43 protein-coding genes and 1 tRNA gene (1 of these 44 running past the window's edge) are annotated in these 49,071 nt (G+C 61.4%); 21 read left to right on the forward strand and 23 right to left on the reverse strand.

Annotated features, from left to right (window positions below; translation table 11 throughout):
* Positions 1–903, forward strand: partial view of a DUF6880 family protein gene (locus CHB75_RS13025; RefSeq protein ID WP_089271143.1) — the 3' portion only. The gene continues 516 nt to the left of window position 1, outside the view; only the last 903 of its 1,419 coding nucleotides appear in the window; its start codon lies off the left edge, out of view; its stop codon occupies positions 901–903.
* Between the two features lie 48 nt (positions 904–951).
* Here the strand turns inward: CHB75_RS13025 and putA are convergent, their stop codons facing one another.
* Both putA and CHB75_RS13035 read right to left on the reverse strand, forming a co-directional pair.
* Positions 952–4,620, reverse strand: a complete 3,669-nt coding sequence (putA, locus tag CHB75_RS13030) for a bifunctional proline dehydrogenase/L-glutamate gamma-semialdehyde dehydrogenase PutA (protein ID WP_089271145.1) — start codon at positions 4,618–4,620, stop codon at positions 952–954.
* 178 nt (positions 4,621–4,798) lie between these two features.
* Entirely contained in the window at positions 4,799–5,731 is a 933-nt protein-coding gene (locus CHB75_RS13035; protein ID WP_089271147.1) for a LysR substrate-binding domain-containing protein, read from the reverse strand.
* A 151-nt stretch (positions 5,732–5,882) separates the two neighbouring features.
* Here CHB75_RS13035 and katG point away from each other — a divergent pair, with 151 nt between their 5' ends.
* Complete coding sequence (gene katG, locus CHB75_RS13040) at positions 5,883–8,111, forward strand: catalase/peroxidase HPI (RefSeq protein WP_089271149.1); 2,229 nt, start codon at positions 5,883–5,885, stop codon at positions 8,109–8,111.
* Between the two features lie 186 nt (positions 8,112–8,297).
* Here katG and tkt read toward each other — a convergent pair whose 3' ends face one another.
* On the reverse strand, positions 8,298–10,280 hold the full coding sequence (gene tkt / locus CHB75_RS13050) for a transketolase (protein WP_425439502.1): 1,983 nt from the start codon (positions 10,278–10,280) through the stop codon (positions 8,298–8,300).
* Positions 10,281–10,519: 239 nt separating this feature from the next.
* Here tkt and CHB75_RS13055 point away from each other — a divergent pair, with 239 nt between their 5' ends.
* Both CHB75_RS13055 and CHB75_RS13060 read left to right on the forward strand, forming a co-directional pair.
* Positions 10,520–11,080, forward strand: coding sequence for a hypothetical protein (locus CHB75_RS13055; RefSeq protein WP_089271155.1), 561 nt, complete (start codon positions 10,520–10,522; stop codon positions 11,078–11,080).
* Entirely contained in the window at positions 11,080–11,481 is a 402-nt protein-coding gene (locus tag CHB75_RS13060; RefSeq protein WP_089271157.1) for a cell division protein ZapA, read from the forward strand. Before CHB75_RS13055 ends, CHB75_RS13060 begins: the two co-directional genes overlap by 1 nt.
* 118 nt (positions 11,482–11,599) lie before the next feature.
* Here CHB75_RS13060 and grxD read toward each other — a convergent pair whose 3' ends face one another.
* From grxD to xth, 4 genes are all read right to left on the reverse strand, one after another.
* Entirely contained in the window at positions 11,600–11,962 is a 363-nt protein-coding gene (gene grxD / locus CHB75_RS13065) for a Grx4 family monothiol glutaredoxin (protein WP_089271159.1), read from the reverse strand.
* Positions 11,955–12,089 (reverse strand): hypothetical protein, encoded by a 135-nt coding sequence (locus CHB75_RS22370; protein WP_281253218.1) that lies wholly within the window; start codon positions 12,087–12,089, stop codon positions 11,955–11,957. The genes grxD and CHB75_RS22370 overlap by 8 nt, the downstream gene beginning before the upstream one ends.
* A 3-nt stretch (positions 12,090–12,092) precedes the next feature.
* Complete coding sequence (locus tag CHB75_RS13070; protein WP_089271161.1) at positions 12,093–12,335, reverse strand: BolA/IbaG family iron-sulfur metabolism protein; 243 nt, start codon at positions 12,333–12,335, stop codon at positions 12,093–12,095.
* 159 nt (positions 12,336–12,494) lie between these two features.
* Positions 12,495–13,277, reverse strand: coding sequence for an exodeoxyribonuclease III (gene xth, locus CHB75_RS13075; RefSeq protein WP_089271163.1), 783 nt, complete (start codon positions 13,275–13,277; stop codon positions 12,495–12,497).
* A 378-nt stretch (positions 13,278–13,655) separates the two neighbouring features.
* Between xth and CHB75_RS21680 the strand changes: the two genes are divergently transcribed.
* The 3 genes from CHB75_RS21680 to CHB75_RS13090 all read left to right on the forward strand — a co-directional run bounded on the left by CHB75_RS21680 (position 13,656) and on the right by CHB75_RS13090 (position 16,942).
* Positions 13,656–14,918 (forward strand): DUF6749 family protein, encoded by a 1,263-nt coding sequence (locus CHB75_RS21680; RefSeq protein ID WP_176439132.1) that lies wholly within the window; start codon positions 13,656–13,658, stop codon positions 14,916–14,918.
* A 63-nt stretch (positions 14,919–14,981) separates the two neighbouring features.
* Positions 14,982–16,055: a DUF6902 family protein gene (locus CHB75_RS13085; RefSeq protein WP_089271238.1), complete on the forward strand. Its 1,074-nt coding sequence runs from the start codon at positions 14,982–14,984 to the stop codon at positions 16,053–16,055.
* Positions 16,052–16,942 (forward strand): DMT family transporter, encoded by an 891-nt coding sequence (locus tag CHB75_RS13090; protein WP_089271164.1) that lies wholly within the window; start codon positions 16,052–16,054, stop codon positions 16,940–16,942. The genes CHB75_RS13085 and CHB75_RS13090 overlap by 4 nt, the downstream gene beginning before the upstream one ends.
* A 136-nt stretch (positions 16,943–17,078) precedes the next feature.
* Here the strand turns inward: CHB75_RS13090 and CHB75_RS13095 are convergent, their stop codons facing one another.
* Positions 17,079–17,402, reverse strand: coding sequence for a HesB/IscA family protein (locus CHB75_RS13095; protein ID WP_089271166.1), 324 nt, complete (start codon positions 17,400–17,402; stop codon positions 17,079–17,081).
* Between the two features lie 111 nt (positions 17,403–17,513).
* On the opposite strand from CHB75_RS13095, the gene CHB75_RS13100 reads away from it, so the two are divergent.
* The 7 genes from CHB75_RS13100 (at position 17,514) to scpB (ending at position 26,355) form a co-directional block, all read left to right on the forward strand.
* Positions 17,514–18,674 carry a deoxyguanosinetriphosphate triphosphohydrolase gene (locus CHB75_RS13100; RefSeq protein ID WP_089271168.1) on the forward strand — a complete coding sequence of 387 codons (1,161 nt, stop codon included), beginning with the start codon at positions 17,514–17,516 and terminating at the stop codon, positions 18,672–18,674.
* Positions 18,675–18,943: 269 nt separating this feature from the next.
* Positions 18,944–20,764 carry a cation:proton antiporter gene (locus tag CHB75_RS13105; RefSeq protein WP_089271170.1) on the forward strand — a complete coding sequence of 607 codons (1,821 nt, stop codon included), beginning with the start codon at positions 18,944–18,946 and terminating at the stop codon, positions 20,762–20,764.
* A gap of 192 nt (positions 20,765–20,956) precedes the next feature.
* Positions 20,957–22,702: an arginine--tRNA ligase gene (gene argS / locus CHB75_RS13110; protein WP_089271172.1), complete on the forward strand. Its 1,746-nt coding sequence runs from the start codon at positions 20,957–20,959 to the stop codon at positions 22,700–22,702.
* 78 nt (positions 22,703–22,780) lie between these two features.
* Positions 22,781–23,803: an SPOR domain-containing protein gene (locus CHB75_RS13115; RefSeq protein ID WP_089271174.1), complete on the forward strand. Its 1,023-nt coding sequence runs from the start codon at positions 22,781–22,783 to the stop codon at positions 23,801–23,803.
* Complete coding sequence (locus CHB75_RS13120) at positions 23,800–24,810, forward strand: glycoside hydrolase family 3 N-terminal domain-containing protein (RefSeq protein ID WP_089271176.1); 1,011 nt, start codon at positions 23,800–23,802, stop codon at positions 24,808–24,810. The genes CHB75_RS13115 and CHB75_RS13120 overlap by 4 nt, the downstream gene beginning before the upstream one ends.
* A complete protein-coding gene (locus CHB75_RS13125; protein WP_089271178.1) occupies positions 24,803–25,600 on the forward strand; it encodes a segregation and condensation protein A in 798 nt (265 codons plus the stop codon). The genes CHB75_RS13120 and CHB75_RS13125 overlap by 8 nt, the downstream gene beginning before the upstream one ends.
* Before the next feature lie 74 nt (positions 25,601–25,674).
* Complete coding sequence (gene scpB, locus CHB75_RS13130) at positions 25,675–26,355, forward strand: SMC-Scp complex subunit ScpB (protein WP_089271180.1); 681 nt, start codon at positions 25,675–25,677, stop codon at positions 26,353–26,355.
* A gap of 124 nt (positions 26,356–26,479) precedes the next feature.
* Here scpB and CHB75_RS13135 read toward each other — a convergent pair whose 3' ends face one another.
* From CHB75_RS13135 to CHB75_RS13175, 9 genes are all read right to left on the reverse strand, one after another.
* A complete protein-coding gene (locus CHB75_RS13135; protein WP_089271182.1) occupies positions 26,480–27,142 on the reverse strand; it encodes a DUF1236 domain-containing protein in 663 nt (220 codons plus the stop codon).
* A gap of 174 nt (positions 27,143–27,316) precedes the next feature.
* A complete protein-coding gene (locus tag CHB75_RS13140) occupies positions 27,317–28,393 on the reverse strand; it encodes a 2'-deoxycytidine 5'-triphosphate deaminase (protein ID WP_089271184.1) in 1,077 nt (358 codons plus the stop codon).
* A 124-nt stretch (positions 28,394–28,517) separates the two neighbouring features.
* Positions 28,518–28,594: transfer RNA gene (locus CHB75_RS13145), tRNA-Pro, on the reverse strand.
* A 70-nt stretch (positions 28,595–28,664) separates the two neighbouring features.
* A complete protein-coding gene (locus CHB75_RS22105) occupies positions 28,665–29,693 on the reverse strand; it encodes a MerR family transcriptional regulator (RefSeq protein WP_245840959.1) in 1,029 nt (342 codons plus the stop codon).
* Positions 29,671–29,973, reverse strand: a complete 303-nt coding sequence (gene ihfA, locus CHB75_RS13155; protein WP_089271186.1) for an integration host factor subunit alpha — start codon at positions 29,971–29,973, stop codon at positions 29,671–29,673. The genes CHB75_RS22105 and ihfA overlap by 23 nt, the downstream gene beginning before the upstream one ends.
* A gap of 98 nt (positions 29,974–30,071) precedes the next feature.
* A complete protein-coding gene (locus tag CHB75_RS13160) occupies positions 30,072–31,043 on the reverse strand; it encodes a beta-ketoacyl-ACP synthase III (RefSeq protein ID WP_089271188.1) in 972 nt (323 codons plus the stop codon).
* Entirely contained in the window at positions 31,040–32,146 is a 1,107-nt protein-coding gene (gene plsX / locus CHB75_RS13165) for a phosphate acyltransferase PlsX (protein ID WP_089271190.1), read from the reverse strand. Before plsX ends, CHB75_RS13160 begins: the two co-directional genes overlap by 4 nt.
* Before the next feature lie 22 nt (positions 32,147–32,168).
* Positions 32,169–32,375, reverse strand: a complete 207-nt coding sequence (gene rpmF / locus CHB75_RS13170; RefSeq protein ID WP_089271192.1) for a 50S ribosomal protein L32 — start codon at positions 32,373–32,375, stop codon at positions 32,169–32,171.
* A 289-nt stretch (positions 32,376–32,664) separates the two neighbouring features.
* The gene (locus tag CHB75_RS13175; protein WP_089271194.1) at positions 32,665–33,234 is read right to left on the reverse strand and encodes a YceD family protein; all 570 of its coding nucleotides are present in this window, start codon (positions 33,232–33,234) and stop codon (positions 32,665–32,667) included.
* An 87-nt stretch (positions 33,235–33,321) separates the two neighbouring features.
* On the opposite strand from CHB75_RS13175, the gene CHB75_RS13180 reads away from it, so the two are divergent.
* The 3 genes from CHB75_RS13180 (at position 33,322) to CHB75_RS13190 (ending at position 36,535) form a co-directional block, all read left to right on the forward strand.
* On the forward strand, positions 33,322–33,786 hold the full coding sequence (locus CHB75_RS13180) for an outer membrane protein assembly factor BamE (RefSeq protein ID WP_089271196.1): 465 nt from the start codon (positions 33,322–33,324) through the stop codon (positions 33,784–33,786).
* Positions 33,787–33,861: 75 nt separating this feature from the next.
* Positions 33,862–34,593: a GNAT family N-acetyltransferase gene (locus tag CHB75_RS13185; protein ID WP_089271198.1), complete on the forward strand. Its 732-nt coding sequence runs from the start codon at positions 33,862–33,864 to the stop codon at positions 34,591–34,593.
* Between the two features lie 115 nt (positions 34,594–34,708).
* On the forward strand, positions 34,709–36,535 hold the full coding sequence (locus CHB75_RS13190) for an ABC-F family ATP-binding cassette domain-containing protein (RefSeq protein ID WP_089271200.1): 1,827 nt from the start codon (positions 34,709–34,711) through the stop codon (positions 36,533–36,535).
* Between the two features lie 256 nt (positions 36,536–36,791).
* Here CHB75_RS13190 and CHB75_RS13195 read toward each other — a convergent pair whose 3' ends face one another.
* Positions 36,792–37,388, reverse strand: coding sequence for a nucleotidyltransferase family protein (locus tag CHB75_RS13195; RefSeq protein ID WP_089271202.1), 597 nt, complete (start codon positions 37,386–37,388; stop codon positions 36,792–36,794).
* Positions 37,389–37,397: 9 nt separating this feature from the next.
* A complete protein-coding gene (locus tag CHB75_RS13200) occupies positions 37,398–39,806 on the reverse strand; it encodes a GcvT family protein (protein ID WP_089271204.1) in 2,409 nt (802 codons plus the stop codon).
* Positions 39,807–40,298: 492 nt separating this feature from the next.
* On the opposite strand from CHB75_RS13200, the gene CHB75_RS13205 reads away from it, so the two are divergent.
* Positions 40,299–41,438: a histidine kinase dimerization/phosphoacceptor domain -containing protein gene (locus tag CHB75_RS13205; protein ID WP_089271206.1), complete on the forward strand. Its 1,140-nt coding sequence runs from the start codon at positions 40,299–40,301 to the stop codon at positions 41,436–41,438.
* Here the strand turns inward: CHB75_RS13205 and CHB75_RS13210 are convergent.
* The 4 genes from CHB75_RS13210 to CHB75_RS21685 all read right to left on the reverse strand — a co-directional run bounded on the left by CHB75_RS13210 (position 41,419) and on the right by CHB75_RS21685 (position 45,548).
* On the reverse strand, positions 41,419–42,720 hold the full coding sequence (locus CHB75_RS13210) for an HlyC/CorC family transporter (RefSeq protein ID WP_089271208.1): 1,302 nt from the start codon (positions 42,718–42,720) through the stop codon (positions 41,419–41,421). The two genes, CHB75_RS13205 and CHB75_RS13210, sit on opposite strands and share 20 nt — an antisense overlap.
* A 188-nt stretch (positions 42,721–42,908) precedes the next feature.
* On the reverse strand, positions 42,909–43,835 hold the full coding sequence (locus CHB75_RS13215) for a site-specific tyrosine recombinase XerD (RefSeq protein ID WP_089271210.1): 927 nt from the start codon (positions 43,833–43,835) through the stop codon (positions 42,909–42,911).
* Positions 43,832–45,409, reverse strand: a complete 1,578-nt coding sequence (locus CHB75_RS13220) for a hypothetical protein (protein WP_089271212.1) — start codon at positions 45,407–45,409, stop codon at positions 43,832–43,834. Before CHB75_RS13220 ends, CHB75_RS13215 begins: the two co-directional genes overlap by 4 nt.
* Entirely contained in the window at positions 45,399–45,548 is a 150-nt protein-coding gene (locus CHB75_RS21685) for a hypothetical protein (RefSeq protein WP_176439133.1), read from the reverse strand. Before CHB75_RS21685 ends, CHB75_RS13220 begins: the two co-directional genes overlap by 11 nt.
* An 80-nt stretch (positions 45,549–45,628) precedes the next feature.
* Between CHB75_RS21685 and CHB75_RS13225 the strand changes: the two genes are divergently transcribed.
* From CHB75_RS13225 to CHB75_RS13235, 3 genes are all read left to right on the forward strand, one after another.
* On the forward strand, positions 45,629–46,213 hold the full coding sequence (locus CHB75_RS13225) for a shikimate kinase (RefSeq protein WP_089271214.1): 585 nt from the start codon (positions 45,629–45,631) through the stop codon (positions 46,211–46,213).
* Positions 46,213–47,325 carry a 3-dehydroquinate synthase gene (aroB, locus tag CHB75_RS13230; protein ID WP_089271216.1) on the forward strand — a complete coding sequence of 371 codons (1,113 nt, stop codon included), beginning with the start codon at positions 46,213–46,215 and terminating at the stop codon, positions 47,323–47,325. Before CHB75_RS13225 ends, aroB begins: the two co-directional genes overlap by 1 nt.
* A 283-nt stretch (positions 47,326–47,608) precedes the next feature.
* Positions 47,609–48,475 (forward strand): lysophospholipid acyltransferase family protein, encoded by an 867-nt coding sequence (locus CHB75_RS13235; RefSeq protein WP_342745308.1) that lies wholly within the window; start codon positions 47,609–47,611, stop codon positions 48,473–48,475.
* The last annotated feature ends 596 nt before the right edge of the window (positions 48,476–49,071 follow it).

Consider the following 49,071-nt stretch of genomic DNA (forward strand, 5'->3'; position numbering starts at 1 on the left):
GCGCCGTCCCTTGGTGAGACGGGGCTGGCGCAGCTTGGCCAGTTGGTCGATGCCTATGAGGCAGAGCCGCTGGAAGAAGACGCAGACACCCACGCAGCGCTGCAATTTCTGCGCGATCTGCGCAGTGGGCGCGGCAGCTACCTTGCCGACAACAAGGCACGGCTGATCCGCAGCACCCGGCAAGAGATTGCCGAGGCACAGGGCGACACCGACGCTTATATCGCTCAGTATTCCGATCAGGACCTGACCCATCCGCGCATCGCCGCCGATGCAGCACTCCGCCTGCTGGCCGATGGGCGCGCGCAGGACGCGCTCGATCTGCTCGGGCCGCCGGATGGCCAGGAGGATGCCCGTTGGGATCAGGCCTATATCGCCAGTCTTCTGGCGCTGGGGCAGGTGGAAGGGGCGCAGGCGCACCGCTGGAATCGGTTTTGCGCCACGCTGGATCCGGAGTTTCTGCGCGCCTACCTGAAGGTCCTGCCGGATTTCGACGATATTGAGGCCGAGGACCGCGCCAAGGCGTTTGTGCTGCAATACCCGGACGCAAATGCGGCGCTATTGTTCCTGCTCGAGTGGCCAGACCTCAGCCTTGCCGCGCGGCTGATCGAAACCCGCAACGCCGAGCTGAACGGAGATTATTACGAGATCCTGACCCCGGCCGCTGAGGCACTGCGCGACCGGTATCCGCTGGCGGCGGTGCTGTGCTGGCGCGCTATGATCGACTTTGCGTTGGAAAAGGGCCGGGCGAGCCGATACGGCCACGCCGGTGATCACCTGATGGATTGCGCCGCGCTGGACGGTGAAATCTCTGACTATGGAACGTTCCAAAGTCACCTGCGCTATGTCGAAACTCTGCGCGCCCGCCACGACCGCAAGACATCGTTCTGGGCGCGGGTCGGGTAGGCAGGGCGTTCTGCCCGGAACAATTCTGCATCGTTCCAGGCAGCCGTATCAGGACGAGGTCGCCAGAAGGCTCGCGTTGCCGCCCGCTGCCGTGGTGTCGACGCAAAGGTGGCGTTCGATCACATAGCGTTCGGGGGCAATCACCTCGGTCACCAGCGGCAGGATCGGCCCGTCGCGCCGTGACAGGGCGATGCGCAGCGACCGCGTCCAGTCCGACGCCCCCGCCGCCGCAATCACCGCAACCCCCTGCAAGGTTTCCAGTGTTTCGGCATCGACCGTGCCATCCAGTGACACCACAGGGGCACCGGCGGCGGACAGGGCAACGGCCATCGACGACAGCGCCCCCGGCACCACGATCAGCGCGCCACAGCCCGCCCCGGTTGCCTGAATGGCCTGGGCAACGGCGATTTCCACGGTCGGCCCAAGGCACAGCACCATGCCCCTGGGGAACATGCGCAGGCGGTTGCTTTCGCCCGTCGGGCCGGGCAGCGTCTGGGGTGACATATCGAAGGCGGCTGTTTCCGCCAGTGCGCGGCGCACGACCCCGCTGCGCCCGCTAAGCGCTGCACGCAGGACCGAAACCTTGTCCGCCCGCGCCGCCCAGTTGCGCGCGTCGATCTGAGCGAAGGCCAGTTCGATCGCCTGCCGACCCGGGGTGTCGCCAACCGGGGCGGGCGGGTTGTCCACCTTGCCGGTGCGGCGGAACCGGGGGAGGTACAGCGGGCCACCCGCCTTGGGCCCCGTACCAGAAAGCCCCTCTCCGCCAAAGGGTTGGCTGCCGACGATAGCACCGATCTGGTTTCGGTTCACATAGGTGTTGCCGACGTGGATGCGGTCCACAATTTGCTGCACGCGGTCGTCGATCCGGGTGTGCAGGCCAAAGGTCAGCCCGTATTCCCGCGCATTGATCGCATCGACCACCTTGTCGATATCGCGCGCACGGAAGCTCGCCACATGCAGCACGGGGCCAAAAATCTCGCGCTCCATATCCGCGATGCCGTTCACCTTGACCACCGCCGGGGTGACATAGCTGCCACCCGTGGGAGCGGGCAGGGACTTCATCAGCGTGCCCGCTTTTTCGTGTGCTGCGACATAATCCATGATGCCCTGCTGCGCTTCGGCGTCGATCACCGGGGACACGTCAACATCCGTGCGCCACGGGTCGCCAATCACCAGCGACTCCATCGCGCCATAGAGCATCTCAAGCAGTCGGTCGCGCGCCTCGTCCTGGACATAAAGCATGCGCAGCGCGGAACAGCGCTGACCGGCGGACTGGAACGACGAAATCAGGATATCGCGCACCGCCTGTTCGGTCAGCGCGGTGGAATCGACGATCATCGCGTTCAGACCGCCGGTTTCAGCGATCAGCGTGGCATCGGGGTCGGCATTTGCCGCCACAGCCTTGTGGATGATCTGCGCCACCTCGGTTGAGCCGGTGAAACAGACGCCGGCAACGCGCGGATCGCTGGTCAGCGGGCCGCCCACAGTGGGGCCGTCGCCGGGCAGAAGTTGCAGCGCCGCCTCTGGCAGGCCTGCCTCGCGCATCAGCTGAACCGCACGGGCGGCGATGATCGGCGTCTGTTCAGCAGGCTTGGCCAGCACCGTGTTGCCCACGGCCAGCGCCGCCGCCACCTGCCCGGTAAAGATCGCCAGCGGGAAATTCCAGGGGCTGATGCAGACAAATACGCCGCGCGGTTTGCCGGGGTCTTCATCCTCAAGCCGCTCAGCCTCGTTCGCATAATAGCGCAGGAAATCCACCGCTTCGCGCACTTCGGAAATGCCGTCTGGAACGGTCTTACCGGCCTCGCGCGTGGTGATTGCAGTCAGTTCGGCGGTGTTCGCCTCATATAGGTCTGCGACTTTGCGCAGGATGTTCGCACGATCTGACACCGGCACGGCGGACCATTCCTCGAACCCGGCCTGTGCGGCGTCCAGTGCAATGGCGACCTCTGCCGGGGTGGCGTCATGCACGGTGCCAATGACGCGCGTGCTCTCGGCCGGGGACATGACCTGACGCGCCGGACCCTGTGGTGCCGGGTTGCCGACAATCATCGGCCCGCCGGTCCAGGTGGTGTCAGCGAAGGCTTCGCGTGCGGCCAGAAGCGGCAGGATCGAGGCGGGTTCGTTGATCCGGAATCCCTTGGAATTGGAACGTTCCGGCATGAACAGATCGCCCGGCAGTGATATCGTCGGATTGGCGACAACTCCGTTCAGGGCCTGCACTTCGGTCACCGGGTCGGTGGAAATGGTGCTGGAGGGGATCGAGGTGTCGACGATCTGGTTCACAAAGGACGAATTCGCGCCGTTTTCCAGCAGGCGACGCACCAGATAGGCCAGCAGATCGCGGTGCGCGCCAACCGGGGCATAGATCCGGCAACGGGTGCCCTCGGAGTCCTTGACGATGCCGTGCAGGGATTCACCCATGCCATGCAGGCGCTGGAATTCGAAACTGCCCTTGTCATTGCCCGCCATGGCGATCACGGCGGCGCAGGTGTGGGCATTATGGGTGGCGAACTGCGGATAAATCCGGTCGCGCCGATCCATCAGCATCTGCGCACAGGCCATATAGGACGTGTCGGTGTTGACCTTGCGGGTGAACACAGGAAAGCGTTCGACCCCCATTTCCTGCGCCAGCTTGATTTCCGTGTCCCAATAGGCACCCTTGACCAGACGGACCATGATCCGGCGGTCATAGCGCTGCGCCATGTCATAGAGCGTCTCAATCACGGGGGCGGCGCGACGGCCATAGGCCTGCACCACAACGCCGAAACCGTCCCAGCCCGCCAGTGCGGGATCCGACAGCATCGCCTCGATCACATCCAGCGACAGGTCCAGCCGGTCCTGTTCTTCGGCGTCGATGTTGAACCCGATCTTGGCGCGGGCGGCCTGACGGGCCAGATCCAGCGCACGGGGCAGCAGTTCGGCCATCACCGTCGCCTTGTGGGTGTATTCATAGCGCGGGTGCAGCGCCGAGAGTTTTACCGATATCCCGGGGGAAGAGCGCACATCGCCCTTGGACTGCTTGGCAATTGCCGTGATCGCCGATGAATAGGCGGCGTGATAGCGCACCGCATCGGCGTCGGTACGTGCCGCTTCGCCCAACATGTCGTAGGAATAGGTATAGCCCTTCTTCTCCAGCTCGCGGGCGTTCTTCATGCCTTCGTCAATGGTCTGACCCAGCACGAACTGCTTGCCCAGGATCTTCATCGACTGACCCACGGCGGTGCGCACCACCGGCTCGCCAATGCGTTTCACCAGACCGCGCAGCACGCGGGCAGGGGCGCGGGGGTCATCGTCCAGCACGCGACCGGTCAGCATCAGCGCCCAGGTCGAAGCATTGACCAGCGACGATGACGAATGGCCCAGATGCGCACCCCAGTTGGACGGTGCGATCTTGTCCTCGATCAGGTCGTCGATGGTTTCGGCATCCGGCACCCGCAGCAGCGCCTCGGCCAGACACATGAGGCCAACGCCTTCTTCGGTCGAAAGGCCGTATTCGGCCAGAAACGCCTCCATCATCGACGGAGAAGTCTCTTTGCGCACCCGGTCCACATATTGCGCGCCTGCCGCTGCGATCTTGGCACGGTCCTGCTCTGACAGTTTGATCCGGGCGATCAACTCCGCGATCATCGTCGCCTCGTCCGCCGTGTAATTCGCACGCACTTGCTGGCGGAACGGGTTGTCGGTGGCGAAGTCGCCAGTTGCAGCAGCGGTCATGAAGGCTCTCCCGGGTCTGATGTGAACAGGTCCGGACCAGACTGAGGGTCCGTTTCAAGGAACGGTAAACAGATGCTCTACAGTTGCAAGCCTCGCCGCGTAGTGGGCCTAAAATGCAGGAATATCGGAATGGTGTTGGGGAGATTGCAGTGAGTTTGCACTGTCAAAGCCCCATGTTTCAGGTCGTGGCTGACGCGTCCGACGACGCTGAAATCGTGGAATCATCCCGCAGGCTGTTGGCAAGACCTGCGGCAAGTTCAAACAGCTGATCCGCCAGAGGCGTGGATTTGCGCCAGATCATGCCGACCGTGCGGCTGGGCTGCGGGTCGGCAAAGCGGCCGATCACCACCGGCGCCGACCGGGTTTCCACCGCGACCGCCATTTCCGGCAAAAGCGTCACGCCGATCCCCGCGCCGACCATCTGCACAAGCGTGGACAGGGACGAGGCATCAAGCCCGTACTTGGCCCGCCCCCCGGCACGGTCGCAGAAGGACAGCGCCTGATCGCGGAAACAATGGCCTTCTTCCAGCAGCAGCAGGCGCATTTCGCGCAAGCGATCCCGGTCGGGCATCGGGCGGTCGGCCTCATCCCTGTGGCGCACCAGAACAAAGCTTTCGGTGAACAGTTCGACCTCTGTCAGCGTCGGCTCTGACACCGGCAGCGCCACGATGGCGGCATCCAGCGCCCCTTCTTCCAGCTCCTGGATCAGGCGCGGGGTGGTCGTTTCACGGATGTGGATGTCAAGCTCGGGCCAGGTCCGGGTCAGGCTGCGGATCACCGTTGGCACCAGATAGGGCGCAATCGTCGGGATGACCCCGACCCGTAGCCGCCCCGAAAGCCCGCCCTGCGACAGCCGGGCCAGATCGCCCAGTTCGTCGACCTTGCGCAGGATCTCGCGGGCGCGCACCGCAAATTCGGTGCCAAACGGCGTCAGGCGTACCTGCCGTGGACCGCGTTCAAAAAGCGCCACACCCAGAGATGTTTCAAGCTCGCGGATCTGCACCGAAAGCGCCGGCTGTGAAATGGCTGATGCTTCTGCGGCATGGCCAAAGTGAAGGTGACGGGCCAAAGCCTCGAAATATCGGAGTTGTTTCAGGGTGAGTGTGTTCATAAGATAAAGTTATCGACAGCATATCTAAATGCAACTTAAATTAATCGCCGCGACCTGCTATAGGCCCGCCATACGATCAGCAACGCGATGCGAATGGGCCCTGGCCCGCCAACGCATCAGCAGCACTCAGGATACTACGAAGGAGATCCTCATGGACGGAAATGACGCAAGCGCAGGCAAATGCCCGGTGATTCACGGGGCATCAACGCTGCACACCACCAACCGCACCCGGTCGAATCGGGATTGGTGGCCGAACCAGCTGAACCTCAAGATCCTGAACCAGAACGGCCCGCAGACCGACCCGAACGGGGCCGATTTCGACTATGCCGCCGAATTCGCAAAGCTCGACCTTGCCGCGGTCAAGGCCGACCTTACCGCGCTGATGACCGACAGCCAGGATTGGTGGCCCGCGGACTACGGCCACTACGGCCCGTTTTTCGTGCGCATGGCCTGGCACTCGGCCGGCACCTACCGCACCGCCGATGGCCGTGGCGGATCGACCTCGGGTTCGCAGCGATTTGCGCCGCTGAACTCCTGGCCGGACAACGGTAACCTCGACAAGGCACGTCGCCTGCTATGGCCGATCAAGCAGAAGTACGGCAACAGCCTCAGCTGGGCCGACCTGTTCATCCTGACCGGCAACGTCGCGATGGAATCCATGGGCTTCAAGACCTTTGGTTTCGGCGGCGGTCGTGCAGACATCTACGAACCCGAAGAAGACATCTACTGGGGTGTCGAGGACGAATGGCTCGGCAACAAGGACGAGCGTTATGACAAGGGCGAGGACGGCATGGGCCGCTTCCTTGAAAACCCGCTGGCCGCCGTGCAGATGGGCCTGATCTACGTCAACCCCGAAGGTCCCAACGGCAACCCCGATCCGCTCAAATCCGCCTATGACATCCGCGACACCTTTGCCCGGATGGCGATGAACGACGAAGAAACCGTCGCACTGGTTGCCGGTGGTCACACCTTTGGCAAGGCGCACGGTGCGGGCGACGCATCCCTGATGGGTGCCGAACCCGAAGCCGGCGCGATGGAGGATATGGGTTTCGGCTGGAAGAACGCGTTTGAGACCGGCCACGGCGCATATACCACCACCAGCGGCATCGAAGGCGCCTGGAAGCCGAACCCCACCACATGGGACATGGGCTATCTTGAAACCCTGCTGGGCAACGAATGGGAGCTGACGAAATCCCCTGCCGGCGCGCACCAGTGGAAGCCTGCCCACGGCGCCATGGCGGACGCTGTCGAAGACGCCCATCGCCCCGGGGTGCGCCATGCCCCGATGATGACCACCGCCGACCTCGCGCTCAAGATGGACCCGGATTATGCGAAGATTTCGCAGCACTATCTGGAAAACCCGGATGTGTTTGCCGATGCCTATGCCCGCGCCTGGTTCAAGCTGACCCACCGCGACATGGGGCCAAAGGTGCGTTACCTCGGCTCCGAAGTGCCTGCCGAAGATCTGATCTGGCAGGATCCGGTTCCGGCCGCGGATTACGAGCAGATTGATGCCTCGGATGTTGCCGCGCTCAAGGCGCAGCTTCTGGGCAGCGAGCTTACACCCTCTGAACTGGTTCAGACGGCCTGGGCCTCGGCTTCGACTTTCCGTGGGTCTGACAAACGCGGCGGCGCCAATGGCGCGCGCATCCGTCTTGCTCCGCAAAAGGATTGGGAAGCCAACCGCCCGGCGCAGCTGGCCAAGGTGCTAGGAGTGCTCGAAGGCATCAAGGCCTCCTTTGACGCGGCAAATGGCGCGAAAAAGGTCAGCCTTGCCGATCTGATCGTGCTTGGTGGTGTTGCGGCGATCGAAAATGCTGCGGCCGCTGGCGGCAACCCGATCGAGGTGCCGTTCACTCCGGGCCGCACCGATGCGACGCAGGAACAGACCGACGCCGAAAGCTTTGAACCGCTTGAGCCGCGCGCCGATGGGTTCCGTAACTTCCAGGCGACGGATTTCACCGCCTCGCCCGAGGAACTTCTGGTCGATCGCGCCCAGCTTCTGACGCTGACTGCACCCGAAATGACGGTGCTGGTTGGTGGTCTGCGCGCGCTTGATGCCAATGCAGGCGGTGTGCAGCACGGTGTCTTTACCGACCGTCCCGGCACGCTTACCAACGATTTCTTCCGCAATATCCTTGATATGGCGTATGAATGGAAACCGGTCAGCGAAGGTGCCAACACCTATCAGGCCCGTGACCGAAAGACTGGCGAGCCGAAGTGGACCGGTACGCGCTGCGATCTGGTGTTCGGTTCGAACTCCCAGCTGCGCGCGCTCGCCGAAGTCTACGCCCAGGACGACGCTGGCGCGAAATTCGTCAAGGATTTCGTTGCCGCCTGGACCAAGGTCATGGAACTGGACCGCTTCGACCTGAAGTAAGATGGTCACTCCGGGTGCGGCGGTTGATCTCGCATCTGGATCGTTCCAACAAAAGCGGCCGCTCACGCGGCCGCTTTTTCTTTGGTCCCATCGCACCTGCGAAAAGCCCGCCACAAACAAAAACGCCCCGGAGCAGTGCCCGGGGCGTTTGTCATTCCTGCCGCTGGGCGAACAGGTATAGCGTCTTTACTTGCCAGCGATCAGATCGCGAACCTTCTGCGCTGCCGCCTCGGCGGTGATGCCGAAGTGTTCGTACAGCTCTTCCGCCGGGGCAGAGGCGCCAAAGCCCTGCATGCCGACAAATGCCGACTTGTTGGCCTTGCCACGTTCGCCGGACAGCCACTTGTCCCAGCCGAATTGAACGCCTGCCTCGATCGCGACCCGAACCGGACCCGCAGGCAGGACGCGCTTGCGCACGGCTTCGTCCTGCGCCTCGAACAGCTCCCAGCAGGGCATGGACACGACCCGCGTACCGATGCCCTCGGCCTGCAGGATGTCGCGTGCTGCCAGGGCGATGGACACTTCGGAACCGGTCGCCATCAGGATCGCCTGACGCTTGCCTTCCGCTTCGGCCAGAACATAGGCACCCTGCGCCACCATGTTGGTGTTCTTGTGCGTCGTGCGCACTGTCGGCAGGTTCTGACGCGACAGCGCCAGCACCGACGGCGTTGTGGTCGTGGTCAGCGCAATTTCCCAGGCTTCAGCGGTTTCCACCGTATCGGCGGGGCGGAACACATAGGTGTTGGGCGTGGCGCGTGAAATCGCCAGATGCTCGACCGGCTGGTGGGTCGGGCCGTCTTCGCCCAGACCGATGGAATCATGCGTCATCACGAATACCGTCGGCACCTGCATCAGCGCCGCCAGACGCATTGCGGGGCGGGCGTAGTCGGTGAAACACATGAACGTGCCGCCATAGGGGCGCACGCCGCCGTGCAGCGCCATGCCGTTCATCGCCGCCGCCATGCCGTGTTCACGGATTCCGTAATAGACATAGCGCCCGCCACGGTTTTCGACGTCAAAGACGCCCATATCCTTGGTCAGCGTGTTGTTCGAACCCGTCAGGTCGGCAGACCCACCCACGGTTTCCGGCATCAGCGGGTTCACGACCTCCAGCACCATTTCGGACGATTTGCGCGTCGCCACCGAAGGTGCGGCTTCCGAAATCTGCTTTTTCAGCGCCTTGATCGTCGCGCTCAGCTTTTTCGGTGCTTCACCGGCAAGCTGACGGTTGAACTCGACCTGCTTGGTCTGGGATTGCGCCTCAAAGCGTTCTTCCCAGGCGCGGCGGGTATCGGCACCGCGTGCGCCAATCGCTTCCCACTGCGCCTTGACGTCTGCGGGTACCTCGAACGGGCCGGTGGTCCAGCCATAGACGGCCTTTGCGGCGGCCATCTGGGCGGCGTCGGTCAGCGCGCCATGCCCCTTGGACGTATCCTGCGCCGCGTGGCCCAGAGCAATATGCGTCTTGCAGGCGATCATCGACGGCGTGTCGGTCTTTTTCGCCGCCGTGATGGCCGCATCAATCGCCGCGGCATCATGCCCGTCGATTTCCTGCACATCCCAGCCGGCAGCCTTGAAACGGCCAACCTGATCGCTGCGGTCCGACAGCGAAACCTTGCCGTCGATGGTGATGTCGTTGTTGTCCCAGAACACGATCAGCTTGGACAGCTTGTGGCGTCCGGCGATGCCGATGGCCTCGTGGCTCACACCTTCCATCAGGCAGCCGTCACCGGCCATGACATAGGTATAGTGATCGACGATCTTGGCACCGAAACGGGCGCGCTGGATCTCTTCGGCCATGGCGAAACCGACCGAATTGGAAATACCCTGACCCAGCGGGCCGGTTGTCGTTTCAATCGCGGTGGCGTGGGTGTTTTCCGGGTGGCCTGCGGTGCGGGCACCCAGCTGGCGGAAATTCTTGACTTCTTCCAGCGTGATTTCCGCATCGCCCACAAGGTAGAGCAGCGAATAGATCAGCATCGAACCATGGCCCGCCGACAGGATGAACCGGTCGCGGTCAGGCCATGTCGGGTTGGCGGCGTCAAATTTCAGATGATTGCCAAAAAGCACGGTTGCAACGTCGGCCATGCCCATCGGCATGCCAGAGTGGCCGGACTTTGCGGCGGCAACGGCGTCCAGCGTCAGGGCGCGAATGGCGGCTGCCTTCATCCAGTGTTCGGGGTTCTTGGCTTTGATCGCGTCTATATCCACGGGAAGCGGTCCTTTTAAGGGGTGTCGGCATGCTCAATACCAGCGTGACGGCGAAGATCAAGCGCGCCCCATAAGGCCTTGACACATAAGGGGGCGCAATTTCACGTTTGGCTTGGTAAACTTGCATCCAACAGAGCCTGAGCGATTCGCGGGAATACCGGTGCAACAGGTTTGATAGGCAGAGCAGAGGGCAAAATATGACCCAGATTGAAGAACTGGAGCGGCGGATCACTGCTGCGCTGGACCGGATCGCGCAGGGCGTCGAAGCTCTTGATAACGCGCCAGCGCCAGTGCCAGAGGAACCTGAGCCCGAAGTGCCGATGGCCGAGCCGGATGCGCCGACCGCCGAGGTTGATACCGCTGAGCTGGAATCCCTGCGTGACGCGCTGAACGACGAAAAGGTCGCCAATGCCCAGCTCGAAGAGCGGCTGAGCGCGGTACGCGCCAAACAGGAAAGCGGCGTCAAGGATCTGCACGCCCAGGTCGCCAAGCAACGCGAATCCCTTGGTGCGCTGGATCTGGACCTGCAACACCTGCGCCGGGCCAACGACATGCTGGTCAACACCATTCAGGAATTGCGCACGGCGTTGGAAGAAAACGTCGGTGAACCGAATCTGATCAACAAGGCCATGCTGGCCGAGCTTGAATCCCTGCGCGCCGCGCGCACAGCCGAGGCGGCCGAAGCCCGTGCCGTGCTTGACGCGCTGGAACCGCTTCTGGTCGAGGCCAGCAACAATCCGGCAGAGGAGAGCGCCTGATGCCCGAAGTTCCTATCTACATCGGCGGCCGCACCTTTGAAGTCGCCTGTCAGGAAGGCGAAGAACAGTACCTGCAATCGGCCGCCCGCATGCTCGACACCGAAGCATCGGTGCTGGTTGACCAGATTGGCCGTGTCCCGGAAACCCGGATGCTGTTGATGGCGGGTCTGATGCTGGCGGACAAGACGGCCAGCCTCGAGGATCAGCTGCGCGAAAGCGAAGATCGTGCCGCGGGACTCGAGGATGAGTTGCGCGCCCTGCGCGAGGCACCGGCCCCCGAACCCGAACGTATCGAAGTGCCGGTGATCCCGTCCGAAGTCACGGATTCCCTCGCCGAGATCGCCGCAAGGGCCGAAGCCCTGGCGGAAGAGATCGAAGAAAAATCCTCTGATCGGGCTTAGTGTCTTCGTGTCAGCGTGCTGAGTGGCTTACTGACACGCGCCTCGCTCTGAAACATTGTCACAAAACGAAAAACGCCGCCCGGATGGGGCGGCGTCAAATCGATCTTGTCCGCAGTGATCAGCCGTTGGCTTCGCGGATCTTGTTCGCGGCGTCCTTGTCGTAGGTTATGCCACTGGTTTCGAACAGCTGGTCAAGTTCGCCAGACAGGGTCATCTCGGTGATGATGTCGCAACCGCCGACGAATTCGCCTTTGACGTAAAGCTGCGGGATTGTCGGCCAGTCAGAAAAATCCTTGATGCCCTGACGGATGTCGGCATCCTCAAGCACGTTCACATCGGCGAATTCCACGCCCATGTAGTTCAGCACGCCGGCAACACGGCTTGAAAAACCGCACTGGGGCATGGATTTGGTGCCCTTCATGAACATCACGACATCGTTTGCTTTGACCAGATCTTCGATGCGGGTCTTGGTATCAGTCATCCATCTTCTCCATACGTTCGCGGCGCTTCTTCTCAGCGCGTATATAGGGCTGAAGTGCGCCGTAAGTGATAACGCCGACCAAGGCAAAGGCGCCTATGATCGGCCATGTGTCGGCAAGCAGGGCCATGGGTCAGTCCGGGGCCTTGGTGGTCAGCGCCAGCGCGTGCAGCGCACCGCTCGGGCCATCCATCTGCGCCTTGAGCGCGGCATAGACCGCGCGTTGCTGCTGGACCCGGTTCTTGCCGCGAAACGACTCGTCGATCACTTCGGCGGCGTAATGATTTCCATCGCCCGCAAGGTCGGTGATGGTGATCTTTGCCGCCGGAAATTCGGCGCGGATCAGGTCTTCGATTTCCTGTGCCTCAATGGCCATGGGTCCGGGCTCCGTTGTCCTGTGTCTTTAGCAGATGTAAGCGCGCCGCCGCGTGGGTGCAAGCGGTGGCGTGGGGTAGGTGGGTTTTGTCACGTTCCAAAACCACGGGATGCGCCCGCGTCAGGCGTCAGACGCGGATCCATGGCTAGGCACTGTTTCTCAGGCAGCCAGATCGACCCAGACCGGCACATGGTCCGACGGTTTTTCGCGCCCGCGCACATGTTTGTCGATCTCGCAGTTTGTCAGCATATCGGCGCAGGCGGGACTTAGCAGGAAATGGTCGATGCGGATGCCGTTGTTGCGGTTCCAGGCACCGGCCTGATAATCCCAGAACGAATAATGCCCGGGGCCTTGCGTGCGGGCGCGGAATGCCTCGGTGAATCCAAGGTTCAGGATGCGGCGGAATGCGGCGCGGGTTTGTGGCAGGTAAAGCGCGTCTTCTTCCCAGGCCTTGGGGTTGGCGGCGTCCTCAGGCTGGGGGATCACGTTGTAATCGCCCGCCATCAGGGTCGGCATTTCGTCGGCCAGAATCTCCTGCGCGCGGGTTTCAAGCCGCTTCATCCAGCCTAATTTATAATCGTATTTCGGCCCCGGTGCCGGATTTCCGTTGGGCAGATACAGCCCGCAGATCCGAACAGGATGACTATCACCCATCACAACCGCCTCGATCCAGCGCGCCTGTTCGTCGGATTCGTCCCCGGGCAGACCGCGGCGCACGTCCTCCAGCGGCAGTTTCGACAGAATCGCCACCCCGTTGAAACCCTTCTGACCGTGCGTCTCCACGTTGTAGCCACGATCCTCGAACAGCTCGCGGGGGAAGTTTTCGTCCACGGATTTGATTTCCTGGAGCAGGGCAACATCCGGCTGCGCCTCATCCAGCCAGGTGGTCAAGGCCTCAATTCTGGCCTTCACACCGTTGATGTTGAAACTGGCGATTTTCATAGAGCCCCCCTGATGCTGCTGCGCATCTATCCCTGATCAACCAATTACTGACAAGCCATCGATCCGAATCATTCTGGGAATCCAGTCGTTAATTTTGGGTCAATTTGTGATTCTCCTGTCCGGATTCCGGAGATTCAAGACGCTGATGTGAGGCAGGTCAGGGTCACTTTTGTACCATTTTGTGTCGCCCAAAAACTTTTTTTTGGGGCTGTGGATAACTTTGGGAAAACTCGCAGGATCTAACCTCTAAGTCACTGAATTCATGTGGATAAGAGCGGTTGATAACACGCATGTCGAGAAAAATGATTTTGCCAATCAATTTCGACGTGCAAGCGTTAAGAGGCAAATTAGCATCACCCAAACCCCTGGAGGTTCACCATGTCGGCACAACTCAAGCTCACCAACATTCAACACTTCGTTAACGTCTCCGAACGCACCAAATCGGCAAGCCTGCATGGCGGCGAGGCCTGCGATCTGTTCACTTCCGGCTCCGCTCCGGCCACATCGATCGATGCGCTTCTCGGCGATGCAACCGGCCTGTTCACATCCGGTTCCGCACCACGCTCCAGCCAGACGCTGAGCGGCGACGCGGTCGAGATGTTCACGTCCGGTTCTGCACCTGCAGGCACCAAAGCTTCGGTCGGCGACGCAGTCGAAATGTTTACATCAGGGTCCGCGCCTTCCGGTAGCAAAGCAGCCACAGGCGACGCTGTCGAGATGTTTACGTCGGGTTCGGCACCTGCTGGCACCAAGGCGACCACCGGCGACGCGGTCGAGATGTTCACTTCGGGCTCGGCTCCTGCTGGCACCAAGGCGACAACCGGCGATGCGGTCGAGATGTTCACTTCGGGCTCGGCTCCTGCTGGCACCAAGGCAACCACCGGCGACGCTGTCGAGATGTTCACTTCGGGCTCCGCACCTTCCGGCACCAAGGCGACCACCGGCGACGCGGTCGAGATGTTCACGTCGGGCTCGGCTCCTGCTGGCACCAAGGCGACAACCGGCGATGCGGTCGAGATGTTCACTTCGGGTTCCGCACCTTCCGGCACCAAAGCGACCACAGGCGATGCGGTTGAGATGTTCACCTCGGGTTCGGCACCTGCTGGCACCAAGGCGACCACCGGCGACGCGGTCGAGATGTTCACTTCGGGTTCCGCACCTTCCGGCACCAAGGCGACAACCGGCGATGCGGTTGAGATGTTCACCTCGGGTTCGGCTCCTGCTGGCACCAAGGCGACAACCGGCGATGCGGTCGAGATGTTCACTTCGGGTTCCGCACCTTCCGGCACCAAAGCGACCACAGGCGATGCGGTTGAGATGTTCACCTCGGGTTCGGCACCTGCTGGCACCAAGGCGACCACCGGCGACGCGGTCGAGATGTTCACTTCGGGTTCCGCACCTTCCGGCACCAAGGCGACAACCGGCGATGCGGTTGAGATGTTCACTTCGGGCTCGGCTCCTGCTGGCACCAAGGCGACAACCGGCGACGCGGTTGAGATGTTCACTTCGGGCTCGGCTCCTGCTGGCACCAAGGCAACCACCGGCGACGCGGTCGAGATGTTCACTTCCGGCTCCGCACCCAAGAAGGCTGCCAAGTCCGTGGCTGGCGAAGGCACTGCGCTCTTCACCTCCGGTTCATAAGACATCGCGCAAAGATCGGGGCGGGCCGTCGGCCCTGCCTGTAATAGACAAGGGAAAATGACCGTGAACAATGTCATCCAACTGAACGTACCCCCCCGACTGTCCCCGCAAGATGCGCGTTACGGCGCGCTTCTCGCGAGCTTCGCCCTCGACCGGCGGACAGGTGACGACGTCTTCTGGCTCAAGGAAAACGCCGAAGTCCTGAACATCCTGGAATGCACCGGCTCTGAGTTGTCACAGGGCGCTCTCTCTGCCCACCAGGGATTTTACGATACTGTCGAACAACGCCTCAGCTTCTTCCCGCAGTACTACCGCTTCCTTCTGTCCATCACACTTGACCTCGAAGATCTTGGCATGCCCGGCAACAAGGGCGCGCAGCTGGTCGACTGGGCCGTGGATCAGAACCTTGCACAGGCCGAACTGTCCGACCTCCAGCGCATGGAAGCGCGCCGCCTGATGGCACGCCGGGGCCGCGATCCGCTCCCCACTGACAGCGGGCTGAACGACCGGGTCCGTGATTTTATCAACCGCTCACAGACCTTTACGCTGCCCAACAAGAAAGCAGCGTACGAGCTGACCCACGCCGTGTTTTACCTGAGCGAGTATGGCCGCCACGATCCGCAACTGGATGCGGGGGCCCGTACAAGCCTGCATTTCGCCGGTCTTCTGGCCTATCTTGACCAGAACGCCGACCTGCTGGCCGAAATCTGCGTCGCCATGGCCTTTGCGGGCGAAGAGGTGCCAAACCTCTGGACCGACTGGCTCGACCGCGAAACGCACCTCTTTACAGTGACCAATGACGAATATGTCAGTGTGAATGACGACTACCACGAATTCCTGGTCTGCCACTGGCATCAGGCGGTGACCGGCGCGCCGATCTTCAAGGCCGCCATCGGCCCGGGCCGGATGCGGTTTGACCGCTCTGACCTGCGCAGCGCACCGCTTCGCGAAATTTCGGAATGCATGTTCCGGATGGAAGAGGCCCGTTCCGGCGACTGGACCCGGATGCGCGGATTGATGGAGGCGCAATTGTCACCAGAGGCCATGAACGTCGTGTGCCGCGCCGAAGAAGACTCCCAGTTCGAAGCCTTCTTTCACGGCTTTGCCCGTGTCGATCAGATCGGAGTATCTGCATGAAGACGGCCGCCGCTCCGCTCGGGGCGGCTCTCGTCGCGCTGTACACGCTGATGATCTCGGGCGCGGACGGGATCACCAAGCTGATCTCCCAGGGCTACGCGGCACCGCAACTCTTCGCCCTGTCCGCGGCGATGGTGCTGGCGCTGACATGGACGGCAAGCCGCACAACACGCGCCGGGGCAGGGGGATTGCGCACCCGCGCCCCCCGGGTCATGGCCCTGCGATCGGGTCTGACGGTTCTGGCCTGCATCGGGTTTTTCAAGGCGTTCCATTCGCTGCCCTTCGCGGATGTGTTCCTGTTCATCGCCCTTATGCCGGTGATCGCTGCCATCCTCAGCGGTCCGACACTGGGCGAACCGCTGCGCCGCGAAGCGGTGGCGGCACTGGGGCTTGGCACGCTGGGTCTGTTCTGCCTGATGCCCGACGGCCTTTCCGCCGCACAGCCCGGACATGCCTGGGCGCTGATGGCGGCGGTGACCGGGACCGGTTCCATGCTTTGCGCGCGCCACATCGGGCGGATCGAAACCAACGCGCTGGCGCAGGTCTTCTATCCCAACCTTGCCATTCTGGTGGTGATGGGGCTGGCGCTGCCCTTTGTGTGGCGCCCGATGAGCCTGACCGACTTCGGCTGGGTCGCGTGTTACGCACTGTTCCTGTTTGGCGCCCGCTGGGTGGTGACAATCGCCCTGCGCCTGCTGCCCGCCTATGTGGCAACGGCCCTGATGAACCTGCAATTTGTCTGGATGGTGCTGATCGGCTTTGTCGCCTTTGGCGAGGTTCCGAATATCGGCAGTCTGACAGGTGTGGCCTTGGTCATTGCCTCGGGGCTCTGGCTGGTGATGGCAGAACATATGCCGCGCGAAACCTCAGCCGCGGCGCAGGCCTGAACCGGTTCGACAGTGAGGGGCCAGCCCCTCACACTCCCCGGAGTATTTTCGGACAGATGAAATGGTCAAAGGCGCTCGGTTCTCACCTGTCCCTAAATACGCCCGCCGGAGGCTTTGGGCCGCAGGCGAGGCAGACTTACATTGAGAAGCTCGTGCCGCAGCCGCAGGAGGCGGTTGCATTTGGGTTTTCGATCACGAACCGCGCGCCGATCAGCTCTTCGGTGAAATCGATCACCGCGTTCGCTAGGAACGGAAGCGATATCTTGTCGACGACAACGCTCTGCCCCTGACCGCTCAGGACAAGATCGTCGTCTTCGGGCACATCAAGCTTGATCTCGTACTGGAATCCCGAACATCCGCCGCCTTCGACGGCGACGCGCAGCACCTTGCCGTCGGCATCCGCGCCAATCTCGGCCAGCCGGGCGAATGCGCGTTCGGTGACTTTGGGCGGCAGTTGCATGACCAGTCCTCTCATGGTGTTTCTTTCCGTGGTTGTCTCTAATATACGTATGCGCGGGACAACCGACAAGGACCGGACGTTAACCACCGGCCAGAGGCACAGGATAAAAATATGCGCGCGCCACAGGCCTGCGACCCGAACCGCGTCCGCGGGCGGCTGTATGACGAAGAAGAAAGCGCCTTTCGCTCGTGTTTTCAACGCGACCGCGACCGGATCATCCATTCCTCGGCCTTTCGCCGCCTCAAACACAAGACACAGGTTTTTGTCGAACATGAGGGCGATTTTTACCGCACCCGTCTGACCCATTCGATCGAGGTCGCGCAGGTCGCCCGCACCATCGCCGGGGCGCTGAAGCTCAACACCGACCTGACCGAAGCCGTCGCGCTGGCCCATGATCTGGGTCACACACCGTTCGGCCATACCGGCGAAGACGCGCTGGACCTGCTGATGCAGCCCTGGGGCGGCTTCGATCACAACGCGCAGGCCCTGCGGATCGTTACCTCGCTTGAACGGCATTATGCCGAATTCGACGGGTTGAACCTCAGCTGGGAAACCCTTGAAGGCATTGCAAAACACAACGGTCCGGTGCTGCCGCCGCTGCCCCATGCGCTGACCGAATATGACCAGCTGCACGACCTGGAATTGCACACCCACGCCAGCGCCGAGGCGCAGGTCGCGGCCCTGTCTGACGATATCGCCTATAACAACCACGACCTGCACGACGGGCTGCGCGCCGGGCTGTTCACCGAAGACCAGATTGCCGAACTGCCGATGGTCGGCGCGGCCTACGCCGAGGTCGATGCCAAATATCCCGGCCTCGAGTCCTATCGTCGCCGCCACGAGGCGCTGCGCCGGGTCTTTGGCGCGATGGTTTCGGATGTGATCGACACCTCCCGCGCGCAGCTTGCGGCGGCGGGTTGCACCGACGCGCAGCAGATCCGCGATCTGGGCCGCCCGGTCATCGCCTTTTCCGCCGAAACCTGGGCCCGCATCCGCGAAATCCGCGAATTCCTGTTCCATCACATGTACCGCGCGCCCAGCGTGATGGAGCAGCGCGAAAAGGTGACCAAAGTCGTGAACGACCTGTTCCCGCTCTATATGGCGCACCCGCAGGAACTGCCCCAACGCTGGCATAACGACATTGCCGCCGCCGACGGCGATGCGGGCCTTGCCCGGCTGGTGGCGGATTACATCGCCGGCATGACCGACCGTTTCGCCCTGCAACAGCACACACGCCTGACCGGCATGGATATCCTTGATACCGGGTACTGACCCGCTTGGGCGCGGGTCATGCTCCAGTCTCCGGGGAATCTGACGGCGCTATCGGGTGTTCGCAACCAAGGTCCCTTGGCCGGGCCCATCGGTATGCACGGGTCCGGCAACAGTGGCTGTCCAGACTGCAAAACATTCCTGGCATCCCATGACCGCTTGCCTTTCCGGCAGGATCGTACAGGCTGGCGGGTTCACCCGGCACCGACTATAGAGAGGTCCGGCGACGCATCATGGCCCGCTCCGCGCGGCAGATAGGACAAAGGCAGCAGATGGCAACTTCGGAACTGGCGGGCATCGACCCGGTCCTTGGATTCGCTTTGGTGGGTGCGCTTGGCGTCGGCTCTCAGTGGCTGGCATGGCGGATGCGGATGCCGGCCATCGTGCTCATGCTGCTCGCCGGGCTGATCGTCGGCCCGGTGCTGGGCTTTCTTGACCCCAGCCGCGACTTTGGCGACATCATGAGCCCGATCATCGCCATCGCCGTCGCCATCATCCTGTTTGAGGGCGGTCTGACGCTCAATTTCCATTCTCTCAGCGATGCCTCAACCGGGGTTCGCCGTCTTGTCGTGATCGGCGCGCCGCTCGGCTGGCTGCTTTCGGGGCTGACACTGCACTATGTGGCGGGCCTCAGCTGGCAGACATCGGCGGTGTTCGGTGGCATTCTCATCGTCACGGGCCCAACGGTGATCGCGCCGCTGCTGCGTCAGGCCCGCCTGCGCCGTCGTCCCGCCGCCCTGCTGCAGTGGGAGGCGATCGTGAACGATCCGGTCGGCGCGCTTGCCGCCGTGCTGGCGTTTGAGGTCATCATGGTGCTGCAAACCCAGGCCGAAGCAGGCGCCGCCGTCTGGGAAATGATCATAGGCATCGTCGCCGCCAGCGTCATGGGCGTCGCGGCGGGCTATGGTGTGGCGCGTGCCTTCCGGCTGGCCTGGGTGCCCGAATACATGAAGGTGCCGGTGCTTTTCGTTGTCGTATTGGGCGTTTTCGCCATATCGGACGCGGTGCTGCACGAAAGCGGCCTGCTGGCTGTCACGCTGATGGGTCTGTGGATCGCAAATGCCGACCTGCCCAGCTTTACCGAGATCCGCCGTTTCAAGGAGCATGCCACGGTATTACTGGTGTCGGGCGTGTTCATCCTGCTTGCCGCCGACATGAGCCGCGAAACCCTGCTGGCGATGAACTGGCGCACGCTGGGCTTTGTGGTCGTTCTGATGCTGGTGGCGCGTCCGGTGTCGGTCATGGCATCGCTGGCGTTTTCCGACGTGCCCTGGCGCGAACGTATCCTCGTCGCCTTTACCGGGCCGCGCGGCGTGGTGCTGGTGGCCGTGGCTGGCCTTTTCGGTGAACGGCTGGCGGCCATCGGGATCGAAGATGGCGCGCAGGTCTCATCGCTCGCTTTTGCGCTGGTCGCGGCCAGCGTGGTGCTGCACGGCTTTACCCTCAGCCCGATGGCGCGCTGGCTGGGGCTGAACGCGGCCGACCGTCCCGGCGTGCTGATCGTGGGTGGGTCGCGCTGGTCGGTCGCACTGGCCAAGGCCCTGCAAAAGATGGAGCTTCCCGTCATCATCGCCGACCCGAACCATTCGCACCTGCGCAGCGCGCGCGAAGCGGGGATCGAGACGTTCTTTGGCGATATCCTCTCCGAGGTTGCCGAAGACCGGCTTGACCTCGTGCGCTATGAACAGATCGTCGCGGCCACCGACAACGATGCCTATAACACGCTTGTCGCCACTGACCTTGGCCCTGAATACGGGCGTGACAACGTCTATCAGCTGCGCCGCGCCAAGGAACAAAGCACGCGCCACGCCCTGCCGGTCACGCTTGGCGGGCGCCCGTTCGGCCCGGATGACACCTACAACAAGGCCAATGCCCGCATCATTGAGGGCTGCGAATTCCGCGTGACCAAACTGACCGAGGAATTCACCCTTGAAAAATGGCGCGAAACCCATCCAGACGGCACCGTCCTTGCCGACCTCGGCACCGGCAACGGCGCGCTGCGCTTCCTTGGACCCAAGGACGAACCGCGCAGCGGGGTGGGTGTCCGGTTGCTGTCGATCACGCCCGCGCGGCCCGAACGCAAGGATAGCTGACGCCGCAGTCCGGGAGCTTTCTCTCGGGCGGTGTGCTGACACCTCTGTGTCCACACCGCCTCCTGCGGCCGTATTTTGAATGAAAAGAACCCCGGGACCGCGTCCACCTCCCCGTAACCCGCGTGCGGGATGCCCGGCATTGACGCCGCACCTTGCCGTGATAAACCCGGGCCAACAGACAGGACGGCGACAATGAACCTCTTTTCCGACATCCGCAGCCTCGTGGCATCCGCAATTGCGCAACTTCAGGCACAGGGCAAGCTGCCCGAAGGTCTGGAACTTGGCCCGGTGACGGTCGAACCGCCGCGTGACCCGCTGCATGGCGACATGGCCACCAATGCCGCCATGGTGCTGGCCAAACCCGCAGGGATGAAACCGCGTGACATTGCCGAAGCGCTTGGTCCCATTCTTCTGGCCGATGAGCGTGTCGTCGCGGTCGACGTTGCGGGACCCGGGTTCCTGAACTTGCGTCTGGCCCCGGCTGTATGGCAACAGGTTGCGCGCGCCGTTCTGACAGAGGGTACAGGCTACGGCCGCTCTGACATGGGGCAGGGGGCGCGGGTTAATGTTGAATATGTTTCCGCAAATCCCACCGGCCCGTTGCATGTGGGCCACACCCGCGGCGCGGTCTTTGGCGACGCTCTGGCAAGCCTGCTGGCCTATGCCGGATACGATGTCACCCGGGAATACTATATCAATGACGGTGGCGCTCAGGTCGATGTGCTCGCCCGGTCGGTCTATCTTCGGTATCTCGAAGCGCATGGAAAGCCTGTCACCTTCGCGGATGGCACCTATCCCGGCGAATACCTGATCGCGGTTGGTGCCGCGCTCAAGGATAAGGTCGGCGAAGCCTATATAGACCAGCCCGAAGAAATCTGGCTCGAAGACGTGCGCAACTATGCAACCGATGCGATGATGGATCTTGTCCGCGCGGATCTGAAGTCGCTCGGCGTTGTGATGGACGTCTTCTTCTCGGAAAAGTCGCTGTACGGTACCGGAAAGATCGAAGAGGCAATCGCTGATCTCGACGCCAAGGGGCTGATCTACCGCGGTGTTCTGGAACCGCCCAAGGGCAAGAAGCCCGAAGATTGGGAACCACGCGAACAGACGCTCTTCAAGTCGACGGAACATGGCGATGACGTGGATCGTCCGATCATGAAATCGGATGGGTCATGGACCTATTTCGCGCCCGACATCGCCTATCATTATGACAAGGTTTCCAGAGGCTTCGACCAGCTCATTGATGTATTCGGAGCCGATCACGGCGGCTATGTCAAGCGGATGAAAGCAGCCGTTTCGGCGCTCTCGAACGGGACTGTTCCGCTGGATATCAAGCTTTGTCAGCTGGTCAGGCTGTTCAAGAACGGTGAGCCGTTCAAGATGTCCAAACGCGCGGGCACCTTTGTCACCCTTTCGGATGTGGTCGAACAGGTCGGTCCTGACGTCACCCGTTTCGTCATGCTGACACGCAAGAATGATGCCGCGCTTGATTTCGACTTTGCCAAGGTTCTGGAACAAAGCCGCGAAAATCCGGTGTTCTATGTCCAGTACGCCAACGCCCGGGTGAATTCGGTCCTGCGCAAGGCTGCCGCCGCCGAAATCGATGTCACCGACGCCGCCCTGTCGCAGGCGGACCTCGGCGCCATGACCCACGAATCCGAGCTGGCCGTCGCCCGCAAGCTCGCCGAATGGCCGCGCCTGATCGAAATTGCGGCCCGCACCCATGAACCGCACCGGGTGGCTTTTTACCTCTATGAACTGGCCTCGGATCTGCACGCGCTCTGGAATCGCGGCAATGACGAACCCGGGTTGCGCTTTCTGCAGGATGACGACCCGGCCGTGTCACAGGCGAAAATCGCCCTCGCGCGGGCAGTCTCGGTTGTTATTTCCGCAGGTCTTGGTATCCTTGGCGTCACACCGGCAGAAGAGATGCGCTGACCAAAGCGCGCCGTCGCCGGTCGAGGCAGAGCAAGAGCGATACCACGGATTCCGATCCGCGGCGTGCAGAGAGGCGACATGGCAGATTTCACCTATTCGGGACCCTCGGCAAGGGCGCGAACCAGACCCAGTTTCACCATGCTCACGAACTGGGCCGGGGCGGCCATATCGCTTGGCCTTCTGGTCGGCGTCGGCGTTTGGGGCACACGCGTGGTCATGCGTGATGTCAGTGGCGTGCCGATCGTTCAGGCGTCTGAGGGACCGATGCGCATCGCGCCCGAAGATCCCGGTGGCGAATCCGCAGATCATCAGGGCCTGTCGGTCAACGATGTGGCCGGCAATGGCATCGCCGCCGATCCGGCTGACCGCCTGATCCTTGCGCCGCGCCCCATCACGCTGTCGGACGAAGATGTGGCGCCCGGCATCGCCGTGGCCCCTGATCCCGACAGGCCGCGCGTGGCGGACACCTCGGCGCGGCTGGGCGAAGACCCGACTGAAACCGGCGGTAATCTGGTCGAGTCGCTGGCGAACCAGATCGCTGACGGCAACGCGCCCCTTGTCGGTGCGGCCATGGCGGGAACTATGCCCGAGCCGATGACCGCAGACGATGAGCAATCCGATACCGGTGCCACCGTAGCCGATGAGTCGAGCGAAGAGGATACCTTCGACAACGCCATCGACAGCGCCATCGGTGACGCTCTGGCCCAGGCCATCCCCGAGGCCATCGCCGGTCTGGCACGGTCCCTGCGCCCCAAACTGCGCCCCGTCGGGTTGCAACAGACCGCGTCGCTGGCCCCGATGGCCCCCGTCGTGCACACGACAAAGGATATCGATCCGGACTCACTCCCCGTCGGCACCCGTCTGGCGCAGCTTGGCGCCTTTGACAGCGCCGAAACCGCGCTCAGTGAATGGACCCGGCTTGAGGCCCGCTTTGGCGATTACATGGATGGCAAGGATCGCGTAATCCAGCGCGCCACCTCGGGCGGGCGGGTCTTCTATCGCCTGCGCGTGCATGGCTTTACCGATCTGTCGGATGCGCGCCGGTTCTGCTCGGCTTTCGTTTCGGAAAATGCCGACTGCATTCCCGTGGTCACCCGGTGACGGCCCCGTTCGGGGCCGCGATCCTCGGCTGTTCCGGTCCGGTTCTGACCGGTGCTGAACGGCAATTCTTCGGTCAGGTGAACCCCTTTGGGTTCATCCTCTTCAACCGCAATCTGGAAGACGCTGACCAAATCCGCGCGCTCTGCGCCGATCTGCGCGACAGCGTCGGCTGGAACGTTCCTATTTTTATCGATCAGGAGGGCGGCCGCGTCCAGCGCCTGCGCCCGCCGCTGGCAACCGAATGGCCCGCGCCGCTGGACCATGTGGCACAATACGGCGCAGCGGCAGACTGCGCCATGTACCTGCGCTATCGCATCATTGCCGCGGAACTGCTGGCGCTTGGCATTGATGGCAACTGCGCTCCCATGCTGGATGTCGCCCGCCCCGAAACCCACCGCTTTCTGCGCAACCGCTGCTATGGTGAAACCGTCGCACAGGTGGTTGCGGTCGGGCGCGCCGTGGCACAGGCCCATCTGGACGGCGGCGTGCTGCCGGTGGTGAAACACATACCCGGCCACGGCCTTGCCCAGCTCGACAGCCACCTTGATCTGCCCCGTATCACTGCCGACGCCGAAACTTTGCAATCGATCGATTTCGCCGCCTTCAAACCCTTTGGCGACCTGCCTTTGGGGATGACCGCGCATCTGGTCTATGACGCCTACGACCCGCAGCCCGCCACCATCTCGCCCCGCATGATGGCGATGATCCGCGACGATCTGGGCTTTGGCGGGTTGATCATGACCGACGATATTTCGATGCAGGCACTTTCTGGAACGATCCAGGAACGTGGCGTGGCCTCTCTCAACGCGGGCTGCGATGTCATCCTGCACTGCAACGGTGTGATGGCCGAAATGGCGCCGCTCATGGATCAGATCGGCACCCTGTCAGAAACATCGCAGATGCGGGCCGAAGCCGCACTTGCCGCCCGCAAACAACCACCCGAGGTTGACATAGCCGCCCTCGCGGCCCAGCTTGAGGCGCTTCCCAAAGAGCGCGCGGATGACTGATCAGGATCTTTTTACACCCGACCCCCAAAGCGTCGCTGACCGTCTCGCCGCCGAGGCGCTGATTGTCGACGTCGATGGGTTTGAGGGGCCGCTTGACCTGCTGCTGACGCTCAGCCGCACCCAAAAGGTCGACCTGCGCAAGATTTCCGTGCTCCACCTTGCCCGTCAGTATCTGGCGTTTGTGCAAGAGGCGCGCGCCCTGCGCATCGAACTCGCCGCCGATTATTTGGTGATGGCCGCCTGGCTCGCCTTCCTCAAATCGCGCCTGCTGCTGCCCCCCGACCCGAGCGAGGAAGGCCCCTCTGGCGAAGACCTTGCCGCACACCTCGCGTTTCAGCTCGAACGCCTTCAGGCGATGCGCGACGTCGCCGCCCGGCTGATGGGGCGCGACCGGCTGGGGCGCGACTTCTTTGCCCGGGGCGAAAGCCAGGAGGTCGAACGCGTCCGCGCCGTTCGCTATACCGCATCGCTGCTGGACCTCATGCAGGGCTATGCCCGCATCCGCACCCGCGACGAATTCCGCCCCTTCGTGATGGACCGGGATTCGGTCTACACGATGGAAGAAGCACTCGCCCGCATGCGCGGCCTCATCGGCTATGCCGGCAATTGGACCGCCATATCGTCTTACCTGCCCGACGGCTGGGACACCGACCCGGTCAAATGGCGCTCGGCCACCGCTGCGACCTTTGCCGCCTCGCTCGAGCTGGTGAAAGAGGGCAAGGCCGAGTTGCGCCAGTCCGAACTCTTTGCGCCGATTGAAATGCGGCGGGCGGAGCGGCGCAATGACTGATGCACCCCACGGGCCGTGCAGCCATACGCCAGCCATACGCTTTCCATACGCTTGCCATACGGGTTCCAGACGCCATGTCCGCTGACCAAACCGCCCCTTCCGCTGACCAGCCGGACAAGTCCAGCCTGTTTGACGCCCCCGTCATGGGCGAGCAGGAACGCATGGTCGAAGCGATCCTTTTCGCCACCGCCGAACCCGTCACCGTGCGTGAACTCAATGACCGTATGCCCCATGGCTGCGACGCCGCCGAGGCACTGGTGTACCTGCGCAAACGCTACGAAGGGCGCGGCGTCAATGTCGTCCGGGTGGGCGATGCATGGGCCATTCGCACTGCGCCGGATCTGTCTTTTCTCATGCAAAAAGAAACGGTTGAGACGCGCAAGCTGTCCCGCGCCGCGATCGAGACCCTGGCAATCATCGCCTATCACGCCCCCGTCACCCGCGCCGAGATCGAAGAAATCCGTGGCGTTTCCGTGTCGCGTGGGACGGTGGATCAGCTGCTGGAAATGGAATGGATCCGTTTTGGCCGTCGCAAGATGACCCCGGGCCGCCCGGTGACATTTGTGGTGACGCAGGAATTTCTCGACCACTTCGGACTTGAATCAGCCCGCGACCTGCCGGGCCTCAAGGAACTCCGCGCCGCCGGCCTGCTCGAAAACCGACCACTCCCCGGCACCATTCCCCTGGGCGGGGAAGGCGATGCAGATGCCGAAGAATCCATCGACGAAGGCCAGAGCGAGCTGTTCGAGGACTGAAAAGTCCCCTACGAAACACACTCCGTTACGGCGGAATTTTCGTACAATTTTGGGCTCTGACTGGGCCGGAACCGAAAATGACCCCAGCGCAAGGCCGGGGTCATTTCCCTTTGTCGTGAAATCGTTAGCGGATCACACGCACGATGCGGCGCGAGTCACTGTCGACCACAACCGTCTGCCCGTTAACGTTGACATAGGAATACTGCTGCTCCGGCACTTCGTAGACCTGAACCGAATCCGGGATGCCTGCACCGACTGCCACTTCACCCGACAGGTAGACGGGTTCAACAGGGTTTTCGCGCACATAAGTCACCGTGGTTTCGTCCACGGCCGAAGATGCGCCAGTGGCCGCACCGATGATCGCACCCGCAGCCAGAGCTGCCGGACCGCCGATCAGCAGGGCACCCGCCGCGGCACCAATGGTGGCACCCGCAGCGCCGCCAGCGGCCTTGTTGCCCTCATCATAGGTCACCGTCTCGATTTCGACCGTCTTGGGCGCCTGGTACAATACAACCGGTTCGTTTTCGACCGGCGTGGTCAGATAGGCGGAATAGGCCCAGCCTTCCTGACCGTCGAAATTGACTTCGCACCATTCCCCGTTATCGAGGCAGCCGACGACATCCACTTCGGCGTCGGCGGGGATAACCCCCTGAATTTCATACTGCGATCCGGGGCCAGAGCGGAAGTTGAGCTCTGTGGTCGCGTTGGCGGACATTCCCGCCAGCGCCGGGGACGCGGCGATGCTGATGATTGCGGTCGAGAAAAGAGCGATCTGCTTGAGTTTCATGGTCGTGATCCTTCCAGTTTCGTCATTCAAAAGGCGTCTGCACCTTCGGACTGGAAAGCCCCGAACAGCGGGTTTGGTTCCTGAACCACGAGCACAAAGCCGGGGATCCAAGCGGAGATCTGCGCGTCTGTCGTTAAAATCGGCGAGGATCCGCAGGTTCCCTGCCAAACAGCCTTAGCTACGGAAATGTTTCGATAATTTCAGGCCCTGCCCCTGATAGTTCGAGGCGATCCCCTGACCATAAAGCTGCTGGGGTACCTCGGACATGCGTTCATAGACCAATCGTCCGACGATCTGCCCATGTTCGAGTACAAACGGAGCCTCGTGGCAGCGCACCTCAAGCACGCCGCGAGAGCCGGTGCCGCCCGCCTGAGCGTGACCAAAGCCCGGATCAAAGAAACCCGCATAGTGTACCCGGAATTCACCCACCATGGCAAAATAGGGGGCCATCTCGGCAGCATAGCTCGGCGGGATGTGCACGGCCTCGCGGCTGACAAGGATGTAGAACGCGTCCGGGTCCAGAATGATCTGCCCCTTGTCGGTGCGCAACTCCTCCCAAAATTCTGCGGGGTCGTAGGCACCGATCCGGTCAAGGTCGATCACCCCGGTATGCGGCTTGGCCCGATATCCGACGAGTGTGCCGGTGCTGGGCCGCAGATCAACGGAAAAGCCAAGGCCTTCGCTGATCACCGCAGGTCCGCCAGTCACCAGAACGTCGGTTTCGTGCAATGCGCTAAGTTCGGCATCGCTCAGTACCGACCGGCCCTGGCGGAACCTGATCTGGTTCAGGCGCATTCCGGGGCGCACCAGCACCGAAAACGACCGTGGGCATATCTCGGCATAAAGCGGACCCTTGTAGCCCGTTGGAATCCTGTCGAATTCCGTTCCACCATCTGTGATCAACCGGGTCAGCAGGTCCAGCCTGCCGGTCGAGCTTTTTGCATTTGCGATGGCCTGCACGTCTGCGGGCAGATCCAGCGATTCCATCAATGGCACCACGTAGACGCAGCCCTTTTCCAACACAGCGCCAGCACTAAGGTCGATACGGTGCATCACGAATTCGTCGATCCGCGACGCCACGCTCTGGCCGTGCCCGGCCAGGAATGAGGCACGTACGCGGTAGGCGGTTTGCCCCAGCCGCAGGTCCAGACTGGCAGGCTGCACTTGGGCGGCCAGAATGTCTGTATTCGAAGACAGCGTGCCGTCTGCGATCATCGCTTCGATATGCTGGCTGGCAAGAACACCTGTCATTGACGTCTCCTCGATCACCCCTTGGGGGTGTCTTTGATTAACAACTCAACACAGTGATGGGGAGGGGGAAAATGATATTCCACAAGCACTTGGCTCATGATGCTCATAAAGAGCATGTGGTAGCTGGTCGGGCTAGCAGGACTCGAACCTGCGACCTTCCGTCCCCCAGACGGACGCGCTACCAGACTGCGCTATAGCCCGACTGAGGCACGTCATATCGGTTTTCCGTGTGAGAGCAACCCCGAAATGACAGTTTTTTTAACGCCGGAGGTCAGCTTCTCCGTCCGGCCTCGGCCGAGGCGACCAGCGCACGCAACCGTGCCGCAATCGGCGCCATGGCCTCAGCCTGCAAGAGGGTCACTTTGGTCAGTTTCGACAGATGACTCAGGCAATAAGGTGCGGGCTCGATCGCGTCTAGGTCGGGATTCTCTGGCAGGATTCTTGGTGCCCGTGCCAACGGCGATTCCGCTTTCTCGGGTGCTTCTAATTCATCCGCTTCGACCAACTGCTCCTCGTCTGCGGGCTCTTGCGACTCAACGTCATCGGCGACGTCGTCACTCAGTGGGTTTTGCAGGAAATCGGGCAGGGGGCTGTGATCGGGATCCGCAGCAAAACTGTCCGCGACGACAGGTTCTGCAGCATCCTTTTCCGACACGTCTGGCTCGGGTGTCGTTTCCTGGGCCGTTGGCTCCGGCGCAACGCCCTCTTCCAGCCCGAGCTCCGTCTCAGCTTCTGCCTCTTCCAGGATATCCTGCCCGGGTGCCAAATCCAAGGTGGTTGGTTCGGGCGTGGCGTCCTCTTTGGGCTCTGGCTCCAGCTCCAGCTCAGGTTCGGCTAACGCCTCTAATTCAGGAGTAACTTCCTCATCCGCGGCGATGACGTCTTCTGAAACGGGCTGGGAAAATGGAACAACAATGTCATCCGGTTCGGGCACATCGGTAAATGGCGCTTCTGCGATCAGTTCCGCTTGATCGTCCTCGTCCGCCTGTTCGGCCAGCTCTAACGAAAGCGACGCGACATGCTTGACCCCTTCTTCACGCAGAATCTTTTGCACACCTTTGATGGTCATGCCGTCGTGATGAAGCAAAGTCTTGATTCCGCCCAGCAATTCCATATCAGCTGGCCGATAATACCGACGTCCCCCGGCGCGTTTGACCGGTTTCACCTGGGTGAACTTGCTTTCCCAGAAGCGAAGAACATGCGCCGGAGTTTCAAGCCATTCCGCCACCTCGCTGATTGTGCGAAAGGCGTCCGGGGACTTGCTCATAACGGGATCCTCAGCGTTTGTTGCCTGCGGCAACACGCTCTTTCATCAGATGCGACGGGCGAAATGTCAGCACGCGACGCGGCTGGATGGGCACTTCTTCGCCAGTCTTTGGGTTGCGGCCGACGCGGGCAGCCTTGTCCCGAATCGAGAATGTTCCAAAGGACGATATCTTGACCTGCTCGCCATCGACCAGCGCGTCGGACATATGTCCAAGCACTGCCTCGACCAGCTCGGCACTTTCATTGCGCGACAATCCGACCTCGCGGAACACCGCTTCGCTCAAATCCATCCGCGTCAGGGTCTTTTCGCCCATAGGTCCGTCCCTCCTGATTTTGGGCAGCATAGGCCGGCGGAATTTTCCGAGTCAATATCAATGGCTTGCAATGGCGTATTTACAACGCCTTAGGGGCATTACCAGCGCAGTACGACGGCACCCCAGGCAAGTCCGCCACCAATTGCCTCGGTGACCACCAGATCGCCGGTCTTGATCTGGCCACGTTCCTTGCCAACGGAAAGAGCAAGGGGAATCGATGCGGCAGAGGTGTTGCCATGGTCCTGGACTGTCACGACGACGCGTTCCATCGGCAGACCCAGCTTTTTGGCGGTGCCGGCGATGATGCGGATGTTCGCCTGATGCGGCACGACCCAGTCCACGTCTTCGCCTGTAAGGCCGATCTTTTCCAATGCCGTGGTGGCCGTAGAAGCCAGTTTTTCCACCGCGTGGCGAAAGACTTCCTTGCCTTCCATGCGTAGAAAGCCCGTGCTCTGGGTCGATACGCCACCATCGACATAAAGAATGTCGCGGAAGCGCCCGTCGGAGTTGAGGTCCGTGGACAGCACGCCGCGATCCGCAGTTGTGCCTTCACCTTCGCCAGATTCGAGAATCAGCGCGCCGGCACCGTCGCCAAACAATACGCAGGTGCTTCGGTCGCTCCAGTCCATGATGCGGCTGAAGGTTTCAGCGCCGATGATCAGCACGCGCTTTGCCTGACCGGACACGATCAGCGCATTGGCGTTGGCCAGCGCATAGATGAAACCGGCACAGACCGCCTGCACGTCAAAGGCAAAGCCCTTGGTCATGCCAAGTTCGGCCTGCACCATGGTTGCGGCTGAGGGAAAAGTGAAATCGGCGGTAGAGGTGGCGACGATGATGGCATCCAGATCGTCAGCCACCAGTCCCGCATCGGCAAGAGCCGCGCGCGCTGCGCGTGTGGCCATGTCCGAGGTGGTCTGTCCGTCGGCAGCGATATGGCGACGCTCAATGCCTGAACGGGATTTGATCCATTCGTCCGATGTGTCCAGTGTCGTTTCGAATTCTGAATTCGGAACGATCCGGTCTGGCAAGTAGTGGCCGACACCTGCGACCACGGCACGTAAAGTCATTGAGTAGTCCCGTCCTTTGACCCAATTGCGTCGGCATCGTGGCTAGGCACGGCGGTGGACGCAACCCGCGCGGCAAGTTTGTCGGTAAACCCGATCTGTGCCAGCTTAAAAGCCAGCTTCACGGCGGCCGACACCCCGGTAGCATCTGCCGATCCATGTGATTTAACCACAGTACCGTTAAGACCAAGGAAAACTCCGCCATTTACCCGGCGAGGGTCGATCCGTTTCTTGAGCCGACGCAGCGATGTCAGCGCCAGCAGCGAGGCGAGCCGCGACAGGAAGGAGTAGGCGAACGCCTCTTTCAGCAAGTCGCCGATCAGGCTTGCCGTGCCTTCGCCGGTCTTAAGCGCGACATTTCCGGTGAAACCGTCGGTGACAATCACGTCGGCGCGTTTGCCGGGGATATCGCCGCCTTCCACGAAACCTACAAATTCAAAGCCCGATCCCGGAGCGGCCTTGCTGATCAGCTCGTGCGCTTCCTTGAGTTCAGAGCGGCCTTTATGCTCTTCGGTGCCGACATTCAGCAGGCCGACGCGAGGCACCTTCAAGGCCAGCCCGTTGCGTGCATAAGAAGCACCCATCTGGGCATATTGCAGCAGATCAAGCGCATCGGCACGGATATCGGCGCCAACATCCAGCATCACATTGAACCCCTGAGGGTTACGTGATGGCCAGAGTATCGCGATGGCCGGTCGGTTTACGCCCGGCAGCTTACGCAGTCGGATCATCGAAAGGGCCATCAGCGCACCGGTGTTACCGCAGCTGACAGCCACGGTCGCTTCACCATTGCGCACGGAATCGAGGGCAGACCACATCGAGGTGTTCTTGCCGTTGCGCATCACCTGGCTGGGCTTGTCGTCCATGCTGACGACGCCAGTGGCATCCCGAATCTCGCAGACTTCTGCGAGACCCTTGCGCTTGGCCACAAGCTTTTCCAGTTCGGCTGCGGGTCCGTGCAGGATGAACCTGATATCCGGATTTTTTACAGCAGAATCGGCAATGCCGGCGACAACCGTCGCCGGACCCCGATCGCCGCCCATGGCGTCAATGGAAAGGACGAAGGGGCCAACGCCCGCCTTCTTTTGATCCTGCGATGAGGTCATGAGGAGGGCCTTGACCAGCAGCTTATGCCGCGTCTTCGTCCAGTTCGATTTCGTCCGCAGCCGCAATCACTTCGCGCGTGGCGTAGTGGCCGCAGGACGGGCAAACATGGTGCGGGCGTTTGAGTTCGCCGCAGTTGTCGCATTCGTTCGGATTCCCTGCCACGAGGGCGTCATGGGCGCGACGATTGTTGCGACGCGATTTTGATACTTTATTCTGTTGGACGGCCATGTCTCAACCTCAATCTGTTATGAAGCGGGCATGGCGCACATGCCCAGTTATCGGAGTGTCCGGCCTGATAGTCGAAAGGCCGCATCAGACACAACCCTGAATCCTGATGAAGGCGCGAAAATAGAAGGAAATTCTGCCAGCGCAAGCGGTTTCTATCGGGGGGCGCCAGCTTTCGGTCTCTTTCCGGCACCACTGGAATTCGTGCCTGCAAACTGACGAATCCCTCCGCTTGGTGTTTGCCTACGGGTTCAGTGGGTTGCCTGCTGGTCCAGAAGTGCCGGTTTGTGCCTTAGTTACCCTTGTCCAGTTTGTCGCGCAAACCGGCAAGCCCTGCAAATGGCTTCAGATCCGAATCCCGCAGCGGCTCTGCGCCGTCTTCGGCATAGACTGCCTCGCCCAGTTCGGCGCCCTCGGCGCGCGGATACAGCGGCAGTGCAAGCGTCAGCGCCTCGATCATCGCACTGCGGACCGAGATGATATCGCCCAGCGGTTCGATCGTGTCGTCTTCGGGTATCTCGATTTCGGAACCTTCTTCCGGCTCTCGAATCTGTTCAGAAGGCACGAAAGTGCGTGTCACCTCTTCGTCGATGCGTGTCACGACAGGGGCGAGCGTTACCACGCAGGCCTGAACGGCCGTCGCTCCAAGTGTGGCGCTAAGCCGCCAGCCGCGTTTACCCAAGGGCGCGATTTGCCCTTCAAAGGTCAGTTTACGTATGCCGGTGATTCCCATTTCGGCGGCAATCGCGTCGCGTTCGGCGGCGTCGGGCCTCAGGGAAAATTGCGTCGGTGCGCGTGACTTGAGTTTTGCCACGCGGAAGTCACCGGTTGCCTGGGCCGTTTTTGGATCAGATTGGACCATGGTGTTACGGTGTCCTTTACTTGATGGGCTGACATTCCTTATGTAAGCGGGATAGAAGGCACCAAAGGCCAAGGCAAGAGGAACGGCATGACCGGCATTGGAATGAAGCTGAGGCTTGGGCTTCTGACAGTGGCATTCGGTGTGCTGTCAGCCTGTAGCGCTCAATACCGCAGTCACGGATATGTGCCCTTAGAAGGGGACCTACAGCAGATCGTTGTCGGCGTTGATACACGCGCCTCGGTCGAGGATCTGATCGGCGTGCCGACGATTTCGGGCGTATCCGGCGATGGCGGCTATTATTACATCGAATCAAATGTCCGTCATTTCGCTTATCGCGCGCCCGAAGAAGTGAGCCGCGAAATTCTGGCGATTTCGTTCGATGCTGGCGGTGTGGTCAGCAATATCGAACGCTACGGTCTCGAAGACGGTATCGTCGTGCCGATTTCGCGGCGGGTCACCGAAACCGGTGCAGGCGATATCAGCTTTATCCGCAAACTCTTTGGCAACATCGGCGGTGTCTCTGCCGAGGATCTGCTTGGCGCCAGCCGGTAGATCCGCCGTCACGCCAGCGTCACGGGAATCGGTCCAAGAGGGCGCACCGGGTTAGGACGCTGTCGGAGACGGGCCATGATCACGTTACGCAAGGGCCGCTATCAGAGCCGGATTGCCGCAACGCCAGAGGATGTCGCAAGCGCTCAGGCGTTGCGGCATCTTGCGTTTCACGGGGTCGAAGGTGCGGATGTCGATTCCTTTGACGCCCAATGCACACATATGCTCATCGAAGAGATAGGTGCCGGGCGGCTGGTATGTTGTTTCCGGTTCCTGCCTTTGACCTGTGGGGCTGACATCGGGCGCAGCTATTCAGCGCAGTTCTATGGACTGTCAGCCCTCGCAACCTATTCCGGCCCGATGGTCGAGATGGGGCGATTCTGCATCCATCCGGCACTGAATGATCCGGATGTGCTGCGTGTCGCCTGGGGAGCGATGACCGCATATGTGGATGACGCCGGGGTCGAACTGCTGTTTGGATGCGCCTCTTTTGCCGGGACGGATGCCAGGGAATATCTAGATGCCTTTGCCATGCTGAAGGCCCGGCATCTGGCGCCAAAACGCTGGCTGCCCCGGGTCAAGGCACCGGATGTGTTCCGCTTTGCCCAGGGGTTGCGGCGCAAGCCGGATGCGAAAAAGGGCCTTCTGCGGATGCCGCCGTTGCTGCGAACTTACCTCATGATGGGCGGCTGGGTCAGTGATCATGCTGTGGTGGATACCCAGATGAATACCCTGCATGTGTTCACCGGGATCGAGATCAATGCGATTCCCCCGGCGCGCAAGCGCTTGCTGCGGGCCGTGGCGGGGTAGGCGGCGGATACGTGCACCGGCCACGAACCAACCGGACACCAGCGCTTAACCTATTTTCGCGGCGCGCAAGCACTACCGCTTGACCTTTCCACGCCACACGCCTAGCCCGCTGCGCATGGCACAGGCACCCCTTCTTCAGCTCTCGGATATCTCTCTCACCTTTGGGGGAGAGCCGATTTTCGCCGACATGTCTCTTGTGGTTCAACCAGGTGACCGCGTGTCGCTTGTCGGGCGCAACGGGTCAGGCAAATCGACCTTGATGAAGGTCATGGCCGGTCTGGTCGAAGCCGACACGGGCACCCGTGTCGTGCCTCCCGGCATCTCCGTCGGCTACATGGAACAGGAACCGGATCTGAGCGGATTCGAAACGCTGGGCGACTATGCCGCCCAAGGTCTGGACCCGGGTGAGATGTACAAGGTGGAACGCGCGGGCGAGGGTCTGAAGTTCGATCCCGAACGCCTTTGTTCAACTGCTTCCGGCGGCGAAAAACGCCGTGCGGCGCTGGCGCGTCTGATGGCGTCCGACCCCGACCTGCTGTTGCTGGACGAGCCGACGAACCACCTGGATATCGAAGCGATTGGCTGGCTTGAGGATGAACTCAAGACCACGCGCAAGGCCTTCGTTCTGATCTCGCACGACAGACGGTTCCTGAGCGAACTCACCCGGGCGACACTGTGGATCGACCGCGGCGCGGTGCGCCGGGCGGAACAGGGATTCGCCGGGTTCGAGTCGTGGCGCGACAAGATCTGGGAAGAAGAAGACCAGCAGCGCCACAAGATGGATCGCAAGATCAAGGCCGAAGCGCGTTGGGCCGTTGAAGGCATCAGCGCCCGGCGTACCCGCAACCAGGGCCGCGTCCGTGCGCTTCAGGATTTGCGCGCCGAACGTAGTTCGATGATCCGGCGTCAGGGTACGGCGGCAATGGATCTCGCCTCGGCCCCGCAATCGGGCAAAAAGGTGATCGACGCTCAGCATATCACCAAGTCCTTTGGTGACACACGGATTGTCGAGGATTTCACCCTGACCGTTCAGCGCGGCGACCGTGTTGCCTTTGTCGGCCCGAACGGTGTGGGCAAGACCACGCTGATCCGGATGCTGACCGGCGAGATCCCTCCGGATTCCGGCACAGTGACACTGGGCACCAACCTTCAGGTCGCGGTGTTTGACCAGACCCGCGCGCAGCTCGATCCGGAAATGTCGCTTTGGGAAAGCCTGACGGGCGATTCCGAGATGCGGGTTTCAGGCAAGGCCGATCAGATCCTTGTGCGCGGACAGCCCAAGCACGTGGTCGGCTACCTCAAAGAATTCCTGTTTGACGAACGTCAGGTTCGCGCACCGGTCAAATCCCTGTCTGGTGGTGAAAAGGCACGGCTGCTGCTTGCCCGCATCATGGCGCGTGAAAGCAACCTTCTGGTGCTGGACGAACCGACCAACGATCTGGATGTCGAAACGCTGGATCTGTTGCAGGATATCCTCGGCGAATACGATGGCACCGTTCTGCTGATCAGCCACGACCGTGACTTTCTTGACCGCGTTGCATCAATCACTGTGGCGCTTGAGGGCGACGGCAAGGCCACCGCCTATGCCGGCGGGTGGAGCGACTATCGGCAGCAGCGTGGCGGCGGCGACGGGGACGTTTCCCCAAAGGCGCAGGCCAAGGCAGCAAAGGCAGCAGCCGAAGCCAAAGGAAAGCCTGCCTCGAAAGGTCTCAGCTTCACGGAACGGCACAAGCTCGAAACCCTGCCCGCAGAGATTGCGCGGCTTGAGGCTGAGATATCCAAGCTTGAAAACCTTATGGCCGACCCTGAACTTTTCAGCCGCGAGCCAGTCAAATTCCGCAAGGCGACCGAAGCCCTGACACAGCGACAGCAGGCTCTGGCCAAGGCCGAAGAGGATTGGCTGATGCTCGAAGAAAAGGCCGAGGCAGCCGCACAGGCGTGATCTTCAAGCCCGCCCTGTGGGTTGAGAATGCTTTTGACTGCTGACGTATGGCGCCCGGCTGTTTGTGTCGGGTGACAAATCCAAGGGGCGCAGGATGACGTGTTAGAGCCAGGCGCAACGGTTCAAAGGGGCGTGGACCGCCTTACGGGATGAACGACGCTATGGGGGCTCGTCACCATGCATCAGACTGTACTCATCTGCGCAGGCTGCCCAAGCGCTGGCAGCGCCGCTTCGCCAACAGAGCCTTAGATCTCGTTCATTGGCCGCGAGCTGCGTTCCATGCGTCCCAAGCTTCGGGTGTATCCAGGTCGATAAGGGCGTGGTTTCCCGCCAATTCCACCCGTTGCAGCCTGTGCATGTTGGCCATGAGTATCTGCTTTGCGCCATGATCTCCGTTGAGCTTTGCGAATGCAGGCAAGCAGTCCGGCGGGAACAGAACCGGGTGCCCCGGGGTGCCATCTGCGGCGGTTCCTTGTTGCAAGATCGCATGAGGTGTGGCCAGAAATGCATTGATAATGCATGAAAAGTCGTCGGAAGTGAGATCCGGCATATCGGCTGGGACAATCATCACAGCCGCATCCCCGGGGACCTTTGCCGCTCCTCTTCGAAGCGATGCAGCCATCCCGGTTGCCGCGTCGGGCACGGGAACCTTCTGAACTGCCAGATCACCAATGGCCTGCGCCCGTGCTCCTCCCAGATCTGGAAGGGTGACAATAACCAATGGCGTTGCTGCCAAAGCGCGCAGCGCAACGCGCCGCAGGAGGGGGATGCCATCGACTATTTGCAACAGCTTGTCGGCACCGCGCATTCGGGTGCCGAAGCCTGCGGCGGGAATCAAAATGGCGACTGTCATACTAACATACTAGCCGCGCATCCTGGCTCCGTCTGGATCAAACAGAACCGTATCGACCAAAGTGGCATCACGCATCTGGCCCAGAATTTCGATCTGGACGGCAAGTCCATCCCGAACCAGATCGCGGGGGATCAAGCCTAGGGCCACAGATTTTCCGGAGTGATGCGAATAGCCGCCCGAGGTGCAGAAACCCTGCACTGTTCCGTCAATCCAGATCGGTTCATATGCGTTGACGTCCGTGTCATCTGCATCGACAACAAAGGCCGCAAGGCGTCGTTCCGGCGGCGACGCACGCTCGGCCTCTGCCAAGGGCCTGCCAATGAATGTGGCGTCCTTCTTGAACGAGATAAAGCGATCTAGACCGGTCTCTGCCGCTGTGTAATCAGGAGAAAATTCCCGCATCCAGGACCCGAAAAACTTGTCCAGCCGCAGAGACATCATCGCGCGCATCCCAAATGGCGTGATGCCGAATTCTGCCCCAGCCCCCCAGAGGGAATGCCAAAGTTGTCGCTGGTTCATCGGATCACAATAGATTTCGAAACCCAGGTCACCGGTGTAGCTCACACGCTGAACAAGGCAGTTGCTTTGGCCAACAGTCACTTCGCGCAGATCCATGAATCTCATGTCCGAGAGGTCATTACGGGTGCAGGCCTGTAGGACGTCGCGGGCGCGTGGACCGGCAAGCTGAAATCCTGTACGTTGATCGCTGATATTATCGATGCTTACGCCGTCCTCTGCATGTTGCAGGAACCAGCGCATGTGATACGCCTGCGCGCCGTAGGATGCCGTGAGCTGGAAGTGGCCTTCGGAGAGACACGAGATGGTGAAGTCTCCGATCAGGCGTCCCTTTTCCGACAGCATCGGTGACAGCGACAGCCGCCTCGGACCGGGCACCCGACCAGCCATGATCCGATCAAGCCATGAGCGGGCCTGAGGGCCAGTGATCAGATATTTCCCAAAGTTCTGAAGTTCATTGATTCCAACGCCTTCGCGTACGGACTTCACCTCACGCGCGACAGCATCGAATGCGTTGGAGCGTCGGAAGGATGGGGTTTCGGAACACGGCTCGTCGCCTTTGGCAAAGTAGTTCACGACCTCCAGCCCATACTGCTGTCCCCAAACGGCGCCCATTGCGTCGAAGATATCGTACATGGGCGTGGTGCGGTGGGGGCGCGCGGCGGGCAGTTCTTCGTTCGGGTAGCTCACGGAAAAGCGTTTCTGATAGTTCTCGATCACTTTGGGCCGCGTGTAGCCGGGTGTGATCCAGCTGCCAAAGCGTGCGACATCCAAAGCCGAAACATCGCGTTCTGCTTCGCCTTCGATCATCCATTGAGCCAGGGTCAGGCCGACGCCGCCACCTTGGGAAAATCCTGCCATGACGCCGCAGGCCGACCAGTAGTTGCGCAGGCCCGGGATGGGGCCGACGAGCGGGTTTCCGTCCGGAGCAAAGGTGAAGGGGCCGTGGATGACGTTCTTGACCCCGGCGGTTTCCAGAACCGGAAAGCGTTCGTATGCGAATTCAATGCTTTCCGAGATCTTGTCAAAGTTATCGGGCAGCAGTTCGTGACCAAAATCCCAGGGCGTTCCATCCACGGCCCAGGGCTTGCAGGGCTGTTCGTAGAAGCCGATGCACAGGCCGCGGCCCTCCTGACGCAGGTAACTTTCACCCGCCGGGTCCATCACATGGCAATGCTCAGTCTCGCGTTCGTAGATCGACGGGATGGCGTCGGTCACGATGTACTGGTGTTCCATTGGATGCAGCGGCAGGTAGACACCCGCCATAGCGCCGACTTCGCGCGCCCAGAGGCCACCAGCGTTGACCACGTGTTCGGCGTGGATCGTGCCCTTGTTCGTGACCACGTCCCAGGTGCCGTCAGGCCGCTGGTTCGTTACTTGCACCATGCAATGGGTTTCGATTGTCGCGCCGCCGATGCGGGCCGCCTTGGCGTAGGCGTGCGTGGTGCCCGAGGGGTCCAAGTGGCCGTCCAACGGGTCGTAGAGGCCGCCGATAAGGCCCTCGGTATTCACGATGGGCGCAATCTCGGCTATTTCCGCCGGGGTGACGATGCGGGTATCAAGGCCCATATACCTGTGCTTGGCACGCTCGGCCAACATCATGTCAAAGCGGTCCTGATTGTCAGCAAGGGTCACGCCGCCAACGTGGTGAAGGCCACAGGACATGCCGGTGATCTGTTCAAGTTCCTTGTAGAGCCTGATCGTATAACCCTGAAGTGCCGCCATGTTGGTGTCGCCATTCAGAGTGTGAAACCCGCCGGCGGCATGCCAAGTGCTGCCCGAAGTCAGTTCGGAACGCTCAAGAAGCATCACATCGGACCAACCGAGTTTGGTCAGGTGGTAGAGGACGGAGCAACCGACGACACCCCCTCCGATGACGGCAACGCGTGTTGTGGTTTGCATGTGGGCGACTCCGCTGGCGGCTGTTTCCGTCAGAGTGGAGCGCGCACCGCGTGCCTGCCAGCCAGTTTCCGACAGTTCCTGTCGCTGAAGAGACAGGCTGGTTGGTTCGGGGTTCCGTTCAACCAGTCAGATGCCAAAGGGCTGCTGGAGGCCGGTCAATATCCAAAGCAGCTTTGGCGTTTCGGGCGATCGACCATCCGAAATCACCAGCTTGGATCCATGAACCACGGTAATAGGTTGCCGATCCCCATTGTTCACGAAACAAACCGGATGGCCCAAGGATAGCTGCCTAAAGCAGCATATCTCGCACTCGCGGTGCTTTGCCTTGGATGAACGCGCCAATGGTTCAATACCCTGCCAAATGCAGAGACCTTCGGCGCCGTTTCGCCTTTGGAAGCTGGAACATATTGACATACCACCAAAATTTGAACAGGTCTGCGGTTTGCCAAACCTGTCCTAGCTGACATTTTTGCCGTTTCCGAGGTCTGCCAAATGATTGCCCCACCGCCACGCAACCAAACCGAACGTCTTGAAGCGCTGGAAAGCCTCCAGGTTCTCGATTCGAGTCCGGAGAAGGGCTTTGACGAGGTTGTGACGCTTGCAGCGCGCATCTGCGACGTGCCGGTGGCGCTGATCAGTCTGGTGGATCGGGACCGGCAGTGGTTCAAGGCGCGCTTTGGATTCGAGCCCGATCAGACGCCGCTTGAGCATTCGATCTGCAGCCACGCGATCCTCAAGCAAGGTATGCTCGAAATTCGGGATACGTGGGAGGATCCGCGTACGCTGGACAATCCGCTGTGTGTTACCCTGCAGGATCCTATTCGATTTTACGCGGGCGCCCCACTGGTGACACAGGCCGGTCTGAAGCTGGGGACCCTGTGCGTTCTGGATATCAAGCCGCGCCAATTGACCGATTTGCAGCGCGAAACGCTTGAGGTTTTGGCAGGTCAGGTCATGCGCCAGCTCGAACTGAGACGGGCGTTAAAGACGGAAGCCGTGCTGCGCGATGAGATCGACCACAGGGTGAAAAATTCTCTGCAGACGGTGACCTCCTTGATCCGGCTTTATTCCAGCCGGTCGCGTCACCCGGAAACCCGCGATGCTCTGGGGGCGATCGGGCGGCGGGTCGATGCGATCGTGCAGTTGCACTCGGAGCTCTATCAGACCAGCGAATTCGACATGATCCGGCTGGACCGCTATCTGGCGCGCGTGGCAAAGCTGTTGCAGGGGTCAGCAACAGCAAATGTGCGGATTGAGACAAAGATCGCCCCGGTCAGCACGGATTCGCGCAAGGCAGCCACCCTGGCGATGATTGTCAGCGAATTCTGCGCCAATGCCATCAAGCATGCGTTTCCGAATGGCCGGTCGGGGCTCATCCAGATCGAGCTGACGCAGCAGGAAAACGGCACCCTGTCACTGATCTGCCGGGACGACGGGGTTGGCACCGCAGTCGTTCCGGCAGATCAGGATGATGCCATCGTCAGCATCGGCAAACGGCTGATGGAAACGGCGGCTGAACAGATCGGCGGCGAAATGACATTAAGCGAAGGCCCGCTGGGCTACACGCTGTCACTTGAGTTCAATCACCGGCCCGAGACACCGCAAGACGCAGTCAGAGCGGACGCACCTTGAGCCGCGTGACGCGGTTTCCTTCGCGGCCCATCACTTCGAACCGGAAGTTGTGAAAGCTGAAGACCTGACCAACGGTCGGGATCATCTGTGCCTCGTGGATAACGAGGCCGGCGACGGTGTTCGCCTCGTCGTCCGGCAAGGACAGGTCGGTCGCACGATTGAAGTCGCGGATCGTCATATGCCCGTCGATCCAAAAATGTCCGTCCTCGCCCTTTTTCATGGGATGTTCGGCGGCTGGGTCGAATTCATCGGTGATTTCGCCCACGATTTCTTCCAGGATATCCTCAAGAGTGATAAGCCCCTGCAGCGCGCCGTATTCGTCCACGACCAGTGCAAAATGCGTGCGGCGGCGTAGAAACTGGCGCATCTGGTCGTCCAGAGATGTGGTATCCGGCACGAAATAGGGTTTCATCGCAACGTTGACGATATCGAAGCCCTTGATCCCGTCCTTGGCTGCATCCGCACCCTGTATCAGCTTGTACATGGCGCGCAGCAGGTCCTTGGCATGGATCACACCGATGATGTTTTCAGGATCGTTGCGAAAGACGGGCAGGCGGGTGTGGTTGCTTTCAAGGCACTGTGACAGGATTTCGTTCGGATCATTGTCAGCGTCGATCATCTCGATTGCCGAACGGTGAAGCATGATTTCCTCGACCGTGCGGTCCCCCAGGTCAAGCGCACCCAGGATGCGGTCGCGGTCTTCCTTCTGCACGACGCCTTCGGAATGACCCAGTTGCAAAGCGCCGGCGATCTCTTCTCGCACGGCTAGGATGTGGCTGTTCGGGTCGGTCTGGACACCAAAGATACGCAACACGCCGCGCACAAGCAGACGTACCGCGCTGACCATCGGTGAGAAAACCAGGATCACTACGGCAATCAAGGGCGAAACCCGGGAAGCGGCCATTTCGGGGTTTGTGATGGCATAGGTCTTGGGCAACACTTCGGCAAAAATCAGGACCAGAAGCGTCATCACCAACGTCGCCAGCGCCACACCGGAATCACCGAAGACGCGGGTGAACAGGGCAGTGGCGAGCGAGGTGGCGAGGATGTTGACGAGGTTGTTGCCCAGCAGGACAGACCCAATCAGGCGTTCATTGTCTTCGGTGATCTTGAGCGCGCGTTCGGCCCCTTTGGACCCCTTGTCCATCGCCGCGCGCAATTTGCCGCGAGAGGCCGCCGTCAATGCGGTTTCCGACCCCGAGAAGAACCCTGAAAGGACCAGCAGGCCCAGGATCGAAGCGGTTGTGATCCAGAAGGTGGAATCCAGGGCGGTGAGGTCCATTAGCGCGCTTTCCTATTGTTGTTTCGTGTTATGGTGTGGCGGGCCGCAGCAATCAAGGGGGCCGTCCGGGGCAAACCGATCACAGCAGCGTCAAGCCGTGCTCTTGGCCCCTAGGAGCGATGGGGCATTGCTTTGGGGTAGCCTCAGACTGGCGGAAATAGGGCGGGCCCGCGCCGACCTGAGCGGTGTCACTCGTTCGCCATCGGGTGATGTTCCAACACCAGCTCGCGCAGGCGCTCTTCCAGGACATGAGTGTAGATCTCTGTCGTGGCGACGTCCGCATGACCCAGAAAAGTCTGGATCGCACGCAGATCGGCACCGTTGGCCAGCAGATGCGTCGCGAAAGCGTGACGCAGGGTATGGGGCGTGACCTTTGCGGGCGACACACCGGCGGCGACGGCAATATCCTTGATCGTTATGTAAAAGGAATGGCGCGTCAGATGGCCCGATTTTCCGCGTGATGCGAAGAGGAAGGCCGAGTGCGGCTTGCCCTTGCTGCGGGCCTCTGTTTCCTCGTCTTCCCGGATCGCGAGCCAGAGGCGCAGCGCCTCGCGGGCGGGCGGGCTAAGGGGCACCATACGTTCCTTGCCGCCCTTGCCGCGGATCAGCAACATGCGCGGATCGCCCTTTGCGGCGGTCAATGGCAGCGACACCAGTTCGGTCACGCGCATACCGGTGGCATAGAGCAACTGCATGAGGCAGGTATTTCGCAGCCAGTCGTTGCGATTGCGCCCGTGGCGGGTTGCGGCATCCAGCAGAAGGTCTACCTCGGCTGTGCTCAGCGTCTTGGGCAGGCGTTTGTCCCGGCCGGGGCCACTGATCTGAATCGCGGGGTTGTCGGTGCGCAGGCCTTCTTCGAATGCGAAACGGTAAAGCTGTCTGATCGCCGACAGGCGCCGTGCGCGGGTCGCCTTGGACAGGCCCTGAGCGTCGGTGTGCACAAGGTAGTTTTCGACATCGACCCGCGTGGCATCCGAAAGGTCCAGTCCGCGCGCCGTCAGCCAGCCGGAATAGTCGCGCAGGTCGCGTGCATAGGCCAGCTGGGTATTATGCGCCGCGCCGCGTTCGGCGGCCTGGGCCTCCAGAAAGGCCGAGATCCAGTGCATGTCGTTCATCGGCGCGCACCTTCCCCCGTAAGGATCACCAGTTCGAGCGCCGCGCGACGGGCAGTATCCTCAAGCCCGACGGCGCGCAGCGTGGCCAGAGCGTCGGTCAGATCGTCGGTATTGCCGTCGGCGCCGCTTGCAAACAGCGCGATGGCGCGCAGGATGACTTCGCCCAGTCGTCCCTCATCCAGCTGGGTCTGCAAGGCCGCGGGAGGAAGCGCCTTGTCAAAGGCTGCGGCGATGGCCTGATGCTGCGGCTGATCGGGAATCGTGGCGGGGGCGTCACCGCGGGCGATCGCCCCGAGAAAGGCCAGTTCATCGGTCGGGGTGCCAATGGTGGCGACGGCAGATTCGTATTCGGGCGACAGCAGCGCCGCCTTGCGCGCCAAGTCGAGTGCGCGCCCAGAGAGCGGATAGGTCAACAGCCGCGCGCCGTAGAGGTTGGCAAAAGGCACAAGCAACCCGGCAGAGCGCATCTGTGGCCAGACCGCCTCCAATGCGCGGCCGATGGACGAAGCGTCGTCACCGGTGATTGCGCTGTCGAATTCCTGAAGCGCCTTGACCCGGTCCCAAATCCCGCCCGAAGCGGCGGGCTTGCGGTGGGTGTAGATCCCCAGCATCCGGTTTTCGGAAATGGCCCCGACCCGCGCCAACCGTTCGGCTGCATCAAGCTGTGCCTTCCATCCGGTGTCACCTGACAGATCCACGGTAGCAAAGGCACGCGGCAGGGGCGCCGTGGCAAGTGGTTCGCCAATCGCCTGAAACAGGCGGAATTCCAGTGGGCTGGGGCGTGCAGGTGGGTTTATCGGCGTAAAGGATTCGGCCAGATCCGGGTCCAGGAACCGTGCCAGCAGGTCGGCGTCGCGGTCGCTGATGGTTCCAAGCGCCTCGCCGGTGTCCAAAACGGTGGCCGCGACGATCCAGTCGCCGGTGCGCGCCGTGCAGAACACCCGGGTTGCCAGATCAGTGGAAAGCGACGGGCTGTCGGCAAGCGTCTCGCAGGGGGTGTTTTCATGCCCGGTCAGCAAGCTGAGGTCGAACCAGATCTGGAACAATTCGGGCGTCGTGGCACCCGCCCGTTCGATCAGCGCCTCGGCCGGTTCCACAACGCCCTGCGCCATCAGGCGGCCAAGCCGCGCGGCCAGAAGCGGCGCGCCGCGACGCGACGAAAGCGGCGCATCAGCCTCGGCTAACAGGAGCGTGTGCAGCAGAGCCGACAGGGCGGGAACGGCAGGGTCAACAGCGGCGATAAGTTCAATCAGGGTCGGGACATCCGACGTTTTCCACAGGCTGAGCGGCAGGCCGGTCACCTGCATCGGCAAGAGCCCGACGGCTTCGGGGTTGGGGGCACCCAGCGGCTGGACTTCGACCTCGGGGATGGTGATGGACGAGGCGGTGGGGGCTTCGGTCAGAGGAAGCGCCGGAATGGGGCGGGCGGGCATTGCGATCTGCGGACGGTTAAGCTGCGGCCCAAGCGTCTGGGGCACAGCTGTCTGGGCCTCCAGCCAGTCGATGGCAGAGAGCGGCGTTTGTGCCAGAGCGGGCGCCGCACAAAGCATCAAGGCTGCCGCGCTAATCCGCATCCAAGGTGACCGGCTGGCGGATTTCGCTTTGAGGTGGTGAAAAATCAGCCCCAAAGAACGGACCAATGTAGGCATATGCCGCAAGTGCGATCGTGCCCATGACAAGCAGATAGAATAACCATTTGAAAAGTCGGCCCATGTTCTTAATGATCTCCTGCCTCGTGTTTTTTCCAACTTATACCTAGCCTTTTGGACAAGATCACGTCATTCACGCAGCTGATGTTAAAATTGGCGGCTGAAAGCCGAAGAACAAGGGCAATGCGGGCACAGCTGAAGAAAACGGTTGTTCTGGTGGGCATGATGGGCGCGGGCAAGACGGCCGTGGGCAAGGCGCTGGCAGCTATGCTGGAAGTCCCTTTCCGCGATTCGGATGCCGCCATCGAGGAAGCTGCGAATCGGAGCATCGCCGAAATATTCGAGCGGGACGGTGAGCCGTTCTTTCGTGCCAGGGAAAGCCAGGTGATCGACCGGCTGCTGGATGAACGGCCTTCGGTTCTGTCGACCGGGGGCGGCGCGTTCATGAGCGAAGCGAACCGGCGGCTGATCTCGTCCAAGGGGGTATCGGTCTGGCTGAATGCAGACATGCCGGTGCTTTGGAACCGTGTCCGGCACAAGGACAGTCGGCCGCTGCTGCGCACCGCTAATCCCAAAGCCACGCTGCAGGCGCTGTATGACGCCCGCGTGCCGATCTATGCCCTTGCGGATGTGAACGTGCATGCAAAGCCGCGCTATTCCGTTGATGACACGGCCCGCGAGGTGTTGACGGCACTGCTGACACGGCCGGATGTTCTGGAGGAAGTCTGATGATAGAAACCGTGCACGTTCCTCTGGGAAATCGGGCCTATGATGTGCGCATCGGCGACGGTCTGCTGGCACGCGCAGGGGCCGAAATCGCGCCACTGCTGAGCCGCAGCAGGGTGGGCATTGTCACGGATGCCAATGTAGCCGCAGCACATCTGGCAACGGTTCAGGCCGCGCTGACGGCAGAAGGCATCGCATCCGAGGCGCTGATCCTGCCACCGGGGGAAACCACCAAGGGGTGGGAGCAATTTTCGCGCACCGTAGAGTGGCTGCTGGATCAGAAGGTCGAGCGGCGCGATGTGGTCATCGCGCTTGGTGGCGGTGTAGTCGGCGATCTGGTCGGCTTTGCGGCTGCGGTGCTGCGCCGGGGCGTGCGGTTCGTGCAGATGCCGACCTCGCTTTTGGCGCAGGTGGACAGTTCTGTCGGCGGTAAAACCGGGATCAATGCGCCACAGGGCAAGAACCTGATCGGCGCGTTTCATCAGCCGTCGCTTGTGCTGGCGGATATCGGCGCGCTCGGGACCCTGACACCGCGCGATTTCCTCGCGGGCTACGGCGAGGTGGTGAAATACGGGTTGCTCGGCGATGCGGCGTTCTTTGAGTGGCTTGAAACCAACGGTCCGGCAATGGCGGCGGGCAACATGGCTGCGCGGGCCCATGCGGTGCGCCGGTCGGTCGAGATGAAAGCCGAAATCGTCGTGCGCGACGAGACCGAGCAGGGCGACCGCGCGCTGCTGAACCTTGGGCATACCTTCTGCCATGCGCTTGAGGCAGCGACCGGTTATGGTGATCGGCTGCTACACGGTGAAGGCGTCGCCATCGGTTGTGCATTGGCGTTTGAGCTTTCGGCGCGCCTTGGGCTGTGTGCGCAGGAAGACCCAAGCCGCGTTTACGCCCATTTGCGCGCCATGGGGATGAAGACCGACCTTGCTGACATTGCGGGCGATCTGCCCGACGCTGACGGCCTGCTGGGTCTGATGGCGCAGGACAAGAAAGTGCTCGACGGGCAGATTCGGTTTATCCTGGCACGGGGCATAGGACAGGCCTTCGTGACGGCAGATGTCCCGACAGAGGCGGTGCGGACGCTCTTGCAGGACGCGCTGAAAAATCGCTAGTATTATGGAGCTTATGCAATTCGCCGCAGCATTTTTGCACAAAGCTCTGGGTCAAGCGCATCTTCTGGGCCAGAAATCGGGTTGAGGCGCTGTTTCGATCTGTCGAACGGTTCTGAGGAGTGGCGCCTGTTGTCGCAGTCCTCTGCTCTGGCTGGAATCACAACGGCCATTGCGCCACTGGAGACATTTGTCACATGATCAAAGCAGGCTTTCGCAAGTGACCACGCCGTTGACACATAGGCCAGCCAAGGCACCTCTCCGCGGAACCTGGCAGGAATGGGCGGTGGATCGCGCACTGCGCTTGTTCATCAATACGGCGCTGATGTTGCCTTATCGGTGGCGGGTGCCGCTGATGGGCAAGTTCGCGGCTTATGTCGTGGCGCCGTTGGCGGGCTATCCCGCGCGGATCAGGGCCAACCTTGCCAAGGTGCGACCCGATTTACCCGAAAGCGAGATCAGGCGGCTATGCCGGGCAGTGCCGGACAACGTCGGGCGCACGCTGATCGAAATTTATTCTGGGGCGGAATTCGCGGCCCACGCGCGCCGTTCTGTCATCAGTGGTCCGGGACTTGCAGCGCTTGAGGCGGCACGCGAAGCTGGGCGTCCCGTGGTGCTGGTGACCGGGCATTTCGGCAATTACGACGCCGCGCGGGCAGCGCTGATCGGGCAGGGGCACAACATGGGCGCGCTGTATCGCGCCATGGCGAACCCCTATTTCAACGAACATTATGTGCGCGCCATCACCGCCATCGGGCAGCCAATGTTCGAGCAGGGCAAGCGTGGCATGATCGAGATGGTCCGGCACCTGAAATCCGGTGGCGTTCTGGGCATTCTGACCGACCTGCATGCACCCGGCGGGGCGCGAACGACGTTTTTTGGCGAGGTGGCCAAGACATCAACGGTGACGGCGGACCTGGCTCTGAAATTTGATGCCCTGCTGATCCCGGTCTATGCCGTGCGCCAGCCAAGCGGTCTGGATTTCGAGATTATCCTGCAAGAGCCGGTGCCCGCGACCGACCCTGAAACCATGACGCAGGCCGTCAATGACGGGCTTGAGAATCTGGTGCGCGCGCATATGGAGCAGTGGTTCTGGATCCATCGCCGCTGGAAAACGAAGGCCAGACCCAAGAAGATCACGCAGACGGATTAGATCGGCGTGCCGAATGCCTAATAAAACAAAGGCCCGGCGGTTGTCCGGGCCTTTGTTTGTATTTTGGAACTGGGTTCTGATGTCTTAGAACGGTTATATATACCACAGAAATGTAAAGTGTGTGTGTTAGTGACTGATAAACATCGGATATTTGTCAATATCCGATGTTGATATCAATGGTTTAGTAAAGTTTCGCGGCCAAAAACGGCGATCATCGAGAAAAGTTTACAAAATCTCGATCCGCAGCTGGGACGACTTCTGAACCATGTTTTCGAGATCCCCGTCAATAGTGCTAATCCGCTCTGAACTTGGCAACTGTATGATGCAGGAAAGGGTCATCTGCGGCAGTATTGCCATGTACGCCCCCGTGTTCAGCCTTGGGCTATCGGACCACCAACCACTACACCCGGACTCTCAGCACCGCGCTCGCCGCCCTCGCTTCGCGAGATGAAAGCTCTGCGCGCCGAGCGAATTCTCATCCTGTATCGTTCGGCGTGGACCTGATCTGCCCCCCGGAAACTGGACCGTTTGAAGTTGGAGTTTCCCGCTACGATTTCCTGGCTGGGAAAGGAGCGGAATCACATGAAAGCATCGAA

The sequence above is a fragment of the Puniceibacterium sediminis genome (genome assembly GCF_900188035.1).
Lineage (GTDB): Bacteria > Pseudomonadota > Alphaproteobacteria > Rhodobacterales > Rhodobacteraceae > Puniceibacterium > Puniceibacterium sediminis.

What these genes read in the sequence shown, in the direction of transcription:
- rpmF (WP_089271192.1), bottom strand. Translation starts at nt 32,375, where the DNA reads ATGGCCGTCCAACAGAATAAAGTATCAAAATCGCGTCGCAACAATCGT.
- CHB75_RS13100 (WP_089271168.1), top strand. Translation starts at nt 17,514, where the DNA reads ATGCGCGCGCCACAGGCCTGCGACCCGAACCGCGTCCGCGGGCGGCTG.
- CHB75_RS21685 (WP_176439133.1), bottom strand. Translation starts at nt 45,548, where the DNA reads ATGGGCCGACTTTTCAAATGGTTATTCTATCTGCTTGTCATGGGCACG.
- CHB75_RS13220 (WP_089271212.1), bottom strand. Translation starts at nt 45,409, where the DNA reads ATGCGGATTAGCGCGGCAGCCTTGATGCTTTGTGCGGCGCCCGCTCTG.
- CHB75_RS13140 (WP_089271184.1), bottom strand. Translation starts at nt 28,393, where the DNA reads ATGACAGGTGTTCTTGCCAGCCAGCATATCGAAGCGATGATCGCAGAC.
- CHB75_RS13205 (WP_089271206.1), top strand. Translation starts at nt 40,299, where the DNA reads ATGATTGCCCCACCGCCACGCAACCAAACCGAACGTCTTGAAGCGCTG.
- CHB75_RS13185 (WP_089271198.1), top strand. Translation starts at nt 33,862, where the DNA reads ATGATCACGTTACGCAAGGGCCGCTATCAGAGCCGGATTGCCGCAACG.
- plsX (WP_089271190.1), bottom strand. Translation starts at nt 32,146, where the DNA reads ATGACCTCATCGCAGGATCAAAAGAAGGCGGGCGTTGGCCCCTTCGTC.
- CHB75_RS13210 (WP_089271208.1), bottom strand. Translation starts at nt 42,720, where the DNA reads ATGGACCTCACCGCCCTGGATTCCACCTTCTGGATCACAACCGCTTCG.
- CHB75_RS13225 (WP_089271214.1), top strand. Translation starts at nt 45,629, where the DNA reads ATGTTAAAATTGGCGGCTGAAAGCCGAAGAACAAGGGCAATGCGGGCA.
- ihfA (WP_089271186.1), bottom strand. Translation starts at nt 29,973, where the DNA reads ATGGGCGAAAAGACCCTGACGCGGATGGATTTGAGCGAAGCGGTGTTC.
- CHB75_RS13200 (WP_089271204.1), bottom strand. Translation starts at nt 39,806, where the DNA reads ATGCAAACCACAACACGCGTTGCCGTCATCGGAGGGGGTGTCGTCGGT.
- CHB75_RS22370 (WP_281253218.1), bottom strand. Translation starts at nt 12,089, where the DNA reads ATGGCCCTGCTTGCCGACACATGGCCGATCATAGGCGCCTTTGCCTTG.
- CHB75_RS13125 (WP_089271178.1), top strand. Translation starts at nt 24,803, where the DNA reads ATGACTGATCAGGATCTTTTTACACCCGACCCCCAAAGCGTCGCTGAC.
- grxD (WP_089271159.1), bottom strand. Translation starts at nt 11,962, where the DNA reads ATGACTGATACCAAGACCCGCATCGAAGATCTGGTCAAAGCAAACGAT.
- tkt (WP_425439502.1), bottom strand. Translation starts at nt 10,280, where the DNA reads ATGAAGGCAGCCGCCATTCGCGCCCTGACGCTGGACGCCGTTGCCGCC.
- aroB (WP_089271216.1), top strand. Translation starts at nt 46,213, where the DNA reads ATGATAGAAACCGTGCACGTTCCTCTGGGAAATCGGGCCTATGATGTG.
- argS (WP_089271172.1), top strand. Translation starts at nt 20,957, where the DNA reads ATGAACCTCTTTTCCGACATCCGCAGCCTCGTGGCATCCGCAATTGCG.
- CHB75_RS13090 (WP_089271164.1), top strand. Translation starts at nt 16,052, where the DNA reads ATGAAGACGGCCGCCGCTCCGCTCGGGGCGGCTCTCGTCGCGCTGTAC.
- CHB75_RS13135 (WP_089271182.1), bottom strand. Translation starts at nt 27,142, where the DNA reads ATGAAACTCAAGCAGATCGCTCTTTTCTCGACCGCAATCATCAGCATC.
- CHB75_RS13195 (WP_089271202.1), bottom strand. Translation starts at nt 37,388, where the DNA reads ATGACAGTCGCCATTTTGATTCCCGCCGCAGGCTTCGGCACCCGAATG.
- CHB75_RS13190 (WP_089271200.1), top strand. Translation starts at nt 34,709, where the DNA reads ATGGCACAGGCACCCCTTCTTCAGCTCTCGGATATCTCTCTCACCTTT.
- CHB75_RS13055 (WP_089271155.1), top strand. Translation starts at nt 10,520, where the DNA reads ATGACCCAGATTGAAGAACTGGAGCGGCGGATCACTGCTGCGCTGGAC.
- xth (WP_089271163.1), bottom strand. Translation starts at nt 13,277, where the DNA reads ATGAAAATCGCCAGTTTCAACATCAACGGTGTGAAGGCCAGAATTGAG.
- CHB75_RS13095 (WP_089271166.1), bottom strand. Translation starts at nt 17,402, where the DNA reads ATGCAACTGCCGCCCAAAGTCACCGAACGCGCATTCGCCCGGCTGGCC.
- CHB75_RS13035 (WP_089271147.1), bottom strand. Translation starts at nt 5,731, where the DNA reads ATGAACACACTCACCCTGAAACAACTCCGATATTTCGAGGCTTTGGCC.
- CHB75_RS13180 (WP_089271196.1), top strand. Translation starts at nt 33,322, where the DNA reads ATGACCGGCATTGGAATGAAGCTGAGGCTTGGGCTTCTGACAGTGGCA.
- CHB75_RS13160 (WP_089271188.1), bottom strand. Translation starts at nt 31,043, where the DNA reads ATGACTTTACGTGCCGTGGTCGCAGGTGTCGGCCACTACTTGCCAGAC.
- CHB75_RS13215 (WP_089271210.1), bottom strand. Translation starts at nt 43,835, where the DNA reads ATGAACGACATGCACTGGATCTCGGCCTTTCTGGAGGCCCAGGCCGCC.
- CHB75_RS13060 (WP_089271157.1), top strand. Translation starts at nt 11,080, where the DNA reads ATGCCCGAAGTTCCTATCTACATCGGCGGCCGCACCTTTGAAGTCGCC.
- CHB75_RS13115 (WP_089271174.1), top strand. Translation starts at nt 22,781, where the DNA reads ATGGCAGATTTCACCTATTCGGGACCCTCGGCAAGGGCGCGAACCAGA.
- CHB75_RS13175 (WP_089271194.1), bottom strand. Translation starts at nt 33,234, where the DNA reads ATGGTCCAATCTGATCCAAAAACGGCCCAGGCAACCGGTGACTTCCGC.
- CHB75_RS13070 (WP_089271161.1), bottom strand. Translation starts at nt 12,335, where the DNA reads ATGGCCATTGAGGCACAGGAAATCGAAGACCTGATCCGCGCCGAATTT.
- scpB (WP_089271180.1), top strand. Translation starts at nt 25,675, where the DNA reads ATGTCCGCTGACCAAACCGCCCCTTCCGCTGACCAGCCGGACAAGTCC.
- katG (WP_089271149.1), top strand. Translation starts at nt 5,883, where the DNA reads ATGGACGGAAATGACGCAAGCGCAGGCAAATGCCCGGTGATTCACGGG.
- CHB75_RS21680 (WP_176439132.1), top strand. Translation starts at nt 13,656, where the DNA reads ATGTCGGCACAACTCAAGCTCACCAACATTCAACACTTCGTTAACGTC.
- CHB75_RS13105 (WP_089271170.1), top strand. Translation starts at nt 18,944, where the DNA reads ATGGCAACTTCGGAACTGGCGGGCATCGACCCGGTCCTTGGATTCGCT.
- putA (WP_089271145.1), bottom strand. Translation starts at nt 4,620, where the DNA reads ATGACCGCTGCTGCAACTGGCGACTTCGCCACCGACAACCCGTTCCGC.